The sequence below is a fragment of the Immundisolibacter sp. genome (assembly GCF_014359565.1).
Classification (GTDB): domain Bacteria; phylum Pseudomonadota; class Gammaproteobacteria; order Immundisolibacterales; family Immundisolibacteraceae; genus Immundisolibacter.
Map to the genome: position 1 here is coordinate 1 of NZ_JACIZD010000008.1, position 55,934 is coordinate 55,934.

A 55,934-nucleotide genomic window follows, 5' to 3' on the forward strand; every position below is an offset into this window, starting at 1 on the left:
CACGGTGCTGACCACGCCGGCCAACGTCAACGACGTGACCCAGGCACACGGCCTGCTGCACGGGCAGGAAACGGTCGCGCTGGGTGATGCCGGCTACCAGGGCGTGGCCAAGCGTCCCGAGAATCAGGACGCACCGGTCACCTGGCACGTGGCGCTGCGCCCGGGCGTGCGCCAGGCCCTGCCCGACGACGCGCTGGGCCGGCTGCAGGAAAGGATCGAACAGGTCAAGGCGAGTTTGCGGGCGAAGGTCGAGCATCCGTTTCACATCGTCAAGAACCTGTTCAAGCACCGCAAGGCGCGTTACCGGGGGCTGGCCAAGAACCAGGCGCACTTGTTCACGCTGTTCGGCCTGGCCAACTTGGTGCTGGCCGGCTGGCGTTTGCGGGCGCGTGACGCCCTGCGTGTGTCCTGAGGACCGGTTCAGGTGCCAAACATCGGCCCAATACCCCCAAAACTGCCACCCGCGACCCGCCGGACACCCATTTTTTAGCCGTGACTGCCTTTCCTTGGTCATGCTTTCGGCGGCGAGGGATTGATCAGCGTTTCCTTAGGCCTCACAGGGAGTAACCGTGCCAATTCACAAGGACCGCAGACCCATCAGGTCACTTGAAGACTGGGAGCTGCTCGCTCCACCGAAGAGTAAAGGTCAGTGGGTCCAAGGTAGGAGCGCTATGGAGGTCGCGCGCGCTTGGACAGAGGATGGCGGTCTCCGGCTCCCCCAAGAGGTACTTGCCGCCTTGGAAGGTCACGCCGACTTCGGATCCGTCTTTGAATGGGAGGCCGAACCGGAAGCCAAGCTGCGCTTCGACAGCCTTCCTGGAGAAACCAGGAACACAGATTTGGCTGTTTACGCCAAGGATCGCCACGGGCCATACCTGTTGGCAGTCGAAGCAAAAGCAGATGAACCGTTCGCTTCAACGGTCGCGGAAACATTGGCCGCGGCCCTTGAACGGAAGCTGCTCAATCCAAGGTCCAACGGGCTCGCTCGGGTCGAACACCTCGCGACCACCATTCTCGGTGCACGGGCCAGCGGTGACCCTGAGGTTGGAGCTCTGCGGTACCAACTCCTCACTGCAACTGCTGGCGCTCTAAGTGAAGCAGAGCGCAAGGGCTTGCGACGTGTGCTCCTCCTGATCCACGAGTTCAAGACATCGAAGACAGACGACGAGAACCACAAGCGGAACGCGAGTGACCTGAATCGGTTCCTGCAGCGCATCTCACACAACACAGGGATCCGACACGCAGAGGGCGCACTGCTTGGGCCGTTTACCGTCCCAGGCCACGTCGCTGTTCAGCTCTATATCGCAAAGGTCGCCCGCAACTTGCGCGCCAGCATGCATTATGAACATTGATATCGCTGTGGAGTCTTGGTCAGCGACCAAAGATGTCGTAGTTGGCGTCTCCGCGCTTATTGGCATGGGTCTTGGAATTTTCAACTTCTGGAAGGCTCGACAAGACGAGAAAGTAAAGCTAGAGGTAATTCCAAAGGCTGTCATTCTTTCCAGAATTGATCAGAGAGGAAGAGAAATTCAATTCACGTCACCTCACAGAATCGATGGCGGAAAACTTCTAGACTTGGTGGCCATTGAGATCATCAACAGAAGTAAATTTCCTGTTGTCATAGCTACAGTCGGATTCGGGCGTGGCACTAGCGAGTCGTATCTACTAGTACCAGAGCCCATTATGAAAGATGGGGAGGCACTGCCCTGGCGCCTAGAGCCACGCGCGTCATTGGAGGTAAGGGCGCTACTTAGTCCAGTGCTGCACGCCCATCATAGGCGCGATAGGGAGTACGCTTTTGCTGTCACTGCTTGCAATCACACGGCTAGCGGAACGAGTGAAGCAATGAAGATACTGGTCGCGCAAAATGATGCATAACCATGCTTTCCAGCAAGCGTAGCCTGGATGCAGCGCAGCGAAATCCGGGATTCTTTAGGGCCTGGTAGATACTGTTATCCGGTCACCAAATGCAAGCTGGGATCAAACGGCCGCCCGGACTTGAGCACACCATAGGCCATACACAGCAGCTTTCGCATCATGGCGCCCAGGATCAGCAGCGGCGGCTTGCCGGCGATGGCCAGACGCTGCTTGAGCGCTCGGCCCCAGGCCGTGCGCATGGTGGCCACCATGGCCGGTATGTACAGAGCCTTGCGCAGCCGGGCATGGCCGACCTTCGGCCGGATGCGGCTACTCCGACCTTGACCGCGTTGCGCTACGCGCTACACTGGGCGGCGTGATCAAGTCATTCAAGCATAAGGGGCTGGAGGAGTTTTTTAACTCCGGCTCTACTCGCGGTATTCAGGCGGCACATGCCAACAAACTGCGTATGCAGCTGGCCGCTTTGGATACCGCCACAGTCATAGAAGACATGAACATCCCCGGCTACCGCCTGCACCCGTTGAAAGGCGATCACAAGGGGCTTTGGTCAATTACGGTCAACGGGAACTGGCGCGTCACGTTCGACTTCACGGACGGCAATGTCTATATCGTCAATTACGAGGACTACCACTAATGGCAATGCACAATCCTCCCCATCCCGGCGAGTTCATCCTGGCGACGTACATGGAGCCTTTTGGGGTCAGCTGCCGGTCCCTTGCCGAACACCTTGATGTGGCTGCTTCCACCCTTAATCGGATATTGAAGCAGCAGAGTGGCGTTAGCCCGGAAATGGCGCTGCGTCTGTCGAAGGTGCTCGGCCGCTCCCCTGAGAGCTGGCTTGCCATGCAGGATGCTTATGACCTTTGGGTAGCCAGGAAAACGGTCAAGCTGTCTGGTGTGCAGCGTCTCAATCTCGACGCCGCATGATCATTCGCGACAGGCACGACGGCCCTGACGGGCCGCGGCCTGAGTAAACGTAGCCCGGATGCAGCGCAGCAAGCGTAGCCTGGATGCAGCGCAGCGAAATCCGGGATTCTTGAGCCCCCCCGTAGATGGGTGAAGGCCGCCAGGCCGTAACTCATCGTCCGGGACCGGGCACACGCTCGGTCCCGACGCCGGTCATTCGGGCACCTGCGCCGGCGTGGGAACTGAGGCGCCTAGTGCCCGATCGAGAAAAAGAAGCAGCCGCCGCCGTCAGGGTCGCAGTAGCGGAACATCAGATGGGCATCGTCGTGGTAGTAGTGGCCGTGTCTGTGCAGGTGCGGATGCGCGCGGTAGTACCGGTCCCACTCGTTCCACGAGCGCCAGTGCCCGCGGTAGGTGTAGCGTTGGCCTTGGTGCTGATCGTGCCCGTAATGGCGGTGCTTGTCGTAGGGTCGCTCACGGTAGCCCGGGTAGTCGCCATGGTTGCGGTCTGCCAGTGCGGGACCGCTCGACACGGCCAGCAGCGAGAGGCACGCAAGGAAGCGGGTCAGACGTTTCACGAGGACTCTCCGAGGATCGCTGCCGGCCACGGCGGATGCGTGACAGCAATGATGCGCGAGACTAACCGGGCGCGGCGGCCGGACATTTGACTGCAGTCAGCGCAGCGCCAAGCGGCGCTGCACGGGCATCATCGGTGCGCAGACTTTCGGCGTACTTGGGAACGGCCAGGCTCGGGCCGAGGAAAACACAGGCTGAGAGCAGAACGGCAGGGCGCGGCATGGTCGGTTTCGTAGGTCAGGGAACCGCCGTTCCAATTTTGGCCCGCGTAGCGCGCAATAAGCGCAGCGAATTGCGCCGTATTGCGTTTGAGCCGAGCGGAATAAACAGGGCAAAGGTTGCGATCGCGATCCGACCGGTTATGGCTTCGCCCAACCCGTCCTGCGTGAACTTCGAAAACCGGGCATCCTGGCTGGGGCAACGTCACTTGCAGCCGGAAGCGTGGACCGATCGCGGATACCTTCGATATCGTCGGCGTACCCCACGCAGGTGGCAGGCACAATACGCGCAGCGCGCTCGGAAAATCCGCCGCGCCCCAGCATTCACGGACATGAACAAATGGCCCTCAAAGCCACCATCTACAAAGTCGACCTGCAAATCGCCAACATGGACCGGAATTACTACGCCGAGCACAACCTGACGCTGGCGCAGCATCCGTCCGAAACCGACGAACGCATGATGGCGCGCGTGCTGATGTACGCCCTGAACGCGCAGGAGGGCATCGCCTTCACCCGCGGCTTGTCCGAGACCGACGAACCGGAAATCTGGGTCAAGGACCTGACCGGCCAGATCACGCTGTGGATCGACATCGGCCGGCCGGATGAAGCCCGCCTGCGCAAGGCCTGCGGTCGGGCCGGGCAAGTGATCGTCCTGTGCCACAGCAGCAGTTGCGAGCTGTGGTGGAAGCAGATCCAGAGCAAGCTGACGCGCCTGACCAATCTGAGCGTGCTGCAACTGCCGGTGGCCGACAGCCAGGCCCTGGCCGCGCTGGCGCAGCGCACCATGCGCCTGCAATGCCTGGTGCAGGACGACGAGGTGTGGATCAGCACCGACGCCGAGCGCGTGTCGGTCAGGCTGAGTCCGCTCAAGGTGGCGGCGCAATAACAACCGCCGCATTCCGCTGTATGCACCGGTGCTCGGCGGGCTGATGTTCGGCTTTTCGGTGGCGCGCTTTCGGCGCCTGCTCGGCTGAGCCCGCCTGCGCAGCCGGCCGCGGCCGGGCCGTTCAGCCGGCTATGGCCGAGGTTTGCTCCAGCTCCATCAAAACGCCGCCGCAATCCTTCGGGTGCAGGAACACGACCGGCAGGCCGTGGGCGCCGATGCGCGGCTCGCCCAGCACGCGGATGCCGGCCGCCTTGACGGTGGCGATGGCGGCGGCCAGGTCCGGCACCTCAAAGCACAGGTGGTGCAGGCCGCCGTCGGGGTTCTTTTCCAGAAATTTGGCGATGGGTGACTGCTCGCCGAGCGGCTCCAGCAGTTCGAGCTTGGTGTTGCCGGTATCCACGAACACCGTCGTGACGCCATGTTCCGGCAGCGCCAGCGGCGCCGACACCTGCGCCGGCGAGGCCAGGGAGTCGCGATAGCGCTGCGCGGCGGCCTGCAGGTCCGGCGTGGCGATGGCGATGTGGTTCAGGCGGCCGATCATGGGTTTGCTCCGGGCTTCGGCCGATCTGCGCCCGGCCGGTCGAACTCGATCAGCAGCTGGTCGGCGTCCACGGTCTGGCCGGCGCTGATGTCGAGCTTGACCACCGTGCCGTCGCGTTCGGCGAACAGCACGTTTTCCATCTTCATGGCCTCGATGACGCACAGCGCCTCGCCGGCCTTGACCGCCTGACCGGCCTCCACGTACACGGCGATGACCTTGCCCGGCATGGGCGACAGGACGAGGTTCGAGGTGTCGGCAGCCTGCTTTACCGGCATCAACGCGTACAGGTCGTGCTCCAGGGCGGTCATTGCCCGAGTGCTGACCTGCTTGCCGCGGCGCGTGATGGTCAGCCGCCCCCCGGACTGGTCGACGCGAAAGCGCACCGGGTAGCCGTCGATGGTCAGTTCCTGCAACGCCTGCCCGGGCCGGTATCGGCCGTGCACGGCGTGCGTGTGCTCGCCGATGCGGAACTGGGCGCCGGTGTCGCTGACCTCGCCCACGTCCAGGCGCACTGATTCGCCCTGGATGGCGACATAGAACGTCTTGTCCTGACCGGCCATGGCTCAGCTCCCCTGCCCGGCGCGCTTGAGCAGCTTCCACGGACTGTCGGCATCGCCGGCGTGCACGTGGCGGGCGCGCAGTTCCTGCTGGGCCCGCACGTAGGCGGCGATCACCGCGAACAGCTCGCGCTCCTGCTCGTTGACCGTCGGCTCGTCGTAGCCGTCCGGGTACTCCTCGGCAATGAAGTTGGTGGAAATGTCGCCCGTCGCGAACCGCGGGTGGCTCAGCAGGCTGCCCAGGAAATCCAGATTCGTGGTCACGCCGCGGATGTCGTAGCTGTCGAGCGCATCCACCAGCCGCGCCGTGGCCTGGGCGCGATCCTCGCCGTAGGCAATCAGCTTGGCGATCATCGGATCGTAGTACATCGAAATCTCGCCGCCCTCGTACGTGCCCGAATCGACGCGAATGCCGGGGCCGGCCGGTTCCTGATAATCGGTGAGGCGGCCGATCGAGGGTAGAAAGCCGCGCCGCGCGTCCTCGGCATACACGCGCGCCTCGATGGCCCAGCCGGTCAGCGTCACGTCTTGCTGGCGCAGCGCCAGGGGCTCGCCGGCAGCTATGCGGATCATCTGCTCGACCAGATCGACGCCGGTCACCAGCTCGGTCACCGGATGCTCCACCTGCAGGCGGGTGTTCATCTCCAGAAAATAGAAATTGCGCTCCTGATCGACGATGAACTCCACCGTGCCGGCCGAGTGATAGCCGACGGCACGCGCCAGGGCCACCGCCTGCTCGCCCATGGCCTGGCGGACCTGCGGCGTCAGGAACAGGCTCGGCGCTTCCTCGATCACCTTCTGGTGTCGACGCTGGATGGAGCACTCGCGCTCGCCCAGGTACACGATGTTGCCCTGCCGGTCGCCGAGCACCTGGATTTCGATGTGTCGCGGGCGGGTGATGTATTTTTCGATGAACACCCGGTCGTCGCCGAAGCTGGAACGCGCCTCGGAGGCGGCGGCGCGAAAGCCCTCGGCCATTTCCTCGCGCCGGTTCACCACCCGCATGCCCTTGCCGCCGCCACCGGCGGTGGCCTTGATCATGACCGGGAAGCCGATGTCCTCGGCGATGCGCACCGCCTCGTCGGGTGTGTCGATGATGCCGACGTAGCCGGGCACGGTGTTGACGCCGGCCTCGACGGCCAGTTTCTTGGACTCGATCTTGTCGCCCATCGCGCGCACGGCGCCCTGCGGCGGCCCGATGAATACCACGCCCGCCTCTTCCAGCCGGCGGGCGAATTCGGCGTTCTCGGACAGGAAGCCGTAGCCCGGGTGCACGGCCTGTGCCCCGGCTGCGGATATCACTTCCAGGATGCGATCGATGTCCAGGTAGGAATGCGCGCTGGGTGCCGGGCCGACCGGCCAGGCCTCGTCCGCCATGCGCACGTGCAGGGCGTTCCTGTCGGCTTCGGAGTAGATGGCGACCGTGGCAATGCCCAGGCGCTGGCAGGAGCGAATCACCCGGCAGGCGATTTCGCCACGGTTGGCGATGAGGATTTTTTTGAAAAGCGGCATTTTATTTCAAAATCTTATAGCGGAATGTTGCCGTGCTTCTTGAACGGTCGCTGCACGCTCTTGTTGGCCAGCATGCGCAGCGCCCGGCACAGGTGCTCGCGGGTGCGGCTGGGCGTGATCACGTCGTCGATGAAGCCGCGTTCGGCCGCCACGAAGGGGTTCGCGAAGCGCTCGCGGTATTCCTGCTCCAGGCGCGCGGTCTCGGCAGCCGGGTCCGCCGACTGGTCGATCTGACGCCGGTACATGACCTCGACCGCGCCCTTGGGGCCCATGACGGCGATCTCGGCGGTCGGCCAGGCGTAGTTGATGTCGCCGCGAATGTGCTTGCTGCTCATCACGTCGTAGGCGCCGCCGTAGGCCTTGCGGGTGATGACGGTGAGCTTGGGCACGGTGGCCTCGGCGTAGGCATACAGCAGCTTGGCGCCGTGCTTGATGATGGCGCCGCGCTCCTGGGTGGTGCCCGGCAGGAAGCCCGGCACGTCGACCAGGGTGACCAGCGGCACGTTGAAGCAGTCGCAAAAGCGCACGAAGCGCGCCGCCTTGCGCGAGGAGTCGATGTCCAGCACGCCGGCCAGTACCTTGGGGTTGTTGGCGACGATGCCGACCGTGCGGCCTTCCATGCGGGCAAAGCCGATGACGATGTTCTTGGCGTAGTCCGGCTGGATCTCGAAGAAATCGCGGTGGTCGACGATCTTGTGGATCAGTTCCTTGATGTCATAGGGCTGGGTGGCGTTCTCCGGCACCAGCGTGTCCAGGGACGGCTCGGCCCGGTCGGCCGGGTCGTCGCACGGGTAGCTGGGCGGGGTTTCCAGGTTGTTAAGCGGCAGGAAATCGAACAGCCGCCGCGTCTGGACCATGGCCTCGATGTCGTTCTCGAGCGCCAGGTCGGCCACGCCGGACTTGGCCGTGTGGGTGACGGCGCCGCCCAGGTCTTCCGAGGTCACGTCCTCGTGGGTGACCGTTTTGACCACGTTGGGCCCGGTCACGAACATGTAGGAACTGTCCTTCACCATGAAGATGAAGTCGGTCATGGCCGGCGAGTACACCGCCCCGCCGGCGCACGGACCCATGATGACCGACAGCTGCGGCACCACGCCGGAGGCCTGCACGTTGCGCCAGAAGATTTCCGCGTACCCGCCGAGCGAGGCCACGCCTTCCTGGATGCGTGCGCCGCCGGAGTCGTTAAGGCCAATCACCGGCGCCCCGACCTCGACCGCGCGGTCCATGACCTTGCAGATTTTCTCGGCGTGGGTCTCGGACAAGGCGCCGCCGAAGACCGTGAAATCCTGCGAGAACACGAAACTCAGGCGGCCGTTGATGGTGCCGTACCCGGTGACCACGCCGTCACCCGGAAACTGCTTGTCGGCCATGCCGAAATCCTGGCAGCGGTGCTGCTTTAGCGTGTCCAGCTCGCAAAAGGAACCGGCATCCAGCAACAGATCGATGCGCTCGCGGGCCGTGAGCTTGCCCTTGGCATGCTGGGCGGCGATGCGATCCGCGCCGCCGCCGAGCTTCGCCGCCGCCCGCGCGCTGTCCAGACGATCAAGAATGCTGCCGCTCAAGCGCTGCTCCCCCTCGGATACGGAAAACCCGGCCAGCGGCCGGGATCAGGATGTAGGTCGGCCCGCCGCGCGGACCGACACCAGCCCGGGCGGCTCAGCCGCGGGCTTCGATCGGCACGTAGTCGGTCTTGGTCGGGCCGACGTAGATCTGGCGCGGGCGGCCGATCTTGGCCTTCTGTTCCAGCATCTCCTTCCATTGGGCGATCCAGCCCGGCAGACGGCCGATGGCGAACATCACGGTGAACATGTTGGTCGGGATGCCCATGGCGTGGTAGATGATGCCGGAGTAGAAATCGACGTTCGGGTACAGCTTGCGGTCGACGAAATAGCTGTCCGAGCGGGCCGCTTCCTCCAGCTCCTTGGCGATCTTCAGCAGCGGCTCGTCCTGCTTGCCGAGCTTGGCCAGCACCGTGTCGGCGGTGCGCTTGATGATGGTGGCGCGCGGATCGTAGTTCTTGTACACGCGGTGGCCGAAGCCCATCAGGCGGAACGGATCCTTGGGATCCTTGGCCTTGAGGACGAACTTTTGTACATCGCCGCCGTCGCGGGCGATTTCCTCCAGCATCTCCAGCACTTCCTGGTTGGCGCCACCGTGCAGCGGCCCCCACAGCGCGAGGATGCCGGCCGACACGGCCGCAAACAGGTTGGCCCGCGAGGAACCGACCAGGCGCACGGTGGACGTGGAACAGTTCTGCTCGTGGTCGGCGTGCAGGATCATCAGGACTTTCAGCGCCTTGACCAGGTCGTCATCGACCACGTAGGGCTCGCACGGCACGCCGAACATCATGCGCAGGAAGTTGGCGCAGTAACCGAGGCTGTTGTCCGGGTACAGCAGCGGATGGCCGATGGATTGCTTGTAGGCGTAGGCGGCGATGGTGGTGATCTTGGCGATCAGGCGCACGATGGACAGCTCGACCTCTTCCGGTGTCTGGTCCATCTTGGCCAGCTCCGGGTAGTAGGCCGACATGGCGCACACCGCCGACGACAGGATGGCCATCGGGTGCGCACCCGGCGGAAAGCGGTCAATGAGTTCCTTCAGGCCCTCGTGGATCATCGAGTGGCGGCTCACCTGGGCGCGGAAGGCCAGCAGTTCCTGTCGCGTCGGCAGGTGGCCATAAATCAGCAGATAGGCGGTTTCCGTGAACGATGACTGCTCGGCCAGTTGCTCGATCGGAATACCGCGATAGCGCAGGATGCCCTGCTCGCCGTCCAGGAAGGTCACGGCGCTGGTGGTGGCGCCGGTGTTCATGAACGCCGGGTCCATGGTGATGTAACCGGTCCGGGCGCGCAGATCGCTGATGTCGATCGCCTTTTCCCCTTCGGAGCCGGTCATGACCGGGAATTCGTATGTCTGCCCTTCGATTTCGACCTTGACGCTGTCGGCCATCGTGATTCCTGGTGTCGGGTGATCAGGGGACTGCGCCCCGCACGCGGGTAGCGCCCGGGCCTGCAACGCGCAGCCGAGGACTCATTCGGTCGCCCGGTGCTGCAGCGCGGAAGCCCGATTCTAGCAGCGGCCTCGCGCAGCCAACAACGCAGCGCCGCGGCGCTGACGGCAGGGTCAAATCTGCTATCCTTGCCGACCTTTTTTTGCGGGCTCGCCGTCCGTAAAACCTTTTTATCCAGCACACCCCCGCGGAGGGCAGGTGGAACTCACCGGCGCCGAAATCATCGTCCGTTTCCTGCGCGATCAGGGCGTGCGCCATGTATTCGGCTACCCGGGCGGCGCCGTGCTGCACATCTACGATGCGCTCTACGGCCAGCAGGAGGTCGAGCACATCCTGGTGCGGCACGAGCAGGCAGCCACCCATGCCGCCGACGGCTATGCCCGCGCCACCGGCGAGCCGGGCGTGGTGCTGGTCACCTCCGGCCCGGGCGCGACCAATGCTGTCACCGGCATTGCCACCGCCTATATGGACTCGATCCCGATGGTGGTCATCACCGGCCAGGTGGCGACCCACCTGATCGGCAACGATGCCTTCCAGGAAGCGGACACGGTCGGTATCACCCGCCCCTGCGTGAAGCACAACTTCCTGGTCAAGGACGTGGCCGATCTGGCGCTGACCCTGCGCAAGGCCTTCCATATCGCCACCACCGGCCGCCCCGGCCCGGTGGTGGTCGACGTGCCCAAGGACGTGACGGCCAATCGCGCGCGTTACGCCTATCCGGCGCAGGTCGAGATGCGCTCCTACAACCCGGTGCAGAAGGGCCATCCGGGGCAGATCCGCAAGGCAGCGCAGTTACTGGTCAAGGCCAAGCGGCCGATGATCTACAGCGGCGGCGGCGTGGTGCTGGGCAAGGGGTCGGCGCAGCTGACGCAGCTCACGCGCCGGCTGGGCTTTCCGATCACCAACACGCTGATGGGCCTGGGTGCCTACCCGGCCGACGATCGGCAGTTCCTGGGCATGCTCGGCATGCATGGCACCATCGAGGCCAACATGGCCATGCACGAGTGCGACGTGCTGCTGGCCGTGGGCGCTCGTTTCGATGACCGGGTCACCGGCGAGCTGTCGAGCTTCTGTCCCTACGCGCGCATCATCCACGTCGACATCGACCCGGCCTCGATCGCCAAGAACGTCAAGGTCGACGTGCCCATCGTCGGCACCGTGGTGTCGGTGCTGGAAGACCTGCTGGCGGAGCTCGAAGCCCTGGGCCAGCAGCCGGATGGCGAGTCGCTGAAGGCCTGGTGGGCGCGCATCGAGACCTGGCGTGCGCAGCAATGCCTGGCCTACGACAAGACCGGCGAGCTGATCAAGCCGCAGGCGGTGCTCGAAGCCCTGCACCGCATCACCGGCGGCAATGCCTACGTGACCTCCGATGTCGGCCAGCATCAGATGTGGACGGCGCAGTTCTATGGTTTCAATCAGCCCAATCGCTGGATCAATTCCGGCGGCCTGGGCACCATGGGCTTTGGCCTGCCGGCGGCACTGGGCGTGAAAATCGCCTACCCCGACGCCGACGTGGTGTGCGTGACCGGCGACGCCAGCATCCAGATGTGCATCCAGGAGCTGTCCACGGCCAAGCAGTACGGGCTGCCGGTCAAGGTCGTCAACCTGAACAACCGCTATATGGGCATGGTGCGCCAGTGGCAGGAGTTCCAGTACAAGGGGCGCTACTCCCACTCGTATATGGACGCCCTGCCCGACTTCGTGAAGCTGGCCGAGGCTTATGGCCACGTCGGCATGCGCATCGAGCGCCCGGCGGACGTGGAAGGCGCCCTGCGCGAGGCATTTGCCCTGAAGGACCGGCTGGTATTCATGGACTTCATCACCGACGCCTCGGAAAACGTCTATCCGATGGTCGAGGCCGGCAAGGGCCAGCACGAGATGCGCCTGTCGCCCTATCAGCAGGGTCTGCGTGACCGGGAACTGGCCTGATGCGGCACATCCTGTCCCTGCTGCTGGAAAACGAGCCCGGCGCCCTGTCGCGCGTGGCCGGCCTGATCTCGGCCCGCGGCTACAACATCGAATCCCTCAGCGTCGCGCCCACCGACGACCCCAGCCTGTCGCGCATGACGCTGACCACCAGCGGTGACGATGCCATCGTCGAGCAGATCACCAAGCAGCTGAACAAGCTGGTGGACGTAGTCAAGCTGATGGACGTCACCGAAGGCGCGCACATCGAGCGCGAGCTGCTGCTGGTCAAGGTCAAGGCCGCCACCGCCGCCGCCCGCGACGAGATCGCCCGCCTGACCGACGCCTTCCGTGGCCGGGTGGTCGACATCAATCGCGCCAGCTGCGTGGTGGAAGTGACCGGCAAGGGCGACAAGCTGTCCGCCTTCATCGCCGCCCTCGACCCGGCCAGCATCATCGAGCTGGTCCGCAGCGGGCCCTCGGCCATCTCGCGCGGCGCCAAGGCGCTGCGTTCCTGATTTTTCTGTCCATCCTGCGGTAAGCACCATGAATATCTTCTACGACAAGGACGCCGACCTTTCCCTCATCCAGGGCAAGAAGGTCACCATCCTGGGCTACGGCTCGCAGGGCCATGCCCACGCGCTGAACCTGAAGGAATCGGGCGTCGACGTGCGCGTTGGCCTGCGCGAGGGCTCGACTTCCGTGGCCAAGGCCAAGAACGCCGGGCTGACCGTGCTGTCGCCCGAGCAGGCGGTGCGCGAGGCCGATGTAGTGATGGTGCTGGTGCCGGACGAACACCAGGCGCAGCTGTACCTGGACGTGATCGCACCGAACCTGAAGCAGGGCGGCGCGCTGGCCTTCGCCCACGGCTTCAACATTCACTTCGGGCAGATCGATCCGCGGGCCGATCTTGACGTGTTCATGATCGCGCCCAAGGGCCCCGGCCATCTGGTGCGCAACACCTACACCCAGGGCGGCGGCGTGCCGTGCCTGATCGCCGTGCATCAGGATGTGTCCGGCAGCGCGCGCAACACGGCCCTGGCCTATGCGTCGGCCATCGGCGGCGGGCGCGCCGGGGTGATCGAAACCAACTTCCGCGAGGAAACCGAAACCGACCTGTTCGGCGAACAGGCGGTGCTGTGCGGCGGCACCTCGGCGCTGGTGATGGCCGGTTTCGAGACGCTGGTGGAAGCCGGCTACGCGCCCGAAATGGCCTACTTCGAGTGCCTGCATGAACTCAAGCTGATCGTCGACCTCATGTATGAGGGCGGCATTGCCAACATGCGTTACTCGATCTCGAACACCGCCGAGTACGGCGACTTCACGCGCGGCCCGCGCATCGTGACCGACGAGACGAAGGCCGAGATGCGGCGCATCCTGAAGGAAATCCAGACCGGCCAGTTCGCACGCGACTTCATCGCCGAGAACCGCTCCGGCGCCCCGATGCTCAAGGCCATGCGCCGCCTGGGCCAGGAGCACCCGATCGAGCAGGTCGGCGGCAAGCTGCGCGACATGATGCCGTGGATCAAGGCCAGCCGCGTGGTCGACCGCTCGCGCAACTGAGCCGGCGCATGGACGGCGAGCAAACGCCTGGCGGCCGGCGGCGGCGCGGCATCTACATACTGCCGAACCTGTTCACCACGCTGGGTCTGTTTGCCGGCTTCTATTCGATCGTCGCCGCCGGACGGGGCCAGTTCGGCCCGGCCTGCATCGCGGTGTTCGTGTCCATCATCACCGATGGACTCGATGGCCGGGTGGCGCGCCTGACAGGCACCGAAACCGACTTTGGCGCCGAGTACGATTCGCTGACCGACATGGTCGCCTTCGGAGTGGCGCCGGCCCTGCTGGTGTATGACTGGTCGCTGCAGCACCTGGGCAAGATCGGCTGGCTGCTGGCGTTCTTTTACGCGGCGGCGGCGGCCCTGCGGCTGGCCCGCTTCAACACCCAGCCGCAGGTCTACGGCAAGAAATACTTCCAGGGTCTGCCCAGTCCGTCGGCCGCAGCGCTGGTCACCAGCGCCGTGTGGGCGGGCCATTCCTATGGCTTTCCGGCCTGGGCGGGCATGCCGCTGGCCCTGCTGGTGGCCATTGGTGGTGGCGGCCTGATGGTCAGCAATTTCCGCTACTACAGCTTCAAGGATTTCGACCTGCGAGGGCGGATCCCGTTTTTCGCCGCGGTGCTGATTGCCATCGGCATTGCCGTGATATCTACCGACCCGCCGCTGGTGCTGCTGGGCCTGTTCATGAGCTACGCCGTGTCCGGCCCGGTGCTGACACTGCATCGCCGCCGACGCTTGCGGCAGGGCCGTCGCGCCGGCTGAGGCCGAAGCGCGTCTTGGCGTCCGGCGCGCCGTCGGCGCTGAGCAGGGCAAAGTACCGACGCACGCTTTCGACGTGGTAGACCGGCTCCCAGCCACGCGCGCCGCGCTGGACCTTGGGCAGGGCCCGGCGCACCTCGGGCCAGCGGTTCGGGTTGCCACCCTGCGCCTCCACTGCCCGACGCGCACGGGCCAGACCGCCCGGCCCCAGGTTGTAGGCGACCAGCGTCAGCCAGGTACGGTCCGGTTCCGGCACCGAATGGCCAAGATCGGCTCGCAAACGGGCCAGATAACGGGCGCCGCTATCGATCGAATACCGCGCATCGAAACGATCTCCCTCGCCCAAGCCGCGGGCCGTGGTGGCCGTGAGCATCATCAGACCGCCTGCGCCGCGCGGCGACTCGGCGCGCGGATTCCAGCGCGATTCCTGATAGGCGAGCGCCGCCAGCAGGCGCCAGTCGATGCCGTGCTCGGCTCCGGCGCGCCGGAACTGGGCCTCGTAGCGCGGCAGCTTGGTTGCCAGGGCCAGCCGGAAGCCATCCAGGTCGACCACCTCAAAGCGACGGCGCAAGCCGCGTTCCTGTTCACGCAGTTGGGCGATCAGCCCACTCTTGCGGGCCTTCAGGAAAAACCGGTCCACCTGCCGCGCCAGCGAATCGTCCCGGGTGTGACGCAGTACCCACGCAATCTGCCCCGGCGGTCCAACTGCCTCGCCCAGACGCAGCGCCGGCAGGCGCTGCCGTGCCCGCAGCGCTTCATCGCGCTGCGCCAGCGTGCAGGGAATGTCCCCGGCCGACACGCGCTCGAGCAACGCCACGGTGCCCATGGGCGCGATCGGCGCGAGGCGGATCCGGCGAACGCCGGCCCGGTACAGCCGCGAGACATAGCCGTCGCTGCCGGAGATGAGAATCTGCCGCAGCGCGGCAGCCGCCCCCACGTCCGTCGGCAAACGTGCCGCGCCATTGCACACAACGTGCGTTTGACTGTCGGCATAGGCCGGAGCCGCGCGCAAATGGTCCGGCAAGGGCTCCGGCAAGGGCTGTCCGGGGACGGCGATATCCACCTCGTCCCGTGCCAGCATGTCCAGTAGCGCGACCTGCGATTCGGCCTCGATCAGGCTGACGGTCACGTCCAACCGGTTCGCGAACTCGCGCAGCAGCGCGTGGTGCATGTCCTGAAAGGCCGCGTGATCGATGCCAGGATCGACCGGCACCGCGGCACGCAGGGTTCCGGATCGCTGCACGCGCTCGAGCCGGGACGGCTGCGGGTAGCGCTGCGCCAGATCCGGCCAGTACAGAAGCATCAGCAGCAGGGCGGCCACCAGACTGGCACCCCACCACTCGGGGAGTCCATATCGCAGGGCTGAGTCCTCGACAGACTGCGCCGCGGTTTCGGTGTGTCGAAAACCGCCATCGGCACGGGGGGCGGATGGTATATTAGGCGCGCTCCACGGCAAACCTCAGGCCTCACGGCCATCCTGCGGAGAGGTACCGAAGTGGCCATACCGGCGCGGACTCGAAATCCGTTGGGGGCGTAAGCTCCACGTGGGTTCGAATCCCACCCTCTCCGCCAATTTTCCGCCTTGAACCGGCCTGCGAGCGGTTCTGGCCACGCAAGACCTGCACCTGAAGAACGCCCGCCCGCCCCACTGCGGGGCGGGCGACCGTCCGTCAAGCAAGCCTGATTTTCCGATGACTCACAAGATCAGTGGCTTGCAGCCACCGATTTTGACAGCGTGTCCTTGCGCTGCGGGAACTGCTGAATACTTCAGCGTTTCCTTGAATCGCCCAGGCCGACGCCGGATTGACAACCGCCGCGTCAGACGCGAGCAAACGGCGCCTCACGCAACACAACTGTAGACCAACGCCGGTGGTGCGTTCAGCAGTACCGGATGAATGTCCAGACGGCCGAACAGCTCCTGCAGGCTGCGCCGGAAACGACGACTGGTCGGCAGCACCTGTGCATGCACGAAGCTGTAGGACACAAAGGCCCCGCCCGGTCGCAGTGCCGCGCGCACGGCGTTGACGACCGAGGCCTGGTGCACGGCGCTGAAATTGGCAAACGGGAGCCCGCAGACCACCGCATCGACCTGCGGTATGCCGCGCTCGGCAAGCACCTCGGGCAGGCGCTGCGCGGCGGCGTTGATCACCTCCACGCGCGGGTAGCGGGTGGCCACGTAAGCCGCCAGTTCGGGATCGAGTTCCAGCGCCAGTAATCGGCACGCCGGGTGAGCCCGCTGTGCCAGAAGACGCGTGAAGGCACCCGTGCCCGGTCCGAGTTCCACGATCACCCGGGCGCGGGCAAAGTTGATCGGGTCGGTGATCTGGCCGGCCAATGCCGGACTGCTGGGAAATGCCGACCCCATGCGCAGGGGATTGGCAAGAAAGGAACGCAAAAAGCGGATATCCAACAGTGACTCCCTCCTCACAGCGCATGGTGGCCGGCACCTTACGCGCGCGCAGCCGCCTGTACAAGGTACGCATCCGGCGTTCATGACGTTTATTTTGCTCGCCGGCGCATGCGTACCGTGCCGGCGCAGCGGCCACGCCTGGGGCGTTCGGCGGTTCAATCCGCAGTGCTACCCTACCGCCCCCTCGCAATGGACCGCGCGGTCAGCATGGATCTCATCAAGGCTCTTCGACGGATTGTTGGCGCCGGTGTGTTGGCCGCCGCTCTGCCGCTCGCCGGCTGTTCGCGGCAGCAAGCCGACCTGCCCCCGCCGCGCCCGGTGCGCGCCGTGCAGGTGCCGGCAGCCGGCGACCGCACGGGCCAGCAACACTACGCGGCCCGCATCGAGGCCCGGCACGAGACGGTGTTGGCGTTCCAGGTCGGCGGCCGGGTAAGCGCCCGACTGGCCGAAGTCGGCGACACGGTCGCAGTCGGCGCCGTTCTGGCCCGTATCGACAGCAGCGATCTGCGCCTGCGCGAGCGCGACCTGGCAGCCCGCCTGGCGGCCAGCCGGGCCGAGCGCGCGGATGCGGCGAGTGCGCTGCGCCGGACGAACGAACTACGACCCAAAGGCTTCGTCAGCCAGGCCGAGTTCGATCGCGTCGCCTACCGGGACCAGGCGGCCGCGGCGCAGGTCGAGGCCCTGACCGCCCAGCTGGGCCTCGCCGCTCGGGATCTGGCCTACGCCGCGCTGACGGCGCCGGCCGCCGGCGTGATCACCGCGCGCATGATCGAGGCCGGCCAGGTGGTCGGCGCCGGCCAGCCGGCCTTCAGCCTTGCGCAAGTCGGGCAGATCGAGGCGGTCTTCGACCTGCCCGAACACCAGCGCGCCGGCTTGCCGGACACCGTCCAGGTCACGCTGTGGACGCAGCCGGATCATCCGCTCACGGCCAAGGTGCGGGAAATCGCGCCCCAGGCCGCCGACGGCAGCCGCACTTACCGCGTCCGCGCCACGCTGCCGGTTAGCGATGGCCCGCCGCCCGGCCTTGGCAGCAGCGCCACCGTCGCGTTTGCCGGGTCGGTCGCGCTGCCGGCCATTCCGCCCACGGCCGTGCTCAAGCGCGACGACGGCCAGCCGGCGGTGTGGGTGGTCGACGGCCAGGGAACGGTGCGGCTGCGCCCGGTGACGCTCGGCCCGGTGCAGGGCGATCGGGTGGCCATCGCCGGCGGCCTTGGCGCCGGTGACTGGGTGGTGACGGCGGGCGTGCACGATCTGCGCGACGGCCAGGCCGTCAACCTGCCCTGAGCGGCCGCATGTCCCGCTACAACCTGGCCGAATGGGGTCTGCGCCGCCCTGCCCTGACGGCCTACCTGATCGGCCTCATCCTGGTGGGGGGCGCGGTGGCATTTTTTGGCCTGGGCCAGACCGACATGCCGGACTGGACCCTGCGCGCCATGCCGATACGCGTGTTCTGGCCGGGCGCCAGTGCCGAGCAGATCGAGCAGCAGGTGGTCGACAAGATCGAGCGCAAGCTGCAGGACACGCCGTACCTGAAAAGCCTGGTCAGCACCTCCAAGCCCGGCGAGGCATGGATCTGGGTCAACCTCGAAAACAGCCTGACCGATCCGAAGACCAAGGTGCCGGACATCTGGTACCAGGTGCGCAAGAAGGTCGGCGACATCCGCGACACCCTGCCGCCGGGCGTGCAGGGGCCGTATTTCAACGACGAGTTCGGCGACGTCTACCCGCTGGTGTACGGCATCTGGGGCGACGAGTTCAGCTACGCGGAGCTGAAGGATCAGGCCGACTGGCTGCGCGAGGAGCTGCTGCGTCTGCCGATCGTCGAGAAAGTGGTCCTGATCGGCGCCCAGCCGCAGCGGGTGTACCTGAACCTGTCGACGGCGCGGCTGGGCAATCTGCGTGTGAGCCCGCTGGCGCTGACCGAGGCCATCGCCGGCCATAATGCCATGCAGGCGGCCGGCCAGATCGAGAACACCAGCGATCGCCTGCGCCTGCGCCTGGGCGGCCAGTTCGGCAGCGTGGACGACGTGCGCCGGGTGCCGGTGCCGGCGGCCGATGGCCGGCTGCTGACGGTGGGCGATCTGGCCGAAATCAGCGCCGGCTACCAGGACCCGGCAGAACAGCTGATGCGCGTGAACGGCCATCCGGCGGTGGGACTGGCCATCTCGATGGCTGCCGGCGGCAATGTGGTCGATCTGCGCCGCGACGTGGTGACGCTGATGCAGCGCCTGGAGGCCGGCTTGACGGTGGGCGTGCACACCACACTGGTCGCGGACGAGCCGCAGGTGGTCACGCACACGCTCGACAAGTTCCTGTTCAAGCTGGCGGTGGCCGTCGGCATCGTGCTGCTGGTCAGCTACGCCACGCTGGGCTTGCGGTCGGGCCTGGTGGTGGCCACCGCCTTTCCGCTGGTGCTGGGTGCCACCTTCATGGCCATGCAGGTGATGGGCATCGACCTGCAGCGCATCTCGCTGGGCGCGCTGATCATCTCGCTCGGCCTGCTGGTGGACGACGCCATCATCATTGTCGAGATGATGCAGGTGAAGATGCGCCAGGGCCTGGACCGCTTCCACGCTGCCAGCGCTGCCTACACCAGTACCTCACTGCCCATGCTGACCGGCACACTGGTCACGATCGCCGGCTTCATGCCGATCGCGCTGGCGAAATCGGCGCTGCGCGAGTTCATGTTCGGTCTCTACGGCGTGATTGCGGTGGCCTTGCTGGTGTCCTGGCTGGTGTCGGTGCTGTTCACGCCCTACCTCGCTTACCGCATGCTGCCGGCGCAGGTAGCGCACCACGACGAGGTGTACGACACGCCCTTCTACAGGCGCCTGCGCGGCCTGGTGCGCGCCTGCGTCAACCGCCCGGGGTGGGTGGCGGCAACGGTGGCGCTGCTCGTGGGCCTGGCCGCCGTGGCCGGAAGGCAGGTCGAGAAACAGTTCTTTCCACTCACCGACCGGCCGGACCTGATCGTCGAAACCTGGCTGCCGGAAGGCAGCTCCTTCGCCGCCAACGAGACGCTGGCCAAGGATCTGGACCGCCTGCTGGCCGGCGAGGCGGGCGTGGTGCGCTGGGTGAGCTACATCGGCTCCGACACGCCGCGCATCTTCACGGACCTGTGGATCGAGCTGCCCACCCACAACGTCATCAAGACTTACGTCCAGACCACCGACCGGCCGACGCGCGATCGCCTGCGCGAGGCGCTGCGCACACGCATCGCCGGCGAGCTCCCGCAGGCGCGGGCGCGGGTGAACGTGTTTCCGTTCGGCATGCCGGCGCCGTCGTCGATCGAATACCGCATCACCGGCCCGGACCGCGCCACGCTGCGCGAGTTCGCCGCGCAGGTCCGCGCCGTCATGCACGATCACCCGCAGACCAGCGGCGTCCATTACAGCTGGCGCGGGCCGGTCAGCACGGTGCGGCTGGATCTGGACCAGGCGCGCCTGACGGCACTCGGACTGTCCGCGCAGCGCCTGGGCGAGTCACTCGACATGCTGCTGTCGGGGCGGCCGGTGACGCAGCTGCGCGACCGCGACGAGACCATCGACGTGGTGCTGCGCCTGACTGAGGACGAGCGCACGCGCCTGGGCTACCTGCCGAATGTGCCGGTACCACTGGCCGACGGCTCCAGCCTGCCGCTTGGCCAGCTGGCTCACCTTCAGCCGGCGGTGGAGGAAGGCGTGGTCAGCCACTACAACCGCGTGCCAGCCATCATGGTATATGCCGACCTGCCCTGGTACGTGCAGCCACTGGACGTGGATGCCCAGCTGCGGGACCGGCTCGATGCCATACGCCAGCGCCTGCCGCTGGGGTATCACCTGGAGATCGGCGGCATCGGCGAGCTCAGCGCGGAGGTGGATGAGGCCATCGGCGCGGTGATGCCGATCATTGCCGTGGCCATCGTGACGCTGCTGATGCTGCAGTTGCAGCACCTGGGCCTGACGCTGCTGGTGCTGGCCTCGGCACCGCTGGGCCTGATCGGCGTGCTGGTCACGCTGTGGGTGGCGGACCTGCCGCTGGGCCTGGTGGCGCAGCTGGGGGTGTTGGCGCTGGCCGGCATCACCATGCGCAATACAGTGATCCTGGTCGACCAGATCCGCCAGGACGTGGCGGCCGGTTTGAGCCGCCACGAGGCGGTCATCGAATCGACCGTGCGCCGCTTCCGGCCCATCGTGGTGACCGCCGCCGCCGCCATCCTGGCGCTGCTTCCGCTGCTGACCGATCCTTTCTGGGGACCGATGGCCTATGCCATGATGGGCGGACTGTTGGTGGCCACGGTGCTGACCGTACTGTTCGTGCCGACGCTGTATGCGGCCTGCTTCAGGGTCCAACCCTCACCCGCTGCGCCGCCGCCCGTCTGACGAGGAAATCCTCGCCGCCCCTTGCCGACTCCGAGGATACGAACGCGATGAACGCCTGGCTGGTCCGCGACTGGTGCACGCCCGAACAGATGCAGTGGACCGACCTGCCCCTGCCCGAGCCGGGCCCCGGGCAGGTGCGCGTCAAGGTCGCCGCCGCAGCGCTCAACTTTCTGGACACGCTGATGATCGGCGGGCGCTACCAGGAACGCCCGCCCCTGCCGTTCACGCCCGGCGTCGAACTGTCCGGCACCGTGGATGCCGTCGGCACGGATGCCGCGCTCACGGTCGGCGATCGCGTGTGCGGGCTGGTCGGCTATGGCGCCTTCGCCGAGTACGCCTGCGTCGATGCCGCAGACCTGTACCGGGTGCCGGAGGCCGTCGATCTGGTCGATGCCGCTGCGCTGCCCGTGGTCTACGGCACCGCTCACCATGCCCTGCTGGAACGCGGCCGACTGCGCGCCGGCGAGACCTTGCTGGTGCTGGCGGCGGCCGGCGGCGTCGGGCTGGCCACGGTGCAACTGGGCCGGGCGCTGGGTCTTCGCGTGCTGGCGGCAGCCGGCGGCGCCGACAAGTGCGCCCTTTGCCTGCAGCACGGCGCCGAGCAGGCCTTCGACTATCGCGAGCCGAGCTGGACCGAACAGCTCAAGGCGGTCACCGCCGGTCGCGGCGTGGATGCCGTGCTCGATCCGGTCGGCGGCGATTACACCGCTCAGGCGCTGCGCCTGCTGGCGTTCGGCGGCCGGCTGCTGATCGTCGGCTTTGCCGCCGGAGCGATTCCTGAAATCCCGGCCAACCGGCTGCTGCTGAAGGACCTGTCGGCGCTGGGCGTGATCTGGGGCGCCTGGCGCCGCCGCAATCGGCCGGCCGCAGCACAGCAGATGGCCGACCTGTTCGATCTGTGGCGACAGGGCGCCATCGCGCCGCTGGTGTCGCAGCGCCGGCCGCTGCGCGACGCGCCGCAGGCCATCGCCGATCTTGGCGCGCGCCACACCACCGGCAAGGTATTGCTGATTCCAGAGGACACGAAATGAGTGCCGAAACCCCGCGCGTACCCCTGCCGCCGCCGATTCTGTATGCCGTCGCCATCGGCCTTGGCCTGTGGCTGGAACGTCCCCTGCCGTGGCCGCTGCCCGGTGGCGCACTGCGATTCTGGAGCGGCGTGGTTCTGATCGCTTTGGCCGTGGCGCTGTTCGGGCTGTGCCTGCGCGAGCTGCGGCGCCACCAGACCACCATCAACCCGCAGCGGGCGGCCAGCAATCTGGTCGAAACAGGCCCGTTTCGCTTCAGCCGCAACCCGATTTATCTGAGCCTGACCGTGCTGCAGGTGGGCCTTGGCCTGCTGGCCGGCAGCACCTGGGTACTGCTGATGCTGCTGTGGGTGCTGCCGGTCATGCAGCGGCTGGTCATCGCCCGCGAGGAGGAGCACCTGCGTTGGCGTTTCGGCCAGGAATACGCCGACTACTGCGCGCGGGTGCGCCGCTGGCTGTGAGCCGCGCCGCCCGCGCGCTGCGCGGATTGCTGCGGGCACTGCGTTGCGCGCTTCTGATCTGGCTGGCGGTGACTGTCGGGGCAGTGCTGGTGCTGCGCTGGCTGCCGCCGCCGACCACCTCGTTCATCCTGCAAAACCGCATCGCCGCGCTGCGCGCCGGGTACGGCTTTTACCCCTACCCCTATCGGTGGGTGGATTACGAAGGCATCGCGCCGGTCATGGCGCTGGCCGTGGTGGCGGCCGAGGACCAGCGCTTTCGGGAGCACCATGGCCTGGACCTGACCGGCATCCGGCAGGCGATTCGCGACAACCAGTATCGCAACCGCCCACGCGGGGCCAGCACCATCACCCAGCAGACGGCCAAGAACCTGTTTCTTTGGCGCGATCAAAGCTGGCTGCGCAAGGGCATCGAGCTGTACTTCACTGGCCTGCTGGAACTGCTGTGGCCCAAGCAGCGCATCCTGGAGGTCTACCTGAACATCGCCCAGTTCGGCGGCAGCGTGTTCGGTGTGGAGGCCGCGGCGCGTACCTATTTCGACAAACCGGCAGCGGCCTTGACCCGCCATGAAGCCGCCCTGCTGGCGGCAGCGCTGCCGTCGCCATCGCTGCTGCGGGTGGACGCCCCATCGGACTATCTGCGCCAGCGCCAACGCTGGGTGCTGAACCAGATGCGCCTTTTGGGGCCGGGCTACCTGCAGGGTTTGTGAGACAACCTTCAGTTGCCGAGCAGTTCCCGGCAAAAGCCGGCGCTTTCGACCACCGCGCGCTCTACCAGCGCATTGGCGGCGGCGACGCCACCGGCCGGATCGTCGCTGGCTGCGGCTTGCTCCAGCCGCAGCGTGCGGCTGCCCAGCACGCGCCTGTTGCCCACGTCCACCAGCTGAAGTCGCACGGACAGCAGTATCCGGCTTGGCTGGCGCGTGAAGTCCTGTTCCAGTTGCAGCAGTTCACTGAGCAGGCGGTAGTCGGCACGCACGCCGCTGCCCGGCGCCAAAACCCGCGCGCCGCCGGCCGAGAAGCCATCCATCAGCGCCTGCCCGAGCAGGCGCGCCGGACGGTCGATCCATCGCTGGCGGGCGAAGTAGCGCAGCTCATGCGCAGACGGTCGGTACGCCATGGCCGCGGTGTCATAACCGGGCGCGGCGGTCGGCGTGGCCACCTGGATGGTGCGGCCCACCGGTATGGCCAGCGGGACGCTGGCCTGCGCGGGCAGCGCCAGGGTATGCGTGAGGTCCGCCTGGGGCGCGCTCAGCGGCAGCGAACAGGCGGCCAGCAGCGACACCAGCGCGGCGGCGATCAGATGCTTCATCGTTCCCCCGGTCCGGGCTCGCGCTGCGGCGGGCCAAGCAGCAGCATCTGCGGATTGGCGCTGAGCCGATCACCCAGTTCGCGCAGGCTGCCGGCGGCGGAGCCGAGTTCATCCACCGCACGCTCGACCTGGGGCAGCAGCACGCCGCCGGTGTATTCGAGCTGACGGCGGCTGTCGCGGGCAGTGGTGCCGACCTGCTCGCCGGTGCTGCGCAGGGTCGCCAGCAGCTGTTCCGTCTGCCGCAGCACCTGCTCGATGCGCGGCGCCAGCGTTTCGCCAGCCTGGGCACCGGACTTGGCCAGCCGTTCCAGATCGCCCAGGGTGCGGTCCAGCCGGTCACTCTGTCCGGCCAGCGCACCGGTGATGTGCTTCGTGTTGGCCAGGATGGAGCCGATGGCCTGCGCGTTGTCGTCGTTGAGGATCACCAGCAGGCGCTGACTTGCCTGTTCCAGCGTGCTCATGGCCAGCGTGAGCGCAGTATCCAGACGCGTCATGAGGGAGGGCTGCATCGGAATCACCGGATAGGGGCTGCCTTCGGTGCGCTCGAGCAGCGGCGCGTCCGGACTGCCGCCGCTGAGTTCGACCGAACCCAGACCGGTCAGGCCCTGCACGGCGAGAGTCGCCACCGTGTCCGTCTTGATGGGTACATCGTGACGGATCTTGAAAGTCAGCCGCACCCGCGTGGAATCCTCCGGATCCAGCTCGATGGCCTCCACCCGACCCACTTCGACGCCCTGATACGTCACGCGCGAGGACAGATTCAGCGATGCAACCGAGTCTTTGGTGTAGCCATAGAACAAGCGAAACTCACCGGCTTCCCGCCCCGAGCCGAGCCACAGCCCGAGGCCGATCAGCGCCGCCCCGAGCAGCAGCACGAAGGCGCCGACCGCAACGTAAGCTACGCGGGCCTGCATGTCGGCTTTCCGAAATCGCGTGGCGAGGCGGCGAAATAGGCGTGAATCTCCGGCTCCTGCGACGCGGCAAGCTCGGCCACCGGCGCCACCGCCAGCAGTGCCCCGCGGCCGAGAAAGGCAACCCGGTCGCTGACGCGGGCGATGGAGTCCAGATCGTGCGTCACCATCAGTACGGTCAGTCCCAGCAGTTCGCGCAAATCACCAAGGAGTTCGTCCAGACCGGCGGCGGTCACCGGGTCGAGTCCGGCCGAGGGTTCGTCCAGGAACAGCAGCTCCGGATCCAGCGCCAGTGCCCGGGCCAGGGCGGCACGCTTGATCATGCCGCCGCTGAGCTCGCCCGGAAACTTGCCGGCCGCATCCGCCGGCAGACCGGCCTGCCCCAGGCGCAGCATACCCAACTCGCGACGATCGCCCAGCGACAAGCCGGTGTATTCCGCCAACGGCAGGCAGACATTGTCGAGCACGCTCAGGCCCGTGAACAGCGCGCCCTGCTGAAACAGGATGCCGATGCGGCGGCGAAGTGCCCGCAAGCCGCCCGCGCCCAGACGCGCCGCATCCTGCCCCAGCACGGTCAGCCGCCCGCCGGCCGGCGGCTGCAGCAGACTCAGCGTGCGCAGCAACACCGTCTTGCCGGAGCCCGAGCCACCCACCACCGCCAGCACCTCACCGCGGCGCACCGTCAGGTTCAGGTCGCGATGCAGCACTCGCCCGCCAGCCAGCGTGGTCAGGGCTTCGGCCTCGATGGCCAGGGCCTCGCTCACAGGCCCAGCACCTGAAACACCACCGAGAACACCGCGTCCGCGACGATGACCAGAAAGATGCTCTGCACCACGCTGGTGGTGGTTTCGCGCCCGATGCTCTCGGCACTGCGACCGACGCGAAGTCCGCGGTGGCAGGCGACGCTGGCCACCAGCAGGGCGAACACCGGCGCCTTGATCAGGCCCACCCAGAAGGTGCTGGGTGCAAAGGTCGTCGGCAGTCGGCGCAGGAAATCGGCGTAGCCGACACCGTACAGGCCATCGGCCACCACCATGCCACCGAATATGCCCAGCGCCGACGCGTACAGCGTGAGCAGGGGCAGACACAGCATCAGCGCCAGCACCTTGGGCAGCACCAGCATTTCCATGGGCGTGATGCCGATGCTGCGCAGCGCATCGAGCTCCTCGGTCAGGCGCATGGTGCCGATCTGGGCGGTGTAGGCAGAGCCGGTGCGGCCGGCCACGATGATCGCCGCCAACAGCGGCCCCATTTCCCGCAACATGGTCACGCCGACCAGATTCACCACCAGGATGTTGGCGCCGAAGGTCTTGAGCGGCTCGCCGGCCTGGTAGGTGATGACGACCCCCATCAGGAACGCCAGCACCCCCAGCAACGGCAGCGCGCGCACGCCGGCGGCGTCGATTTCCTGCACCACCTGACTTAGCCGAAAGCGGCGCAGGCGGGCCACGCCATCCAGGATCAGCTGGCCCCAGAAATCCAGAAACTTCAGAACATCGGCGAGCTTTTGCACCACCGCTCGGCCGATCTGTTCCAGCGGGCCGCCAGTTCGCGGTGCCGGCGGTGGCGCGCCCAACAGGCGGGCGCGCACCAGTTCCAGCAACGCCGCGTGCCGGGGCGGCAGGGCGCCATAGTCGATCTGTGCGCCGCGGGCCTGGGCCACCGCACCCAGCCGATGCAGGGCCCAGGCGCCCGCGGTGTCCAGTTCGGTCACCGCATCGGTATTCAGACGCCAGTCGCCCTGTCCCTGCCAGGCCTCGAGGCTGTGCATCACTTCGTCCAGACACTCGACCGTCCAACAACCGCGCGCCCGCAGCGTGCGCGACTGCGGTTCGCTGGACAGGCCGGCGGCCTGCGGCATTGCCGGCCGATGCACTCAGTGGGTCGGCGGCGGCGCGTACTTAACGAGGGCCTGGCGAAATTTCTGCGCCAGCGGCGGCGTACTGAACACGCGGTTGTCGAACACATCCCAGGACGACACATTGCCCCCATAGGCGGCTGCGTTGGCCTCCTCGTCCGGCTGCAGGACAGCGCCTTCAAGCGCGATGCCGGCGAACAAGCCCCGGCTGCGTGAATAGGAGTAGATCTCGGCCTTCATCTGCGCATCGGTGGCGGCGGAAGCCTGGCGACCGACCGGCCCGGCGGCGACGGCGGCATCCGCGCCCAGCGTGACCTTGCTCGCGGCCAGGTTCTCGACCCCGCGGCGGGTCTTGAACACCAGAATGATGTCGGTCGACTGGGCGCCGATTTGCCAACCGATGCTGCCCCCGGCCAGCGTGATGAAGCTGGGATTGCTCCAGCCGCTGTCCTGGCGCACGGCAATGACGCCCTTGCCCCAGCGCCCGCCAACCACGAAACCGGCCTTGATCACGCCGGGAATCACGGCGATGCCGTAGGCGTTCGCCAGCAGTTCGGGCGGAATGGCGTTCTCGGGAATCTCGCTGATCTGGTGCAGCACATCGGTCGCCGCGTGCAGGCGGTCGTCCTCGGCCTGGCCGGCCCTGGCGATCGCCGGGCCCAGCAGGGCCACGCACATCAGTAGCGCAGGCAGACTTGCAAAACTCGATTTCATGCGATTTCCTCGTTGATGCGCCCCGACCGCGCCGCGCAATGATGGCACAGCGCCGCCGATTCCCCGGCGCGGCGTGCCTATAATCGCGCTCGAAAATCTGACCCGGCTGCCCACCGGCAGTTCGCGTACCCCCGAGGAGAGTTCCTGATGAAGGTGATCGAAATTCCCGAATTCGGCGTCGCCAAGCTGGCGGTCGTCGAGCGTCCCGACCCGCAGCCCGGCCCCGGTCAGGTGCTGGTGCGCGTGCGGGCCGTGTCGCTGAATTTCCGCGACCTGATGACCGTGCAGGGCCAGTACAACCCGCGCCAGAAGCTGCCGCTGATCCCGCTGTCCGACGGTGCCGGCGAGGTGGTGTCGGTCGGTCCCGGCGTGCGCCGCTTCAAGCCCGCCGACCGGGTGGTGGCGATCTTTGCGCAGAAATGGCTGGGCGGCGAGGCCACACCGGCGGCCCGCGGCTCCACGCTGGGCGGCCCCGGCGATGGCATGGCGGCGGAACTGGTGGCACTCGACGAGGACGGCTTGCTGCCGATCCCCGAGCATCTTTCCTTCGAGCAGGCGGCGACGCTGCCCTGCGCCGGCGTGACGGCCTGGAACGCAGTCGTGGTGCAGGGTCAGGTCAAGCCGGGCGATACCGTGCTGGCGCTGGGCACCGGTGGCGTGTCGCTGTTTGCCCTGCAGTTCGCCAAGGCGGCCGGCGCCAAGGTCATCATCACCTCCAGCAGTGACGAGAAACTGGCCCGCGCCAAGGCGCTGGGCGCTGATCACGGCGTCAATTACGCGAGCGAACCGGACTGGGACAAGGCGGTGCTGGCGCTCACTGACAAAGCCGGCGTCGATCAGGTGGTGGAGGTCGGCGGTGCCGGCACCATCGCCAAGTCCATCAACTCCGCACGCATGGGCGGCACCATCACCATCATCGGCGTGCTGGCCGGCAACGCCTCCGAAATGGATCTGCGCCCGGTGCTGATGAAGGGCCTGCGCCTGCATGGCGTGTTCGTCGGCCCGCGCGAGATGTTCGAGGCCATGAACCGCGCCATCAGCACCCACCGCATCGAACCGGTCATCGATCGCGTGTTCGAGCGCGCCGACATCGGCGCTGCCTTCGAGCATATGGCCGCCGGCAGGCACTTCGGCAAGATCGTCGTTCGCATGTGAACTGCCCCACAACCCGCAGGCAGGCGGGCTTGGGTATAGTTTTGCTCCTCGTGCCTGCTCACCAATAAACCGAAGCAACCATCCCAGGGAGTCTTTACATGTCGAGAAAAAAAACGCTGATCGTCAGCCTGTGCGGGGTCGCCACACTGGCGCTTGCCGGCTGCGCCTCCACCCAGACCCAGCTCGGCAGCGGCGGCAGCATGGTCAGCGGGTCGGCCGGCGCGGCTGGTGCGCAGGGCGCGGCACCCCAGCTGACCCGCTGCGCCACGCCCATCGGTACCGCCGCGCTGATCGAGCAGGACAACCCGATGCTGGCACAGGCCGGCCTGACCAGTCCGATTCCGCTGCTGCGCATCATGATGGCGCAGAGCAACTGCTTCCGCGTGGTCGACCGCGGCCAGGCCAGCCAGGCCATGCAGCGTGAGCGGGCCATGGCCGCCGGTGGGGACCTGCAAAGCGGCAGCAACATGGGCGCCGGTCAGATGAAGGCGGCCGATTTCCTGATCACGCCCAACGTGGTGTTCAAGGATTCCAACGCCGGCGGCGGCGGCGCCGGGCTGGGTGCCCTGATTCCGGGTATCGGTGGCGCCATTGCCGGTGGCATCAAGTGGACCAACATGGAGTCCCAGGTCACGCTGTTCCTGACCAACGTGCGTACTGGCGAGCAGGAAGCTGCCGCCGAGGGCAGCGCCAGCAAGCGCGACCTGGGCTTCGGCGGCCTGGCATTCGGTGGTCTGGTCGGCGCCGGTGGCGGCGCGTATGCCAGCACCGATATCGGCAAGATCGTCTCAGCGGCCTTTCTGGACGCCCACAACAAACTGGTAGCGCAGGTCCAGGCGACCCAGCCGGCGGCCACCCGCCCGTCGGCGTCCGGTTATATGACCCTGTCGGCCGTCAATATGCGCTCCGGCCCCTCGACCCAGTCGCCGGTGGTGCAGCTGGTGTCCAAGGGCACGCCGGTGACGCCGACCGGCGAGAAGCAAGGCGCCTGGTGGGCGGTGGAAGCCAACGGCCGGACCGGCTGGATCCACGGCGACTACATCACGCGCTGACCGCAAACCGGGGACGTCCCCCGGCATCCTTTCCGGAAAGCCCGTCGGTGGAAACCGGCGGGCTTTTTTGTGCCTATAGGACGCTGAATAACTCCATCCTGGATTTGTCAGCACCCGCCATCGCAAAAAGTGGTTTTCCGATGGCTGACAAGATCAGCAGCTTACGGCCGCTGATCTTGGCAACGCGTCCCTGCGCTGCGGGAAACGCTGAATACTTCCGTTTCCTATACGCGCAACAACCGGGCCACGGCAGGGATTGCGCGCAGCTGCGCCAGCTCCTCATCGGTCGGCAACTGCGGCCGGTCCCGTTCGCGACTGACCACGCACAAAAAGCCGAGCGCCTGGCCGGCATTGGCATGGAACTGGTGGAAGCATTGCGGACCGACGTACACACAGTCCAGCGGCGCCACATTCTGGACCCGCTCGCCCAGAATCACCGACCCGCAACCGCGCAGGATGATCACCGCATGCGGGTGCTGGTGGCGCTCCAGGGTCGAATACCCGCCGGCCTGAATCTCGAAATAGCGCACAAGTGCATCGAGCGCCTGTTCCCCGTCGCCTTCCCCCAGCAAGGTGCGACGGGTGATGTGCCGATGCGGGCCATCCTCGTCCTTGTAGGCCCGCAGCGGTATCTGCGGCCACTCGAAGTCACCGCCGCGCAGCACGTGCGATTCGTCGCCGTTCACCTGAACACCTCGTCCACCACACGACGCAGTGCCGCCGCGCCGCGCTCGAGATCACCCTGCGCGTACAGGCTGCCGCCGATCAGCAACAAGGTATCCGGCCCGTATCGCCCCAGCCAGTGCGCGGCGCTGGCCACATCCATGCCGCCCGCCGGCGCCGGGAGGCTGGGCCGCAGCGTGCCCAGCGGCCGACGCAAGTGGTCGTTGATGCGCGCGCAGGTCGCGGCTGAAAAATCGAAACGCCCGCCGGCGTTCGGGTAGATGACCGCATCGGCACCGGCCAGCCGGAACAGATCGCCCAGCACCAGCTGCGGCGCCATGCCGGCGCCGCGTCCGAACAGACTGCCGGTCAGCGCCGGATGCGCGAGGATGGCCAGGCCGTACTGGTCGCGGATCAGGCGCAACGTGTCCAGGCCGACCAGCCACGGGCTGATCAGAACGCCAAGGCAGCCGGCTTCGCGCGCTGCCGCCAGACGCTGCGCCAGCAGCGCCGCCGGTGCGGTCACGTTCGGGAAGTAGTGGCTGTTGCCGCCGCTGGCGGTATTGGCCCGCGTCACCGCCTCCTGACAGCGCGCCAGACGCTCGGCGAACGACGCCGCCGGCTGGTCGGCAAGGCCGTGATCATCCTTGATGATATCGATGCCGCCGCGGGCGAAGGCCTCGCAGCGCTGCGCCAGTTCCGACGCCGACAGCCCCATGGGCTTCAGCGCCGTGCACAGCAGCGCGCGGCCATGCACCCCGGTCAGCGCGCGCAGGCCGGCGATGCCATGTCCCGGACCGCCCAGCGCGCCGAGCAGCGTGGCCGGCCAGTCAATGCCGACCACGCGAATTCCCGGTTGCAGGGAGATGTTTCCGAACAGCAGGTTCAGGCACTGCGGCAGGTCAGCGCCAATGGCGTCCAGACTGTACGACAGCCACGCCTGTGCGCGCCGCGGCCCGGTCTGTTGCACCGCCTCGACCCGTCCGGCCAGGCGCTCGGCCAGCTCCGCCGTCAGCAGCGATCGCGGCAGCTCGACCGTTTGTTCGAGCGCTATCAGAGCTGCCTTGCCAGCCGCGTCCGCACCGGCCGCCAGATTCAGTGCGTAGCGCACGCCCAGCCGGCCATCGGCGCGCAGACCGGCCTGGGTCGCGCTGGCCGGCGCCGATGCCAGTACCTCGTCCTGCGCCGCACCGGCGCGCAGGCGAGCGTTGGTATCGGCAAGCCGACGAACAGTGGCTGACATTGAAACTCGGCTTGCAGGGCGGGCTGGGGATTCTATCCCAGCCGCCCCGCTTGCGACCCGGCCACCGTCACCGCTTGCCGCGGGCCGAAATACCGGTTACACAATCGCGGTCCAAGCTTGATGGATGGCCGTTTTTGGCGTCGGTACGCGCACCGACGGGGACGCACATGACACAACAGCTTGCTCAACAGGTGCTGCGCACGGACGTGTCCGGAATGCCCCTTGAATGGGTGGATTACCAGACCGCGGTACGCCTGTACCACTTCGGCCACGTGGCCTATACCTGCGGCACGCTGCTGTACCGGGTGCACGGCGGCAGGAATGCCGCCAGCGGCCTGCGCAGCGTGGTCGAGGTCAATTCCATCATCGCCACTTCCGGCGACCAGTCGGCGCTGCGCCGCAGCCGCGAGGTGTACTCGCCGCCCCTGAACAACCCTGCCCTTTTCAAGCGCGACGGCCACACCTGCCTGTACTGCGGCCAGCAGTTCCTGTCGCGCGAGCTGTCGCGGGACCACGTACGCCCGCTGAGTGCCAACGGCGCCGACACCTGGGCCAATGTCGTCACCGCCTGCAAGCGCTGCAACAACCACAAGGCCAACCGCACGCCGGAACAGGCCGGCATGCAGCTGCTGGCAATCCCGTTCGTGCCGACCCATGCCGAGTACGTCTACCTGCGTGGGCGACGCATCCTGGCCGACCAGATGGAATTCCTGCTGGCGCATTTTCCGCGTTCGAGCCCGCTGCAGGCGCGGTTGCGCGCGCAGATGAGCTGACGCTTGACGGCAGTCATACGCAGAGGCTTGCCGCCGCGGCACCGGTGCGCAAGACTGCGCCGGAGCTTTCCTGGCTCATAACGCCGATGCCGGAGGACACGTCATGCAAAAGGTCACGCTGCGACGCATCCTGGTAGCGCTGGATTTTTCCGATCCGGCCCGCAGCGCGCTGGCCTACGCGGCCGGCCTGGGGCGGACCTTCGATGCCGAACTGGTGCTGCTGTACGTGGCGGAACCGCCGCCGTTCGCGCCGGACCTGAGCGACTCGCACGGCTATGAGGAGAAAATGGCCGCCTACGCGCGCGAGCAGCTTCAGGCCCTGACCCAGGAACACCTCGATCAGGGCATCAAAACCCGCTATGTGGTGCGTTTTGGCCGGCCGGCGGAGGAAATCGTCGCCGCCGCGCGCGACGAGCAGGTCGACCTCATCATCATGGCCACCCACGGCCGCTCCGGCTTGAAGCATCTGGTCGGCAGCGTCGCCGAGAAGGTGGTTCGCCTGGCCACCCGCCCGGTGCTGGTCACGCACTTCGGCCGTGACGAGGAGCCGGTGCTGGTGCAGAACTGACCGACGCGCTCCGCGCTCCGGTCCGGCAGGCTCAGTCCGAACTGCCGTACTTGCCCAGCAGGATGTGATGCAGCGTGGCAGTGACCGGCACCTCGATGCCCAGCTGCCCGGCCCGGCGCAGCACCGCCCCGGTGATGCCATCCAGCTCCAGCGGCTTGCCGCGCTCGGCGTCGGCCTGCATGGAGGGCTTGATGGGGTCGATGCCCTTGATCCACTGGAACACGGCTTCCAGTTCGTGCGGGCTGAACTCGACCTCGTCGGCTGCCGCCGCGGCGCCGGCCTCGCGCATCAGGTTGCGCATCACCCAGGCCATGTCGGGGTCATTCGCCATGCGCTGGGTATCCAGGAAGGTCACTGCCGCCAGCGGATTGCAGCCGTTGTTCAGGACCAGCTTTCGCCACAGTTCGCGGCGGATGTCTTCGCTCGCGTAGACGGTGACGCCGGCCTGACGCAGTAGTTCGACCATGGCCGTCGTTTCGCGGCCGCAGCCGGTCGGATAATCGCCCAGAACCGCCTCGAGCACGCCGCGCACTTCCACCTCGCCGGGGGCGGTGATGTGGGCGAAGAACTTGCGCATCAGGCCGCCCATCACCGGCCGCTCGAAGACCTCGGCCAGGATCGGCTCGTTGTCGACGCCGTTTTGCAGCGAGCCCAGCCGGCAGTCCGCACTCACATAAGACTTCAACTGCTCGGCCAGGCGGCGCGTGTGCTGACTCTTGCAGGCAAACAGCAGCCAGTCGCAGCCGGCAAGCTGGCCGAGCGCAGCCTCGTTCGCGGTGTCGATCACGGGCAGGCGGTGCGTTTCCCGCACGCCGTTGAAGTCCAGAACCAGACCCTGCTCGGCCAGGCGCGCCGCATGCTCGCCGCGCGCCAGCAGCAGCACTTCGGCCTGACCGGTGGCGGCGAGACGCGCACCCAGCAGGCAGCCGATGCCGCCAGCCCCGACGATGCCAATACGCATGCCCTACTCTTCCAGCAGCTTGCGCTTGCCCGGCACGCCGGCCCACTGCTCGGCATCTGCCGGTGCGTCCTTGCGCTGGGTGATCGGCGGCCACAGCTGCGACAGGCGGGCGTTCAGTTCGATGAACTCCTGCTGGTCGGCGGCGACTTCTTCCTCATCGACGATGGCCTCGACCGGGCACTCGGCCACGCACAGGGTGCAGTCGATGCACTCGTCGGGGTCGATGACCAGCATGTTCGGGCCTTCGCGGAAGCAGTCCACCGGACACACTTCCACGCAATCGGTGTACTTGCACTTGATGCAGGCTTCGGTGACGACGAAGGCCATGACCGTTCTCCGGGACAAAAAAGCGAGCAATTATAGCGGCCAGCCCTGGGCCGACCGGCACCTGCCACGCGCCCGCGATCAGATTCGGCCCGTGGGCGGGCCTCCCACGACACAGACGACGCCCGTGGGAGCGGCGCCCCCGCCGCGAATCTTCGAATCAGGCAGTCGGCCCGTGGGCGGGCTTCCCACACCGCGGCTTGCTTACGACGGGCTTGCGCCGCCGGCCAGCGCGCGCAGTTCGTAAAGCAGATCGAGCGCTGCCCGCGGCGCGAGCTGGTCCGGATCGATCAGCGCCAGCCGGTCCAGCACCGCCTGGCCGGGCTGCGGCTCGAACAAACCCAACTGGCGCTGCGGTGGCGCACTTGCAAGCGGTGCCGGCAGGCCCTCGCCCAGCTGCGCCAGACGCTCGCTGGCCAACGCCAGCACCGCCGCCGGCACGCCGGCCAGGGCCGCCACCTGCAGGCCATAGCTGCGCCGCGCCGGCCCCGGCTGCACGCAATGCAGAAACACGATTCCGCCGGCATGTTCGGCCGCATCCAGGTGCACGTTGTCGACGCCGTCGAGCTCCTGCGCCAGCGCCGTCAGCTCGAAATAGTGCGTGGCGAACAGGGTGAAGGCCCGCACGCGCTGCGCCAGATGCATCAGACAGGCCCAGGCCAGCGCCAGGCCGTCGTAGGTGCTGGTGCCACGGCCGACCTCGTCCAGCAGCACCAGGCTGCGATCGGTCGCGTTGTGCAGGATGTTGGCCGTCTCGCTCATCTCCACCATGAAGGTGGAGCGCCCGCCGGCCACGTCATCGGCGGCGCCGATGCGCGTGAAAATGCGGTCCACCGGGCCGATGCGCGCCGCGCGCGCCGGCACGTAGCTGCCGGCATGGGCCAGCAGCACGATCAGCGCCACCTGACGCATGTAGGTGGACTTGCCACCCATGTTGGGGCCGGTGATCAGCAGGATGCGCCGCCGCTCGTCGAGCTCAAGATCGTTGTCCACGAACGGCTCGTCGACCAGGCGCTCGACCACCGGATGGCGACCGCCATCGATGTGGATGCCCGGCGCCTCGTCCAGCTGCGGCTCGACATAACCGAAACGGTCGGCGCGCTCGGCAAGACAGGCCAGCGCGTCCAACTGCGCCAGCGCGCTGGCCGCGGCCTGCAGCGGCGCCAGCTCGGCCGTGACCGCATCCAGCAACTGCTCGAACAGCAGGCGCTCGCGCGCCAGGGCGCGTTCGCGGGCGCCGAGTGCCCGTTCCTCGAAGGATTTGAGCTCCGGCGTCAGGTAGCGCTCGGCATTCTTGAGCGTCTGGCGGCGCGTGTAGTCGGCCGGCACCGCCGCCGCCTGGGCGCGACTGAGCTCGATGTAGTAGCCGTGCACGCGGTTGTAGCTGACCTTGAGGCCGGCAATCCCGGTGCGCTCCCGCTCGCGCTGTTCGAGCTCCAGCAGGTAGGTGCCGGCATCGCGGCCGATGGACCGCAGCTCGTCGAGCTGCGCGTCGAAACCGGCCGCGATCACGCCGCCATCGCGCAGCAAGGCCGGCGGCGTCGCCTCCACCGCGCGGCAGAGCAACTCGTGCAGCGGCTCGAAGCCCGGCAGCGCGGCGCGCAGGTCTGCCAGCAGCGGCGCCTCGAGATCCGCGAGCAAGTCAGCCAGTCCCGGCAGCAATCCCAGGCTGTCGCGCAGGGCTGCAAGATCCCGTGGCCGGGCGCTGCGCAGCGCCACGCGGCCGAGAATGCGCTCGATATCGCCCAGGCCACGCAGACCCTCCTGCACCCGCACGTAGGTCTGGTCCTGCAACAGCACGGCGATGGCCGCATAGCGGCGGCGCAGTTCGGCGTGATCGCGAATCGGCCCCAGCAACCAGCGCCGCAGCTGGCGGCTGCCCATGGCGCCGACGCAGGCGTCCAGCACGCCGACCAGCGTGGCGCGCTCGTCGCCCGACAGGCTGCGGTCGATTTCAAGATTGCGGCGGGTGGCCGGATCCAGCACCAGCACCGCGTCCGGCGCCTGCACGCGCAGGCCGCGCAAATGTGGCAGCGCCGCCAACTGCGTGTCCTGCGCGTACTGCAGCAGCGCGCCGGCCGCGCCGATGGCCAGCGCCATCCCGGCGCAGCCGAAGCCCGTCAGATCGCGCACGCCAAACTGCTCGCACAACCGCCGCTGCGCACTGGCGGCATCGAACTGCCACGGTGGGCGGGAGGTCACGCTCCACGGCCCGTCCGGCACGGCCGACTCACCCTCCGCGGCCAGCAACTCGGCCGGTGCCAGGCGCGCCAGCTCGGCCGCCAGCGCCGCCTCGCCGGCCAGTTCACCGACCGTGAAGCGGCCGCTGGCCAGCTCCAGTACCGCCAGTCCGGCGCGCTCACCCTGGCGCAGCACTGCCGCGATCAGGTTGTCCCGCCGCTGGTCGAGCAGTGCATCGTCGGTCAGCGTGCCGGGCGTGACCACGCGCACCAGCTCGCGCTGCATCGGCCCGCGCCCGTCCGGCACGCCGACCTGCTCGCAGATGGCCACCGTGCGCCCGCGTCGCACCAGGCGGCCGAGGTAGTTCTCCAGCGCGTGCGCCGGCACGCCGGCCATCGGGATTTTCTTGCCGCCGGACTCGCCGCGGCTGGTCAGGGTGATGTCCAGCAGCCGGGCCGCCTCGACCGCATCGTCGAAGAACAGCTCGTAGAAATCGCCCATGCGATACAGCAGCAGAGCCTGCGGCTGCTGCGCCTTCAGGCGCAGGTAATGCTGCATGGCCGGCGTGTGGCCGGCCAGCGAATCAGCGGGCGTCTGGGCCATCGTCAACTCTGAGCTCAACCAGCTCCATCCACCCGGCGTGCCGGGCGCTCACCCAGACACATCAGCACGCCAAGGCCGATCAAGCCGACGCCCGTCCATATCCACTCGACCAGCGGATTCACATAGGCAGTGACGGTGTGGCGACCATCGCGCGCCTCGCCCAGCACCACGTAGACATCGCGCAGCCAGGTGGAGTGGATGCCGGACTCGGTGGTCGGCATGTGGCTGGCCCGGTAAGTGCGCCGCTCGGAGACCAGCGGGACATGCCCGTCGAGCAGGAATTCGCCGCGCTCGGCGTCGTAATTGGGGCCGCTGACCGGTCCCACGCCGATCAGCTCCACGCGGTGCCCGGCAAGTTCCAGCGTATCGCCCGCCGCCAGGGTGACCATGCTGTGCTGGCGAAACAGGCCGGCCGCCACCAGGCCCACGGTGGCCACGGCCACCCCGAAATGCGCCAGCAGCGCGCCGTAGTGGCGGCGCGCCCGCCAGGCGTTCAGCAGCAGCGCGCCGGGCAGCGTCCGCTGCTCGGCAGCGGCAAGGCTGCGCCCGCCGCGCCACAGATCAGCCGCGATGGTGGCCACCGCAAGCGCCGCGAATCCGACCGCCACCGCCGCCAGCAGGCTGAGCGGTCGCGCCAGCACCAGCGTGAGCGCACCGGCCAACACCGCGAACAGCACCGGCCACTTCAGCCGCGCCCACAGCACCCGCGGCTGGGCGCGACGCCACGGCAGGCTGGGCGTGAGCCCCATCAGCAGCACCAGCAGCAATAGCTGCGGCACTACCACGCTGTTGAAATAGGGCGCCGCGACGGTGATCTTCTGCTCGGCCGTCACGTCCAGGAACAGCGGATACAGCGTGCCCAGGAACACGCAGGCGCCGGCCACCGTGAACAGCACGTTGTTGGTCAGCAGCAGCGTCTCGCGCGACAGCCAGGCGGTCGGTCGCGGGCTGGACTGCCCCTCGCCGCCCCGCCACACGAATACCCCGAAGGCGCCACCCACCACCAGCGCCAGGAAGGCCAGGATGTAGGCCCCGCGCCCCGGATCGACGGCAAAGGCGTGCACCGACGACAGCACGCCCGAGCGCACCAGGAAGGTACCCAGCAGCGACAGCGAGAAGGTCAGGATGGCCAGGAACAAATTCCAGCTATGCAGCAGCCGACGCTGCTCCTGCACCATCAGCGAATGCACCAGCGCGGCGCCGGTCAGCCAGGGCATGAACGAGGCATTCTCGACCGGGTCCCAGGCCCAGTAGCCGCCCCAGCCAAGCTCGTAATAGGCCCAGGCCCCGCCCAGCATGATGCCGATGGTCAGAAAGCCGAACGCCGCCAGCGCCCAGCGTCTCACCACCGGCAGCCAGTCCTCGGCCGGCCAGCGCGTCAGCAGCGCGGTCAGCACCAGTGCGAACGGAATCGAAAAGCCCACGTAGCCCATGTAGAGCATCGGCGGATGAATCGCCATGCCCGGGTCCTGCAGCAGCGGGTTCAGGTCCCGCCCGTCGCCGGGAATCGGCAGCAGGCGCGCGAACGGATTCGACAGGAACAGGATCAGCCCCAGGAAACCCACACTGAGCGCCCCCTGCACCGCCAACGCAATCGGCAGACGGTCCGGGAAATGGCGCCGGCCGTACCAGGCAAGCCCGGCCGTCCAGGCCACCAGAATCACGTACCACAGGTACAGCGAACCCTCATGTCCACCCCACACGGCGCTGATCTTGTAGATCAACGGCAGGGCGCTGTTGGAGTTCTGCGCCACGTACCAGACCGAAAAGTTGTCGGTCACGAAGGCGTGCGTGAGCGCGGCCCAGCCGAGCACGGCCAGCGCCAGCTGCAGCCAGGCGCCACGCACGGCGATGCTGGCCAGCTGCGGCCGACCCAGCGCCCGCGCCAGCAGCGGCGAGACCGCCTGCAGCAGGGCCACCGGCAGCGCCAGCATGACCGCGAAGTGGCCGAGTTCGATCAGTTGTTGATTGGGCGTGATCACAGGATGTTCCGGATCCCGCCGCGAGGGCGGGAAAGACAGTGCGACAATGCGCAGCGCCTGTCAGGCGCGTGTGCGGTCGGATCAACACGGCGGGGCAGTGTAATGCCGCCGTCGTGGGGCCACCAATGCCGCCCCAAGGCCGAAGGTCCCCACAGGCGCGGTTCTCCTGATGTGAGAGGCCCGCCCTCGGGCCGAGTGCATGATTCGAGGATTCGGATTCGCGGCGGGGGCGCCGCTCCCACAAGGGCGCTTCTACCAAGCCCAATCAGCCGCCAGCGCCAGTACAAGAACCCAAGAATCTCCTACCGACCCTCATGCTCGAACTGCGCGACCTGGCCGCGGTGCGGTCCAACACCCTGCTGTTCCGGCGCCTGAGCCTGCTGCTGCACGCCGGCGAGGCGCTGCGCGTGGCCGGTCCGAATGGCGCCGGCAAGACCACGCTGCTGCGCGTGATCTGCGGCCTGACCGAGCCGGCCCGCGGCCAGGTGTGCTGGGACGGCACGCCGATCAGCGCACTGAGCGACGAGTACCGCGCCCGGCTGGCTTTTCTGGGCCACCAGGAAGGCCACTTCGGTGACCTGACCGCGGCCGAGAACCTGCGTCTGGCCGGCCAGAACGTGCCCCCCGACGCGGTGGCTACCGCACTGGAACAGGTCGGCCTTCGCGCGCTGGCCGACCAGCCGGCACGCTTCCTGTCGCAGGGCCAGCGCCGCCGTCTCGGACTTGGCCGCCTGCTGCTGCGCGCCGCCCCGCTGTGGGTTCTGGACGAGCCGCTGACGGGTCTGGACCGTCAGGGCGTGGAACTGACCGCCCACCTGCTGGCGCAGCATCTGGCCGATGGGGGTCTGGCCGTGCTGACCACCCACCAGGATCTGCCGGGCCTAGACGGCGTGCTGCGGCACTTGGACCTTGGCGGCTGACATGCTCGGACAGGTTTTTCGCCGCGAACTGCTGCTGGCCTGGCGCCGGCCGGGCGACACGCTGCTGCCGCTGACGTTTTTCGTCATCGTCGGCAGCCTGTTCCCGCTCGGCGTGGGCGCCGAGCCGCAACTGCTGCGCAGCATTGGCCCGGGGGCGGTGTGGATCGCCGCGGTGCTGGCCACGCTGCTGGGCCTGCCGCGATTGTTTGCCGCCGACCAGCAAAGCGGCGCGCTCGAACAGCTGCTGCTCAGTCCCGCACCACTGCCCCTGCTGGTGGCGATCAAGGTGCTGGCACAGTGGCTCACGTCCGGCCTGCCGCTGGCGCTGGCCGCGCCGCTGCTGGCGCTGGGCTTCGGGTTAAACTTTGGCGACCTTGGCGTACTGCTGGCCGGGCTGCTGCTGGGAACGCCGCTGCTGAATTTGCTGGGCGCCATCAGCGCCGCGTTGACGCTCGGCCTGCGCGGTGGCGGCGCCCTGCTCGGCCTGCTGGTGCTGCCGCTGTACGTGCCGGTGCTTATTTTTGGCAGCGGCGCGGTGCAGGCCGCCGCGCTAGGTTTTGGCGCCGGCGCCAACCTGTCGCTGCTGGCCGCCATGCTGGTCCTGGCACTGGTGTTTGCACCCTGGGCCACCGCCGCCGCGCTGCGCATATCACTGGACTGACCGCCCATGTTCGGCCCCACCCTGGACCGCCTCGCCGCGCCCAAGTTCTTCTATCCCTTTGCCGGGCGGCTGCTGCCGTGGCTGGGCTGGCTGGCGGCCGGGCTGCTGGTGCTGGGCGCCGGCTGGGGGCTCGGCGTGGCGCCGGCCGACTACCAGCAGGGCGACAGCTACCGGATCATGTTCATCCACGTGCCGGCGGCCTGGCTGTCGATGCTCACCTACATGGTGATGGCCGGCGGCGCGTTCGTGTTCCTGGTCTGGCGCATCAAGCTCGCCGACATCCTGGCCAAGTGCTGCGCGCCGCTGGGCGCCGCCTTCACCGCGCTGACGCTGGTCACCGGATCGCTGTGGGGCAAGCCGATGTGGGGCACCTGGTGGGCCTGGGATGCACGCCTGACCTCCGAACTGGTGCTGCTGTTCCTGTATCTGGGGCTGATCGCGCTGCGCGGCGCCATCGACGAGCCGCAGCGCGCCGGCCGGGCGACCGCGCTGCTGGCGCTGGTCGGCGTGGTCAACATCCCGATCATCCATTTCTCGGTCGAGTGGTGGAACACGCTGCACCAGCCGGCCTCCCTGACGCGCATGGCCGGACCGGCCATCCACCCGGCCATGCTGACGCCGCTGCTGCTGATGATCGCCGGCTTCACGGTGTACTTCGCGGCGGTGCTGCTGCAGCGGATGCGCTGCGAAATCCTCGAGCGCGAACAGCAGGCGCGCTGGCTGACGGAGCTGGACGCACCATGAGCGAATTCCTGGCCATGGGCGGCTACGGCGCCTACGTGTGGCCGTCCTACGCGCTGGCCGCACTGGTGCTGGGCCTGAACGCCTGGCTGCCGTGGCGCCGGCACCGGCACTTGCTGCGCGCCCGTCAAACCCGGCCAGAGATATGAGACCCACCAACTGGCAGCATTCATTGTGGGAGGCCCGCCCTCGGGCCGAATGCTTGATTGAAGGTTTCGCGGCGAGGGCGCCGCTCCCACAAGGGCACATCCACCACCAACCCTTGCACAGGCACACAGAATCTCCGGCACCCAATCGTCGATGAAAACCCGTCACAAACGTCTGCTATTCCTGTCGCTGGCGGTGGTCGCCCTGGTGGCCGCCGTGCTGCTGGTGATGAACGCCTTTCGCGACAACCTGGTGTTCTTCTTCAGCCCGACCGAGGTCGCCGCCGGCAAGGCACCGGCCAACGGTACCTTTCGTATCGGCGGGCTGGTGACGACCGGCTCGGTGCAGAAAGGACCGGCGCCGCTGGAGCTGCGTTTTACCGTCACGGATCTGAGCAAGGAAATGCGCGTGCACTACATCGGCTCGCTGCCGGACCTGTTCCGCGAAGGCCAGGGCGTGGTCGCCGAGGGCCGGCTTGGCCCGGATGGCGAGTTCCAGGCCAGGACCATCCTGGCCAAGCACGACGAGAACTACATGCCGCCCGAGGTCGCCCAGGCGCTCAAGAAATCCGGCGCCGCGCATCCCGGGCCAAAACCGTGACGACTCTTACGCCGGGTTATCTGCCGCCCGAATGGGCGCCACAGGCAGCCGTCCTTCTGACCTGGCCACACGCGCACGGCGACTGGGCGGACACGCTGGGCGAAACCGAAGCCGAATTCGTCGGCTTCGCGGCCGCCATCGCGGCCCGCGAGCCGCTGATCGTCGCCTGCCACGATGCAGCCCATCGCCGCCACGTGGCGGAGCGCCTGGCCCATGCCGGTGTGACGCAGGCGCGCCTGACGCTGGCGATAGCGCCCTCCAACGATGTCTGGGTGCGCGATCACGGCCCGCTGACCGTGCTGCGCGACGGCTGGCGGGTGGCGCTCGATTTCCGCTTCGACGGCTGGGGCGGCAAGTACCGCGCCGAGCTCGACAATACCGTCACCGCGGTGCTCGCCGGTCAGGGCGCTCTCGGTACGCTGGGGCAGGAAGCCCTGCCCTGGGTGCTGGAAGGCGGCAACATCGAGGTCGACGGCCAGGGCACCCTGCTGGCCAACCGCCCCTGCCTGCTGAGCCCGACGCGCAACGACCCGGCCGCCGCGCAGGCCCTGCTGGCGGCGCTGCCGACGCTGCTGGGCGTCTCGCGCCTGCTGTGGGTGGACCGCGGCGACGTGCTGGGCGACGACACCGACGGCCACATCGACACGCTGGCGCGCTTCTGCGATCCGCACACACTGGCCTATACCTGCGCCGATACGGCCGACCGTGCGCAGCACGCGGCCCTGGACGGCCTGGAAGAACAACTCAGGGCGCTGCGCCGGGCCGACGGCCGCCCCTATCAGCTGGTGCCGCTGCCGGTGCCGGCGCCGCTGTACGGCGCCGACGGTCGCCGCCTGCCGGCCAATTACGCCAATTTCCTGATCGTGAACGGCGCCGTGCTGGTGCCGACCTACGGGGACGCCAACGACGCGACCGCCCTCGCCCGCCTCGCCGACTGCTTTCCCGGCCGCGCCATCGTGCCGGTGCCGGCGCGCGCCATCGTCGGCCAGAACGGCAGCCTGCACTGCGCCAGCATGCAGATTCCGGCGGCGCCATGAGCACGCTCACCGTCGCTTGCGTACAGCACGCCTGCGGCATCGATCCGGCCGCCAATCTGGCGGCGAGCGAAGCCGGCATCCGCGCCGCCGCCGCCCAGGGCGCGCAACTGGTGCTGCTGCAGGAACTGCACCGCACGCAGTATTTCTGTCAGGTCGAGGATCCGGCCCTGTGCGACCTGGCCGAGCCGGTCCCCGGCCCGACCACGCAATTCCTGGCCGCGCTGGCCCGGGAACTGGGCGTGGTCATCGTCGGCTCGGTTTTCGAGCGCCGCCTGGCGGGCGTGTACCACAACACCGCCGTGGTGCTGGAGCGCGACGGCATGCTGGCCGGCCGCTACCGCAAGATGCACATCCCGGACGATCCGGGCTATCTGGAGAAGTTCTACTTCACCCCCGGCGATGGCCCGTTCGCGCCCATCGACACCTCAGTCGGGCGCCTGGGCGTGCTGGTGTGCTGGGACCAGTGGTACCCGGAGGCGGCGCGGCTGATGGCGCTGACCGGGGCAGACCTGCTGCTCTACCCTACCGCCATCGGCTGGGACCCGACCGACGACGCCGCCGAACAGGCCCGCCAGCAAGAGGCCTGGATCACCATCCAGCGCGCGCATGCGATCGCCAACGGCCTGCCGGTGCTGGCCTGCAACCGCATCGGCGTCGAACACATGCCGGGCGGTGCGCCCCAGGGCGCGCGCTTCTGGGGCAGCAGCTTCATCGCCGGCCCGCAGGGCGAGCTTCTCGCGCAGGCGCCGAGCGACGCGCCGGCCGTCATCTGCGCCGACCTCGACCTTGCCCGCAGCGAGCAGGTGCGCCGCATCTGGCCGTTCCTGCGCGACCGGCGCATCGACGCCTACCAGAACCTGATTCGCCGCGTCAGCGACTGAACGCCGCGCGCCACCACCAAAAAAAGCCGAGGAGACCAACCATGCCGAGCTTCAATCCACCGCTGCGCATGCTCATGGGCCCCGGCCCGTCGGACGTGCACCCGCGCGTGCTGGCGGCCATGGCGCGGCCGACCATCGGCCACCTCGATCCGGCCTTCGTCGGCCTGATGGACGACATCAAGGTACTGTTACGCCAAGCCTTCAAGACCCGCAACGAGGTCACCTTCCCGATCTCCGGGCCCGGCTCGGTGGGCATGGAAGCCTGCTTCGTGAACCTGGTCGAACCGGGCGACACGGTGATCGTGTGCCGCAACGGCGTGTTCGGCGGACGCATGAAGGAGAACGTCGAGCGCGCCGGCGGCACGGCGGTGGTCGTCGATGACCCGTGGACGCGGGCCGTGGACCCGCAGCGCCTGGAAGACGCGCTCGAGGCCAACCCACAGGCCAGGCTGGTCGCCTTCGTGATGGCCGAGACCTCCACCGGCGCGCTGTCGGACACCAAAACGCTGGTGCAGATCGCGCATCGTCACGGCGCGCTGGCCATCGTCGATGCGGTCACGGCGCTGGGCGGCGTGCCACTCGACGTCGACGGCTGGGACATCGACGCCATCTACAGCGGCACCCAAAAGTGCCTGTCCTGCCCGCCCGGCCTGGCGCCGGTCAGCTTCGGCGCCCGGGCGCTCGACAAACTGCGCGCCCGCAAGACGCCGGTGCAAAGCTGGTTCCTGGACCTGAACCTGGTGCTCGGCTACTGGTCCGGCGCCGCCCGGCGCAGCTACCACCACACCGCGCCCATCAACGCCCTGTACGGCCTGCACGAGGCGCTGCTGATGCTGCACGAGGAAGGCCTGGAAGCCGCCTGGGCGCGCCACGCCCTGCACCACCGGGCGCTGCGTGCCGGCCTGGAGGCCATGGACCTGCGCCTGGCAGGTGCCGACGGCGAGCGCCTGCCGCAGCTGAACGTGGTCGGCATTCCGGATGGCGTCGACGATGCGCGCCTGCGCCAGACCTTGCTCGACGACTACGATCTCGAAATCGGCGCCGGTCTGGGTGACCTCGCCGGCAAGGCGTGGCGCATCGGCCTCATGGGCCAGTCCGCCAGCCGCCGCCACGTGTTGGCCTGCCTGACCGCGCTCGGCAGCGCGATGGCGGCGCAGGGCCGGCCGACCGACTGCGGCGCGGCGCTGGCTGCGGCGCTGGACGTGTACGCCGCCTGACGGAGGCTGCACCGTCGGTGCCGGGCGGCGGTCCCGGCGCCGGCAGGGCGGATCGATCGGCGCTCGACTGATGCCGGGCACCGAAAAGCCCGCAATGGCGGCACGTTACAATGCCGCCCCCACCAACCGCCCCGCCCCGCCATGACCGATCGCACCGCCCTGCTCCACCGCCAGCTGGCCGAGCGCATCCTGCTGCTGGACGGCGCCATGGGCACCATGATCCAGCGCCACGGCCTGACCGAGGCGGACTATCGCGGCGAGCGCTTCGCGGATTTCGGCCGCGAGCTGAAGGGCAACAACGACCTGCTGACGCTGACCCGGCCGGACGTGATCGGCAGCATCCACCGGGCCTATCTGGAGGCCGGTGCCGACATCGTCGAGACCAATACCTTCAACTCGACGGCCGTGTCGCAGGCCGACTACGGCCTGCAGGACCTGGTCTACGAGCTGAACCTGGAAGGCGCGCGTCTGGCCCGCCGCGTGGCCGATGCCGCCAGCACCGCCCAGCGGCCGCGCTTCGTGGCCGGCGTGCTGGGGCCGACCAGCCGCACCGCCTCGGTGTCGCCGGACGTGAACGACCCCGGCTTTCGCAACGTCACCTTCGCCGAGCTGGTGAGCAACTACACCGAGGCGCTGCGTGGCCTGATCGACGGCGGCGCCGACATCCTGCTGGTCGAGACGGTGTTCGACACGCTCAACTGCAAGGCGGCGATCTACGCCATGGAAACCCATTTCGCGGCCAGCGGCCGGCGCCTGCCGGTGATGATCTCCGGCACCATCACCGACGCCTCCGGTCGCACCCTGTCCGGTCAGACGGCGGCGGCGTTCTATGCCTCCGTGGCGCACGCGCAGCCGCTGTCGGTGGGTCTGAACTGCGCCCTTGGCGTGGAGCTGCTGCGCGAGTACGTGCACGAGCTGGCCGGCGTGGCCGAGTGCCGCGTCAGCGCGCACCCGAACGCCGGCCTGCCGAATGCCTTCGGCGGCTACGACGAGACGCCCGAGTTCATGGCCGGGCATCTGCGGCAGTGGGCGCTGGACGGTCTGCTGAACATCGTCGGCGGCTGCTGCGGCACCACGCCGGAGCACATCCGCGCCATTGCCGATGCGGTGGCCGGCTGCGCGCCGCGGCCGCTGCCGCAGCCCCGGCACGTGCTGCGCCTGGCGGGCCTGGAGCCGCTCGACATCGACGAGAACAGCCTGTTCGTGAACGTCGGCGAGCGCACCAACGTCACCGGCTCGAAGCGCTTTGCCAACCTGATCAAGGCCGGCGACTACGAGGCCGCCATCGACGTCGCCCGTCAGCAGGTGGAAAGCGGCGCGCAGGTCATCGACGTCAACATGGACGAGGGCATGCTCGACTCGCGGGCGGCCATGGTGCGGTTCCTGAACCTGATCGCCAGCGAGCCGGACATCAGCCGCGTGCCGGTGATGGTGGACTCGTCCAAGTGGGAGGTCATCGAGGCCGGCCTGCAATGCCTGCAGGGCAAGGGCATCGTCAACTCGATCAGCATGAAGGAAGGCGAGGCCGCGTTCCTGGAACAGGCGCGGCTGGTGCGCCGCTACGGCGCGGCGGTGGTGGTGATGGCCTTCGACGAGCAGGGCCAGGCGGACACCTGCGAACGCAAGGTGGCGATCTGCGAGCGGGCTTACCGGCTGCTGACGCAGCAGGTCGGCTTCCCGCCCGAGGACATCATTTTCGACCCGAACATCTTTGCCATCGCCACCGGCATCGATGAGCACGACAACTACGCGGTCGATTTCATCGAGGCGACGCGGCAGATCAAGCAGCGCCTGCCGCACGCCAAGGTCAGCGGCGGCGTCAGCAACGTGTCGTTCTCGTTTCGCGGCAACGAGCCGGTGCGCGAGGCCATCCACACGGTGTTCCTGTACCACGCCATCCAGGCTGGCATGGACATGGGCATCGTCAACGCCGGCCAGCTAGGCGTGTACGACGACATCGACCCCGAACTGCGCGAGCGGGTCGAGGATGTGGTTTTGAACCGCCGCCCGGACGCAACCGAACGGCTGCTGGAAACCGCCGAGCGCTACCGCGGCGCGGCCGGCGCGGCGGCACCGGTGCAGGACCTGGCCTGGCGCGAGCTGCCGGTCGCCAAGCGGCTGGAACATGCCCTGGTGCGCGGCATCACCGACTACGTCGAGCAGGACATCGAGGAAGCGCGCCAGGCCTTCGCACGGCCGATCGAGGTCATCGAAGGCCCGCTCATGGACGGCATGAACGTGGTCGGCGACCTGTTCGGCGCCGGCAAGATGTTCCTGCCGCAGGTGGTGAAAAGTGCGCGGGTGATGAAAAAAGCCGTCGCTGTGCTGCTGCCCTACATCGAGGCCGAAAAGGACGGCAGCGCCCGCGCCCAGGCCAAGATACTGATGGCCACGGTCAAGGGCGACGTGCACGACATCGGCAAGAACATCGTCGGCGTGGTGCTGCAGTGCAACAACTTCGAGGTCATCGATCTTGGCGTGATGGTGCCCTGCGACACCATCCTGCGCACCGCGCGCGAGCAGCAGGTGGACATCATCGGCCTGTCGGGCCTGATCACGCCTTCGCTCGACGAGATGGTGCACGTGGCCCGCGAGATGCAGCGCGAGGGCCTGGACCTGCCGCTGATGATCGGCGGCGCCACCACCTCGCGCGCCCACACGGCGGTGAAGATCGCGCCGGCCTTCGACGGCACCACGGTGTACGTCAAGGACGCCTCGCGGGCCGTCGGCGTGGCGCAGAACCTGACCTCGCCGCAGCTGCGCGAGGCCTTTGCGCAGCAACTGCGCGAGGATTACGCCCAGGCCCGCAGCCGCCATGCCGCCAAACAGCAGCGCGGCAAGCTGCTGCCGCTGGCCCAGGCGCGCGCCAACGCCTTTCGCACCGACTGGGCGGCGTATCGGCCGGTGCCGCCGCGGCAGCCGGGCATCAGCGTGCTGGACGACATCGACCTGGCCGAACTGGTGCCCTACATCGACTGGACGCCGTTTTTCCAAGCCTGGGAGCTGGCCGGCCGCTACCCGAAAATCCTCGACGACGCGGTGGTCGGCGAGCAGGCGCGCCAGCTGCTGGCCGACGCCAAGGCCATGCTGCAGCGCCTGATCGGCGAGCGCTGGCTGCGCGCCCGCGCGGTGGTCGGCCTGTTTGCGGCCAACGCCATCGGCGACGACATCGAGCTGTACACCGACGACACGCGCAGCACGGTGCTGGCCACGCTGCACCACCTGCGCCAGCAGCAGGAAAAACCGGCCGGCGTGCCGAACCTGTGCCTTGCCGATTACCTCGCGCCGCGTGACAGCGGCGTGCCGGACTGGCTGGGCGCGTTCGCCTGCACCGCCGGCATCGGCATCGATGCGCACGTGGCGCGCTTCGAGGCGGCGCACGACGACTACAGCGCCATCCTGCTCAAGGCCCTGGCCGACCGCCTGGCCGAGGCGCTCGCCGAGCGCCTGCACCAGCGCGTGCGCACCCAGCTGTGGGGCTATGCCGCCGGCGAAACGCTCGACAACGACGCCCTGATCGACGAGCAGTACCAGGGCATCCGCCCCGCACCGGGCTACCCCGCCTGCCCCGAGCACACCGAAAAAGCCACGCTGTGGCAACTGCTGGATGCCGAGCGCAACGCCGGCATGACCATCACCGAGCATTTCGCCATGCTGCCGACGGCGGCCGTCAGCGGCTGGTACATCGCCCACCCGCAGGCGCGCTACTTCGGCGTCGGCGACATCGGCCGCGATCAGGTCGAGGACTACGCCCGGCGCAAGGGCTGGACGCTGGCACAGGCCGAGCGCTGGCTGGCGCCGAATCTGGGCTACGAGCCCTGACGGGGCGGCGCTGACTCCGCGGGTCGACAGTCGAACGGCAACTCAGCGGGCACGGCATACGGCCTGCTGGTGTCGATGACGATCGCCAGCGCCTGCTCGTCAGCACCGAGCGGCCGATAGCGCGCGCGCTGCGCGTCGAGCACGGCCAGATTCGCCTCCGAAGCATCGCCGGCCTGGGCGGCACGGCGCTCCACCCGCTCGCGCAGCACATCCGGCGGGGCGCTGCAGGCAAGGATGCGAAACGGCACGGCAAGACTCGCCGCCAGGCGTGCGAAGCGCCGGCGTTCGCCGGCAGCCAGGAAGCTGGCGTCCACCAGCACCGGCCAGCCGGCGCGAAGCAGCCGCCGCGCCAGACGCGCCAGATGCCGATAGGTGGCGGCGCTGAGCTTGGCCCGGTAAGCGCCCTGATCGATCCCGGAGCCGGTACGCGCACCCGGCCCGAGTCCCAGCAGGCGCTTGCGCTCCACGTCCGAGCGCAAGCGGATCAGCGGCAGCCGTTCGGCCAGCCAGTCGGCGTAATGCGTCTTGCCGGAGCCGGCCAGGCCGTGGGTGATGGCCAGCCACGGCTGGCGCGGGCGGATCAGCGTTTCGGCCAGGCGCAGGCAGCCGATGCACTCGCGCAGGGCCTGAAAACGCAGACCGGGCGCCTGCGCCCCGGCCGCGCGCAGGCGGGCCACCTTGGCCCGCACCAGCGCCCGGTAGACCTCGAAAAAGTCGACCAGTGGCACGCCGCCATAGTCGCCGGTGGCCTGCAGGTAGCGGTCGCGGACCCGCCGGGCCAGGTCCGGTCGGCCACGGCGGGCCAGGTCCATGGTCAGGAAGGCCAGCTCGCCGTGTACGTCCTGCCAGCGCAGGGCGGGGTCGAATTCGATGGCGTCGAACGGCACAGGGTGGCCGTCCAGCCAGACGATGTTGCCAAGGTGCAGGTCGCCGTGACATTCGCGCACCCGGCCGTCGATCCGGCGCCGCACCAGCAGCGCGCGGCGGCGCCGGTATTCGGCCTCGGTCCAGGCGGCGAGGCGATCCAGTCGCGCGCGGCTGCGTGGACTGGCACCGTCACGCAAGGCGGTGAAGTTATCGCGGGCGGCTTGCACAAGATCGCCGGGGCGGCCGTAGGGCGAGCCAACCGGCGCCGGTGGTAGGCGCCGGTGAAAGGCCGCGATGCACTCGGCCAGCGCATCGATGTGGGCGCCTTCGAGGTGGCCGCCTGCGAGCAGGCAATCGAGCGACGCCTCCGGCGGGAAGCGACGCATTTCGACCGCCCAGTCGATAGCCCGGCCGCTGCCGCCCGGGCGCGGGGCCGCGACTGTGCCGGTGATCGGCATGACGGAAAGATAGAGCTCCGGCGCCAGGCGCCGGTTCAGGCGCAGTTCTTCCCGGCAGAAGTGCCGGCGCTGACGCAGACGGGTGAAGTCCAGAAAGCCTAGATTGACCGGCTTTTTGAGTTTGTAGGCGCGCTGCGCGGTCAGCAGCACGGCCGAGATGTGGGTTTCGACGACCCTGACCGGGCCGGCTTCGCGGGCCAGTGTGTCGACCAGCGCGTCCAGCATGCGCCGCCAGCGGGCGCCAGGCTGAGGGCGGGTGGCAGCGCGTTCGGTTGCCACCCGCCCCCCAATTCAGGACGTCTTGATGTCGATTTTCTTCACCTTGCTGTGCGCTTCGGCGCTCTTGGGCACGCTGACGCTGAGCACGCCCTTGCTGAAGTTGGCGCTGGCCGTGCCGGCGTCGGCATCCGGTGGCAGGCGAAAGCTGCGCGTGAAGCTACCGTAGCTGCGTTCGGTCAGGTGGTAGCCCTTGTCCTTTTCTTCCCGCTCGGCGCGCTTCTCGCCGCGCACGGTGAGCAGGTCATCCTGCACCTCGATCGAGATGTCCTTCTCGTCGATGCCGGGCAGCTCGGCGCTGATCAGGTAGCGGTCATCCTGTTCCTTGATGTCCACCGCCGGCATCAGGTCGCCGCCGGTCAGACTCCGCAGCGGTTCGATGTCCAGCGGCCGGCGCAGCGAAGCCCAGCGCGGAAAATCGGCGAAGAAATCATCGAACAGGCTATCCCAGCGATCGCGCAGGGTGCTCAGCTGTCGGCTGGCGCCGGTCGCCGGGGTGGATTTCCTGACTTCGACCTGGGTGGATTTTTCAGCCATGGCACGTCTCCTCGGGGATGGGCGGAACTGCCGCCCGCAGAGGTGGACAAGCCTAGGCGGTCGCTCCCGGCGCGCCCATGATCCGAATCAGCTGGCGCGCCGGGAGACTGGGAATCACTTCAGGGACGGCAGTTTCTGCCAGGCCGGACGGGCCGCCACGCGGTTCAGCCAGGCCATGATGTTCGGGTACTGGTCCACGCCGAGCTGCTTGTAGATGTCGGCCAGCAGCAGCACGGTGGAGACGTTGATGTCGGCCACGCTGAAGCGGTTACCGACCAGGTAGTCCTTGCCGGCCAGGCTGTCGTTGAGCACGCGCAGCGGCGCCGGCAGCGTGTCGGTGGCCTCCTTGGCCAGCTCCGGACGACGCTTTTCCGGCGGATACAGCATGGCGTGGCGCAGGTAGTTGACGACGTAGATTTCCATCTCCAGCGACGCCCACAGCGCCCACTGGAAAACCCGCCCTTCGTCCTCGACGCTGGCCGGCCACAGGCTGCCCTGGCCGAATTTCTTGGCCAGGTACATGGCGATCGCCATCGATTCCCAGAGGATGAAATCACCATCCTGCAGCACCGGCACATGGCCGTTGGGATTGATCTTGAGGAACTCGGGCGTGCGCGACTCGCCGGCTCCCTGGTTGGTCTTGACGTGCTCGTAGGGCACGCCGAGTTCTTCGAGCGTCCACAGGCAGCGCTGGGCGCGCGACATGTACTGGCCGTAAAGCTTGAGCATCGGTGAGTCTCCTCGGGTGGGTGTTGGCAAGCCGCGCAAGCGTGGCATGGTGCACGCGCACAGCGCAAGCCGGCGCAGCCGCCTGATGTAGCATTTGCCAGCATGGACCGCTTCGACCGCATCTACCGCCTGTACACGCTGTTCACGACCAGCCGCGAGGCGCGTTCGGCCGCCTCGCTGCAGGCCGACCTCGGCTGCTCGCGGGCCACCTTAATGCGGGCCATCGCCGAGCTGCGCGACCTGCTGGGCACGCCCCTGGTGTGGGACAGCGCCGCCCGCGGCTATCGGCTGGACGGCGCGGCGCCCCGCGCACAGTTGCCCGGATTGTGGTTCTCGGCCGATGAATTGCAGGCGCTGCTGCTGGCCCAGAAGCTGCTGTCCGGGCTCGGCGAAGGCCTGATACCGGACCAGATCGACGCCCTTCGCGGACGCATCATGACCCTGCTGGCGCACGGCGGCGTGGCGCCGCAGCGCGCCGCCGAGGCGCTGCGCATCCTGCCGCTGGGTGGCCGCAGCTGCGATCCAGTGATATTCCGACAGGCGGTGGCGAGCACCCTGGCCGGGCGTCGAATCGAAATTCGCTACCTGGCCCGCAGCAGCGGGGAAATCAGCACCCGGCTGGTCAGCCCGCAGCGGCTGGTGCGCTACCGCGACAACTGGTACCTGGATGCCTGGTGCCACTGGCGCGGGGCGCTGCGCAGTTTTGCGATCGACGCCATCGAGGCCCTGCAGGCCACCGATGATCCGGCGCAGGACATTCCCCAGACGGAACTGGACGCGCACTTCGGGGCCGCCTACGGCATTTTCGCCGGACCTGCGCCGCAACAGGCAGTGCTGCGCTTTGCCGCCAGTCGGGCGCGCTGGGTGGCGGCCGAGCGCTGGCATCCGGCGCAGTTCGGGCGCTGGCTGGAGGATGGCCGCTACGAACTGGTGGTGCCCTACGGCGACCCGACCGAGCTGATCCTGGACATCCTGCGCTACGGGCCGCAGGTGGAAGTGCTGGAACCGCCGTCCCTGCGCGCCGAGGTTTCTGCCCGGCTGCGTGAAGCGGCGGCGCTGTACGCGGGGGATGGGATCAGCTGAGGTCGACGGCCGGTCAGTCGCCGAACAATTTGCGCCCGCGGCGACGGGCGCGGTGCTTGCGCTCCAGCTGACTGGGGGTGAGCACGTTCACGCGCCCGGCGTACGGGTTCTCGCCCTGCTTGGTGACGATGCGTACCGGCGTGCCGGTCAGGCCCAGCGCCTCGCGAAAGCTGTTTTCCAGGTAGCGCAGGTAATTGGGCGGCAGCTTGTCCACCTGCGTGCCGTGGATGACGATGGTCGGCGGCGCGTGGCCGCCCTGGTGGGCATAGCGCAGCTTGGCGCGGCGGCCGGCGGCCATCGGCGGCGGATTGGCGGCGACGATGGTCTCCAGCAAACGCGTCAGTTCCGAAGTCGGCGCGCGCGCCAGTGCGCTGTGCTGCACGGCAAACGCGGCCTTGGTGAGGGCTTTCACGCCGCGACCGTTCTTGGCGCTGATGAACTCGATCGGCGCGAACTCGACGAACGGCAGCCGGCGCCGCACTTCCATCCGCAGCGCCTTGCGCGCGGCATCGTCCAGCGTGTCGGACTTGTTCACCGCCAGCACCAGGCCGCGCCCGCGCTGCAGCGCCTGGCCGGCGATGTGCGCGTCCTGCTCGCTGACGCCAAGCTCGCCGTCCAGCATCAGGATCACCACCTGCGCCTGGTCGATGGCCTGCAGGGTCTTGATGACGCTGAATTTTTCGATGGCTTCGTGCACCTGCGCCTTGCGCCGCAGGCCGGCGGTATCCAGCAGCACGCATTCGCGCCCATCCAGCACCACCGGCACGCGCACGCAGTCGCGGGTGGTGCCCGGCAACGGGCTTTCGATCAGGCGCTGCTGGCCGAGCAGGCGGTTGATCAGCGTGGATTTGCCGGCGTTGGGCCGACCGACGACGGCAAACACCGGCCGCGGGTCGGCTTCTTCCTCGGCCGCCGGCTCGTCATCCGGAAAACCCGCCAGCACGGTCTCCAGCAGCTCGGCCACGCCATGGCCGTGGCTGGAGGAGATTGGCCACGGATCGCCCAGGCCGAGCTCGAAAAAATCGGCGCGTACCAGCTCGGCATCGAGATGCTCGGCCTTGTTGACCGCCAGCCACACCGGCTGGCCGAGGCCGCGCAGGGTGTTGGCAATGCTGCGGTCGTCGGCGGTCAGACCGCCACGGCCATCGACCACCAGGATCACCGCGTCGGCCTCCTGCGCCGCCATCAGCGCCTGGGCGCTGACCTTGCCCGACAGTTCCGGGTCTTCGCCCAGCATGCCGCCGGTGTCGACCACCCAGAACGGGCGCTCGCCCAGGCGCCCGGCGCCGACCAGGCGGTCGCGGGTGACGCCCGGAAAATCCGCCACCAGCGCGTCGCGACTGCGCGTGAGGCGGTTGAACAGGGTCGATTTGCCGACGTTAGGTCGACCCAGCAGGGCGATTACGGGTGTCACGGCAGTGCTCAGTTGGCCGGTCGCAGGGCATACAGGCGCCCTCCTTCGGACAGGAAGTAGGCCACGCCATCACGCACGTACGGCGTCAGCAGGAAGGCATCCTTGGTCGGCCGCGTGCGTCCGACCAGCGTACCGTCATCGGCCCTCAGCCAGTGCACGTAGCCTTCGATGTCGGCGACGGCAAGGTAAGAACCCACCACCGCCGGGGCCGTCAGGTGGCGCCCCTTGAGCGCGTCCTGCTCCCAGTAGACGGCGCCGCTGCGCTGATCGAAGGCACTGATCTTGTCATCGGTGTCGACGCCGTAGACGTTGAAGCTGTCTGCCGCCAGGGCGGTATCGCACGACAGCTCGCGCGCCCAGCCGACCGTGCCGGTGGCCAGTTCGATGGCGCTGGCGCGTCCCTGATAGGCGCCCGCGAATACTGCGCTGCCTTCGATCACCGGCTGGCAGTCGGCATCGACCATGCGTTCCAGCTCGGTGCGCCCGCGCGGCTGCACGATCGGCGTGTCCCAGGCCTCGCGGCCGGTGTGCAGATCGACGGCCACCAGATGTCCGTCGGCAAAGCCGTGCACGGCCAGTGTCGGGGTGGTCAGGGGGGCGCTGCCGCCGCGCAGCGACAGCGTGGGCACATCGCGCTCGATGCTCCACTTGCGGGCGCCGTCGGCGCTGCTGAGGCCATACAGGTGGCCATCGCCGGTGGCGACCACCACCACGCCATCACGCGCAGTTGGCGGCGCCAGAATCTCGCTTTCCAGCGGCACGCGCCAGCGTTCCTTGCCATCGGTCGCCGCGAGCGCGATCAGCTCGCCATTGGCCGTACCGACCAGCACCAGGCCGTCGCCGGCGCCAACGCCGCCGGTGATGTCATCCTCGAGGCCGGCCTTCCACAGGCGCTTGCCGTCCGCCAGGGCATGGGCGAACACGTCGCGCCGGGACTGGCCGAGTGTGTAGACGACCTCGCCATCGAAGGCCGGCCAGGGTTTCGGATAGCCATCCGGCGTGCCGTCGGTGATGCGGTGCTCGGCCAGCACCTCGACGGTGATCGAACCGGTCAGTTCCGGCAGCTCGGCCGTGATTTCCGGCTTGTCGTTGGCGGTCAGGCGCCCGGCGACGGACTCGCCGGCCCGGTTCACCCCGCGCACGGCCCCCTTGCCCAGACTGGACACGGTGCCACAAGCCGCGAGCGCAGTGGCCAGCAGGCCGATGGCCAGGAAGCGCACCGGCATTGAAAGGGTTGCATGGATCATGGCTGGCCCAGCGCATCGAGCTTGAGTTTGATCAGCGCTGCCTGTCCGGACTCGGGCGGCAACCCGGCCAGCGCCTCCTGATAAGCCTGGCGCGCGTCCTGCAGTCGGTCCTGGGCACGGGCGATGTCACCCCTGAGTTCGGCCAGGGCCGGCGAGGTGGCCGGGATGTCCTTGCCCAGTGCATCCTGCGCAGCCTGCGCCTTGCCCTGGTCCAGCAGCAGGCGCGCCAGGCGCAGGCTGGCCAGTGCCCGGTCGGTCGGCTCACCGGCATGTTCCACCACCCAGCGCAAGTGTTGCTCGGCCATGTCGAGCTTGCCTGCCTCGACCGCCTGCTTGGCCTGCGCCAGGGCGACGAAGCTCGCATAGCTGGTGCGCGGATACTGCGCGCGCAACTGCGCGGCCAGGGCGTCGGCCGTCTGCCCGGCCGGCGGCT

At 68.1% G+C, this 55,934-nt stretch carries 52 protein-coding genes, 1 tRNA gene and 2 pseudogenes (1 of these 55 running past the window's edge); 30 read left to right on the top strand and 25 right to left on the bottom strand.

The features are described 5' to 3' along the window. The 3 genes from H5U26_RS10100 to H5U26_RS10110 form a co-directional block, all read left to right on the top strand. The coding region (locus H5U26_RS10100) for a transposase (RefSeq protein WP_290619248.1) at window positions 1-412 on the top strand (412 nt) is incomplete at its 5' end. Window positions 413-671: 259 nt separating this feature from the next. Next, a complete protein-coding gene (locus H5U26_RS10105; protein WP_290619250.1) occupies window positions 672-1,352 on the top strand; it encodes a hypothetical protein in 681 nt (226 codons plus the stop codon). Next, window positions 1,342-1,878, top strand: a complete 537-nt coding sequence (locus tag H5U26_RS10110; RefSeq protein ID WP_290619252.1) for a hypothetical protein — start codon at window positions 1,342-1,344, stop codon at window positions 1,876-1,878. The genes H5U26_RS10105 and H5U26_RS10110 overlap by 11 nt, the downstream gene beginning before the upstream one ends. 74 nt (window positions 1,879-1,952) lie before the next feature. On the opposite strand, the pseudogene H5U26_RS10115 reads toward H5U26_RS10110, so the two are convergent. Then, window positions 1,953-2,195 (bottom strand): annotated as a pseudogene (locus tag H5U26_RS10115) (IS110 family transposase); the annotation flags it as partial. A 38-nt stretch (window positions 2,196-2,233) separates the two neighbouring features. Between H5U26_RS10115 and H5U26_RS10120 the strand changes: the two are divergent. Together H5U26_RS10120 and H5U26_RS10125 are read left to right on the top strand one after the other, a co-directional pair. Further along, window positions 2,234-2,512 carry a type II toxin-antitoxin system RelE/ParE family toxin gene (locus H5U26_RS10120; protein WP_290619253.1) on the top strand — a complete coding sequence of 93 codons (279 nt, stop codon included), beginning with the start codon at window positions 2,234-2,236 and terminating at the stop codon, window positions 2,510-2,512. Continuing rightward, window positions 2,512-2,805, top strand: a complete 294-nt coding sequence (locus H5U26_RS10125; protein WP_068802370.1) for a HigA family addiction module antitoxin — start codon at window positions 2,512-2,514, stop codon at window positions 2,803-2,805. Before H5U26_RS10120 ends, H5U26_RS10125 begins: the two co-directional genes overlap by 1 nt. Window positions 2,806-3,035: 230 nt before the next feature. Here H5U26_RS10125 and H5U26_RS10130 read toward each other — a convergent pair whose 3' ends face one another. Beyond that, a complete protein-coding gene (locus tag H5U26_RS10130; RefSeq protein WP_290619259.1) occupies window positions 3,036-3,362 on the bottom strand; it encodes a hypothetical protein in 327 nt (108 codons plus the stop codon). Between the two features lie 556 nt (window positions 3,363-3,918). Between H5U26_RS10130 and H5U26_RS10135 the strand changes: the two genes are divergently transcribed. Then, window positions 3,919-4,464, top strand: a complete 546-nt coding sequence (locus H5U26_RS10135) for a YaeQ family protein (protein ID WP_290619261.1) — start codon at window positions 3,919-3,921, stop codon at window positions 4,462-4,464. A gap of 121 nt (window positions 4,465-4,585) precedes the next feature. Here the strand turns inward: H5U26_RS10135 and mce are convergent, their stop codons facing one another. The 4 genes and pseudogenes from mce to H5U26_RS10160 all read right to left on the bottom strand — a co-directional run bounded on the left by mce (window position 4,586) and on the right by H5U26_RS10160 (window position 10,023). Beyond that, window positions 4,586-5,005: a methylmalonyl-CoA epimerase gene (gene mce, locus H5U26_RS10140; RefSeq protein ID WP_290619263.1), complete on the bottom strand. Its 420-nt coding sequence runs from the start codon at window positions 5,003-5,005 to the stop codon at window positions 4,586-4,588. Next, window positions 5,002-7,074, bottom strand: a pseudogene (locus tag H5U26_RS10150) (acetyl/propionyl/methylcrotonyl-CoA carboxylase subunit alpha). The gene mce and the pseudogene H5U26_RS10150 overlap by 4 nt, the downstream one beginning before the upstream one ends. A gap of 14 nt (window positions 7,075-7,088) precedes the next feature. Next, window positions 7,089-8,636, bottom strand: a complete 1,548-nt coding sequence (locus tag H5U26_RS10155; protein ID WP_290619269.1) for an acyl-CoA carboxylase subunit beta — start codon at window positions 8,634-8,636, stop codon at window positions 7,089-7,091. 94 nt (window positions 8,637-8,730) lie between these two features. Next, the gene (locus H5U26_RS10160; RefSeq protein WP_290619271.1) at window positions 8,731-10,023 is read right to left on the bottom strand and encodes a citrate synthase; all 1,293 of its coding nucleotides are present in this window, start codon (window positions 10,021-10,023) and stop codon (window positions 8,731-8,733) included. Window positions 10,024-10,282: 259 nt separating this feature from the next. Here H5U26_RS10160 and H5U26_RS10165 point away from each other — a divergent pair, with 259 nt between their 5' ends. Genes H5U26_RS10165 through pssA form a run of 4 tightly spaced genes read left to right on the top strand, consistent with a single transcriptional unit; the run spans window position 10,283 to window position 14,310 of the window. Beyond that, complete coding sequence (locus H5U26_RS10165; protein WP_290619273.1) at window positions 10,283-12,013, top strand: acetolactate synthase 3 large subunit; 1,731 nt, start codon at window positions 10,283-10,285, stop codon at window positions 12,011-12,013. Beyond that, window positions 12,013-12,507, top strand: a complete 495-nt coding sequence (gene ilvN, locus H5U26_RS10170; RefSeq protein WP_290619275.1) for an acetolactate synthase small subunit — start codon at window positions 12,013-12,015, stop codon at window positions 12,505-12,507. The genes H5U26_RS10165 and ilvN overlap by 1 nt, the downstream gene beginning before the upstream one ends. A gap of 28 nt (window positions 12,508-12,535) precedes the next feature. Next, window positions 12,536-13,552: a ketol-acid reductoisomerase gene (gene ilvC / locus H5U26_RS10175; RefSeq protein ID WP_290619277.1), complete on the top strand. Its 1,017-nt coding sequence runs from the start codon at window positions 12,536-12,538 to the stop codon at window positions 13,550-13,552. Between the two features lie 8 nt (window positions 13,553-13,560). After that, window positions 13,561-14,310, top strand: a complete 750-nt coding sequence (pssA, locus tag H5U26_RS10180) for a CDP-diacylglycerol--serine O-phosphatidyltransferase (protein ID WP_290619279.1) — start codon at window positions 13,561-13,563, stop codon at window positions 14,308-14,310. On the opposite strand, the gene H5U26_RS10185 is transcribed toward pssA, so the two are convergent. Then, window positions 14,231-15,628, bottom strand: coding sequence for a transglycosylase SLT domain-containing protein (locus H5U26_RS10185; RefSeq protein ID WP_290619281.1), 1,398 nt, complete (start codon window positions 15,626-15,628; stop codon window positions 14,231-14,233). The genes pssA and H5U26_RS10185 overlap by 80 nt on opposite strands. Before the next feature lie 160 nt (window positions 15,629-15,788). Between H5U26_RS10185 and H5U26_RS10190 the strand changes: the two genes are divergently transcribed. Next, a tRNA-Ser gene (locus H5U26_RS10190) sits at window positions 15,789-15,879 on the top strand. Window positions 15,880-16,147: 268 nt separating this feature from the next. On the opposite strand, the gene H5U26_RS10195 is transcribed toward H5U26_RS10190, so the two are convergent. Then, the gene (locus tag H5U26_RS10195) at window positions 16,148-16,702 is read right to left on the bottom strand and encodes a methyltransferase domain-containing protein (RefSeq protein WP_290619283.1); all 555 of its coding nucleotides are present in this window, start codon (window positions 16,700-16,702) and stop codon (window positions 16,148-16,150) included. A gap of 222 nt (window positions 16,703-16,924) precedes the next feature. Here H5U26_RS10195 and H5U26_RS10200 point away from each other — a divergent pair, with 222 nt between their 5' ends. Genes H5U26_RS10200 through mtgA form a run of 5 tightly spaced genes read left to right on the top strand, consistent with a single transcriptional unit; the run spans window position 16,925 to window position 23,274 of the window. Then, complete coding sequence (locus H5U26_RS10200) at window positions 16,925-18,001, top strand: efflux RND transporter periplasmic adaptor subunit (RefSeq protein ID WP_290619285.1); 1,077 nt, start codon at window positions 16,925-16,927, stop codon at window positions 17,999-18,001. Between the two features lie 8 nt (window positions 18,002-18,009). After that, window positions 18,010-21,078 carry an efflux RND transporter permease subunit gene (locus tag H5U26_RS10205; protein ID WP_290619287.1) on the top strand — a complete coding sequence of 1,023 codons (3,069 nt, stop codon included), beginning with the start codon at window positions 18,010-18,012 and terminating at the stop codon, window positions 21,076-21,078. Window positions 21,079-21,125: 47 nt separating this feature from the next. Next, the gene (locus tag H5U26_RS10210; RefSeq protein WP_290619289.1) at window positions 21,126-22,109 is read left to right on the top strand and encodes an NADPH:quinone oxidoreductase family protein; all 984 of its coding nucleotides are present in this window, start codon (window positions 21,126-21,128) and stop codon (window positions 22,107-22,109) included. After that, on the top strand, window positions 22,106-22,567 hold the full coding sequence (locus H5U26_RS10215; protein ID WP_290619291.1) for an isoprenylcysteine carboxylmethyltransferase family protein: 462 nt from the start codon (window positions 22,106-22,108) through the stop codon (window positions 22,565-22,567). The genes H5U26_RS10210 and H5U26_RS10215 overlap by 4 nt, the downstream gene beginning before the upstream one ends. Continuing rightward, complete coding sequence (gene mtgA, locus H5U26_RS10220; RefSeq protein ID WP_290619293.1) at window positions 22,564-23,274, top strand: monofunctional biosynthetic peptidoglycan transglycosylase; 711 nt, start codon at window positions 22,564-22,566, stop codon at window positions 23,272-23,274. The genes H5U26_RS10215 and mtgA overlap by 4 nt, the downstream gene beginning before the upstream one ends. Before the next feature lie 8 nt (window positions 23,275-23,282). Here mtgA and H5U26_RS10225 read toward each other — a convergent pair whose 3' ends face one another. Genes H5U26_RS10225 through H5U26_RS10245 form a run of 5 tightly spaced genes read right to left on the bottom strand, consistent with a single transcriptional unit; the run spans window position 23,283 to window position 27,359 of the window. Next, window positions 23,283-23,876 carry an ABC-type transport auxiliary lipoprotein family protein gene (locus tag H5U26_RS10225; protein WP_290619295.1) on the bottom strand — a complete coding sequence of 198 codons (594 nt, stop codon included), beginning with the start codon at window positions 23,874-23,876 and terminating at the stop codon, window positions 23,283-23,285. Next, the gene (locus H5U26_RS10230; protein ID WP_290619297.1) at window positions 23,873-24,790 is read right to left on the bottom strand and encodes an MlaD family protein; all 918 of its coding nucleotides are present in this window, start codon (window positions 24,788-24,790) and stop codon (window positions 23,873-23,875) included. Before H5U26_RS10230 ends, H5U26_RS10225 begins: the two co-directional genes overlap by 4 nt. Beyond that, window positions 24,775-25,551, bottom strand: coding sequence for an ATP-binding cassette domain-containing protein (locus H5U26_RS10235; RefSeq protein ID WP_290619299.1), 777 nt, complete (start codon window positions 25,549-25,551; stop codon window positions 24,775-24,777). Before H5U26_RS10235 ends, H5U26_RS10230 begins: the two co-directional genes overlap by 16 nt. Then, window positions 25,548-26,648, bottom strand: coding sequence for an MlaE family lipid ABC transporter permease subunit (locus H5U26_RS10240; protein ID WP_290619301.1), 1,101 nt, complete (start codon window positions 26,646-26,648; stop codon window positions 25,548-25,550). The genes H5U26_RS10235 and H5U26_RS10240 overlap by 4 nt, the downstream gene beginning before the upstream one ends. Before the next feature lie 15 nt (window positions 26,649-26,663). Continuing rightward, on the bottom strand, window positions 26,664-27,359 hold the full coding sequence (locus tag H5U26_RS10245; RefSeq protein ID WP_290619303.1) for a lipid-binding SYLF domain-containing protein: 696 nt from the start codon (window positions 27,357-27,359) through the stop codon (window positions 26,664-26,666). Window positions 27,360-27,506: 147 nt separating this feature from the next. Between H5U26_RS10245 and H5U26_RS10250 the strand changes: the two genes are divergently transcribed. Together H5U26_RS10250 and H5U26_RS10255 are read left to right on the top strand one after the other, a co-directional pair. Beyond that, complete coding sequence (locus H5U26_RS10250) at window positions 27,507-28,514, top strand: NAD(P)-dependent alcohol dehydrogenase (RefSeq protein WP_290619305.1); 1,008 nt, start codon at window positions 27,507-27,509, stop codon at window positions 28,512-28,514. A 98-nt stretch (window positions 28,515-28,612) separates the two neighbouring features. Next, window positions 28,613-29,566: an SH3 domain-containing protein gene (locus H5U26_RS10255; RefSeq protein ID WP_290619307.1), complete on the top strand. Its 954-nt coding sequence runs from the start codon at window positions 28,613-28,615 to the stop codon at window positions 29,564-29,566. Window positions 29,567-29,790: 224 nt separating this feature from the next. On the opposite strand, the gene H5U26_RS10260 is transcribed toward H5U26_RS10255, so the two are convergent. Together H5U26_RS10260 and H5U26_RS10265 are read right to left on the bottom strand one after the other, a co-directional pair. Then, window positions 29,791-30,252: a cupin domain-containing protein gene (locus H5U26_RS10260; RefSeq protein ID WP_290619309.1), complete on the bottom strand. Its 462-nt coding sequence runs from the start codon at window positions 30,250-30,252 to the stop codon at window positions 29,791-29,793. Continuing rightward, window positions 30,249-31,472, bottom strand: a complete 1,224-nt coding sequence (locus H5U26_RS10265; protein WP_290619311.1) for a RuBisCO large subunit C-terminal-like domain-containing protein — start codon at window positions 31,470-31,472, stop codon at window positions 30,249-30,251. Before H5U26_RS10265 ends, H5U26_RS10260 begins: the two co-directional genes overlap by 4 nt. Window positions 31,473-31,639: 167 nt before the next feature. On the opposite strand from H5U26_RS10265, the gene H5U26_RS10270 reads away from it, so the two are divergent. Next, complete coding sequence (locus H5U26_RS10270; RefSeq protein WP_290619313.1) at window positions 31,640-32,245, top strand: HNH endonuclease; 606 nt, start codon at window positions 31,640-31,642, stop codon at window positions 32,243-32,245. Between the two features lie 103 nt (window positions 32,246-32,348). Continuing rightward, window positions 32,349-32,813, top strand: coding sequence for a universal stress protein (locus tag H5U26_RS10275; RefSeq protein ID WP_290619315.1), 465 nt, complete (start codon window positions 32,349-32,351; stop codon window positions 32,811-32,813). A gap of 31 nt (window positions 32,814-32,844) precedes the next feature. On the opposite strand, the gene H5U26_RS10280 is transcribed toward H5U26_RS10275, so the two are convergent. From H5U26_RS10280 to H5U26_RS10295, 4 genes are all read right to left on the bottom strand, one after another. Then, window positions 32,845-33,774, bottom strand: coding sequence for a 2-dehydropantoate 2-reductase (locus tag H5U26_RS10280; RefSeq protein ID WP_290619317.1), 930 nt, complete (start codon window positions 33,772-33,774; stop codon window positions 32,845-32,847). A 3-nt stretch (window positions 33,775-33,777) separates the two neighbouring features. After that, on the bottom strand, window positions 33,778-34,101 hold the full coding sequence (gene fdxA, locus H5U26_RS10285; protein ID WP_290619319.1) for a ferredoxin FdxA: 324 nt from the start codon (window positions 34,099-34,101) through the stop codon (window positions 33,778-33,780). A 201-nt stretch (window positions 34,102-34,302) separates the two neighbouring features. Next, entirely contained in the window at window positions 34,303-36,882 is a 2,580-nt protein-coding gene (gene mutS / locus H5U26_RS10290) for a DNA mismatch repair protein MutS (protein WP_290619321.1), read from the bottom strand. Window positions 36,883-36,896: 14 nt separating this feature from the next. Beyond that, window positions 36,897-38,864, bottom strand: a complete 1,968-nt coding sequence (locus tag H5U26_RS10295; protein ID WP_290619323.1) for a heme lyase CcmF/NrfE family subunit — start codon at window positions 38,862-38,864, stop codon at window positions 36,897-36,899. Window positions 38,865-39,178: 314 nt separating this feature from the next. On the opposite strand from H5U26_RS10295, the gene ccmA reads away from it, so the two are divergent. From ccmA to metH, 9 genes are all read left to right on the top strand, one after another. Further along, window positions 39,179-39,784, top strand: coding sequence for a cytochrome c biogenesis heme-transporting ATPase CcmA (gene ccmA / locus H5U26_RS10300; RefSeq protein ID WP_290619325.1), 606 nt, complete (start codon window positions 39,179-39,181; stop codon window positions 39,782-39,784). A gap of 1 nt (window position 39,785) precedes the next feature. Then, window positions 39,786-40,445: a heme exporter protein CcmB gene (gene ccmB / locus H5U26_RS10305; protein WP_290619327.1), complete on the top strand. Its 660-nt coding sequence runs from the start codon at window positions 39,786-39,788 to the stop codon at window positions 40,443-40,445. A 6-nt stretch (window positions 40,446-40,451) separates the two neighbouring features. Next, a complete protein-coding gene (locus tag H5U26_RS10310) occupies window positions 40,452-41,189 on the top strand; it encodes a heme ABC transporter permease (protein ID WP_290619329.1) in 738 nt (245 codons plus the stop codon). Continuing rightward, on the top strand, window positions 41,186-41,335 hold the full coding sequence (gene ccmD / locus H5U26_RS10315; RefSeq protein WP_290619331.1) for a heme exporter protein CcmD: 150 nt from the start codon (window positions 41,186-41,188) through the stop codon (window positions 41,333-41,335). The genes H5U26_RS10310 and ccmD overlap by 4 nt, the downstream gene beginning before the upstream one ends. A gap of 151 nt (window positions 41,336-41,486) precedes the next feature. Then, window positions 41,487-41,933: a cytochrome c maturation protein CcmE gene (gene ccmE / locus H5U26_RS10320; protein WP_290619333.1), complete on the top strand. Its 447-nt coding sequence runs from the start codon at window positions 41,487-41,489 to the stop codon at window positions 41,931-41,933. Next, window positions 41,930-42,970, top strand: coding sequence for an agmatine deiminase family protein (locus H5U26_RS10325; protein ID WP_290619335.1), 1,041 nt, complete (start codon window positions 41,930-41,932; stop codon window positions 42,968-42,970). The genes ccmE and H5U26_RS10325 overlap by 4 nt, the downstream gene beginning before the upstream one ends. Then, complete coding sequence (locus H5U26_RS10330) at window positions 42,967-43,851, top strand: carbon-nitrogen hydrolase (protein WP_290619337.1); 885 nt, start codon at window positions 42,967-42,969, stop codon at window positions 43,849-43,851. Before H5U26_RS10325 ends, H5U26_RS10330 begins: the two co-directional genes overlap by 4 nt. Window positions 43,852-43,892: 41 nt before the next feature. After that, a complete protein-coding gene (locus tag H5U26_RS10335) occupies window positions 43,893-45,068 on the top strand; it encodes an alanine--glyoxylate aminotransferase family protein (protein ID WP_290619339.1) in 1,176 nt (391 codons plus the stop codon). 141 nt (window positions 45,069-45,209) lie between these two features. Then, complete coding sequence (gene metH, locus H5U26_RS10340) at window positions 45,210-48,890, top strand: methionine synthase (RefSeq protein WP_290619341.1); 3,681 nt, start codon at window positions 45,210-45,212, stop codon at window positions 48,888-48,890. Here metH and H5U26_RS10345 read toward each other — a convergent pair. From H5U26_RS10345 to H5U26_RS10355, 3 genes are all read right to left on the bottom strand, one after another. Further along, window positions 48,878-50,440: a bifunctional aminoglycoside phosphotransferase/ATP-binding protein gene (locus H5U26_RS10345; protein WP_290619343.1), complete on the bottom strand. Its 1,563-nt coding sequence runs from the start codon at window positions 50,438-50,440 to the stop codon at window positions 48,878-48,880. The two genes, metH and H5U26_RS10345, sit on opposite strands and share 13 nt — an antisense overlap. Window positions 50,441-50,506: 66 nt before the next feature. Continuing rightward, complete coding sequence (locus H5U26_RS10350) at window positions 50,507-51,028, bottom strand: Hsp20/alpha crystallin family protein (protein ID WP_290619345.1); 522 nt, start codon at window positions 51,026-51,028, stop codon at window positions 50,507-50,509. Between the two features lie 114 nt (window positions 51,029-51,142). After that, window positions 51,143-51,757 (bottom strand): glutathione S-transferase family protein, encoded by a 615-nt coding sequence (locus H5U26_RS10355; protein WP_290619347.1) that lies wholly within the window; start codon window positions 51,755-51,757, stop codon window positions 51,143-51,145. 102 nt (window positions 51,758-51,859) lie between these two features. Here H5U26_RS10355 and H5U26_RS10360 point away from each other — a divergent pair, with 102 nt between their 5' ends. Then, window positions 51,860-52,840, top strand: coding sequence for a WYL domain-containing protein (locus H5U26_RS10360; RefSeq protein WP_290619349.1), 981 nt, complete (start codon window positions 51,860-51,862; stop codon window positions 52,838-52,840). Between the two features lie 13 nt (window positions 52,841-52,853). On the opposite strand, the gene der is transcribed toward H5U26_RS10360, so the two are convergent. The 3 genes in view from der to H5U26_RS10375 are tightly spaced (at most 8 nt apart) and all read right to left on the bottom strand, a layout consistent with a single transcriptional unit that may run on beyond the window. Beyond that, a complete protein-coding gene (gene der, locus H5U26_RS10365) occupies window positions 52,854-54,254 on the bottom strand; it encodes a ribosome biogenesis GTPase Der (RefSeq protein WP_290619351.1) in 1,401 nt (466 codons plus the stop codon). 8 nt (window positions 54,255-54,262) lie between these two features. Continuing rightward, window positions 54,263-55,501, bottom strand: coding sequence for an outer membrane protein assembly factor BamB (bamB, locus tag H5U26_RS10370; protein WP_290619353.1), 1,239 nt, complete (start codon window positions 55,499-55,501; stop codon window positions 54,263-54,265). After that, a protein-coding gene (locus H5U26_RS10375) for a tetratricopeptide repeat protein (RefSeq protein ID WP_290619355.1) crosses the window boundary here: on the bottom strand, window positions 55,498-55,934 show its 3' portion. Its footprint extends 178 nt past the window's final position; 437 of the gene's 615 nt are visible here — the last part of the coding sequence; its start codon lies beyond the right edge, outside the window; it ends in the stop codon at window positions 55,498-55,500. The genes bamB and H5U26_RS10375 overlap by 4 nt, the downstream gene beginning before the upstream one ends.

Excerpts from the sequence above, each read along its gene's own strand:
- H5U26_RS10105 (WP_290619250.1), top strand. The coding sequence starts at position 672 with ATGGAGGTCGCGCGCGCTTGGACAGAGGATGGCGGTCTCCGGCTCCCC.
- H5U26_RS10110 (WP_290619252.1), top strand. The coding sequence starts at position 1,342 with ATGAACATTGATATCGCTGTGGAGTCTTGGTCAGCGACCAAAGATGTC.
- H5U26_RS10125 (WP_068802370.1), top strand. The coding sequence starts at position 2,512 with ATGGCAATGCACAATCCTCCCCATCCCGGCGAGTTCATCCTGGCGACG.
- H5U26_RS10135 (WP_290619261.1), top strand. The coding sequence starts at position 3,919 with ATGGCCCTCAAAGCCACCATCTACAAAGTCGACCTGCAAATCGCCAAC.
- mce (WP_290619263.1), bottom strand. The coding sequence starts at position 5,005 with ATGATCGGCCGCCTGAACCACATCGCCATCGCCACGCCGGACCTGCAG.
- H5U26_RS10160 (WP_290619271.1), bottom strand. The coding sequence starts at position 10,023 with ATGGCCGACAGCGTCAAGGTCGAAATCGAAGGGCAGACATACGAATTC.
- ilvN (WP_290619275.1), top strand. The coding sequence starts at position 12,013 with ATGCGGCACATCCTGTCCCTGCTGCTGGAAAACGAGCCCGGCGCCCTG.
- ilvC (WP_290619277.1), top strand. The coding sequence starts at position 12,536 with ATGAATATCTTCTACGACAAGGACGCCGACCTTTCCCTCATCCAGGGC.
- pssA (WP_290619279.1), top strand. The coding sequence starts at position 13,561 with ATGGACGGCGAGCAAACGCCTGGCGGCCGGCGGCGGCGCGGCATCTAC.
- H5U26_RS10200 (WP_290619285.1), top strand. The coding sequence starts at position 16,925 with ATGGATCTCATCAAGGCTCTTCGACGGATTGTTGGCGCCGGTGTGTTG.
- H5U26_RS10205 (WP_290619287.1), top strand. The coding sequence starts at position 18,010 with ATGTCCCGCTACAACCTGGCCGAATGGGGTCTGCGCCGCCCTGCCCTG.
- H5U26_RS10210 (WP_290619289.1), top strand. The coding sequence starts at position 21,126 with ATGAACGCCTGGCTGGTCCGCGACTGGTGCACGCCCGAACAGATGCAG.
- H5U26_RS10215 (WP_290619291.1), top strand. The coding sequence starts at position 22,106 with ATGAGTGCCGAAACCCCGCGCGTACCCCTGCCGCCGCCGATTCTGTAT.
- H5U26_RS10225 (WP_290619295.1), bottom strand. The coding sequence starts at position 23,876 with ATGAAGCATCTGATCGCCGCCGCGCTGGTGTCGCTGCTGGCCGCCTGT.
- H5U26_RS10230 (WP_290619297.1), bottom strand. The coding sequence starts at position 24,790 with ATGCAGGCCCGCGTAGCTTACGTTGCGGTCGGCGCCTTCGTGCTGCTG.
- H5U26_RS10240 (WP_290619301.1), bottom strand. The coding sequence starts at position 26,648 with ATGCCGCAGGCCGCCGGCCTGTCCAGCGAACCGCAGTCGCGCACGCTG.
- H5U26_RS10245 (WP_290619303.1), bottom strand. The coding sequence starts at position 27,359 with ATGAAATCGAGTTTTGCAAGTCTGCCTGCGCTACTGATGTGCGTGGCC.
- H5U26_RS10250 (WP_290619305.1), top strand. The coding sequence starts at position 27,507 with ATGAAGGTGATCGAAATTCCCGAATTCGGCGTCGCCAAGCTGGCGGTC.
- H5U26_RS10255 (WP_290619307.1), top strand. The coding sequence starts at position 28,613 with ATGTCGAGAAAAAAAACGCTGATCGTCAGCCTGTGCGGGGTCGCCACA.
- H5U26_RS10265 (WP_290619311.1), bottom strand. The coding sequence starts at position 31,472 with ATGTCAGCCACTGTTCGTCGGCTTGCCGATACCAACGCTCGCCTGCGC.
- H5U26_RS10270 (WP_290619313.1), top strand. The coding sequence starts at position 31,640 with ATGACACAACAGCTTGCTCAACAGGTGCTGCGCACGGACGTGTCCGGA.
- H5U26_RS10275 (WP_290619315.1), top strand. The coding sequence starts at position 32,349 with ATGCAAAAGGTCACGCTGCGACGCATCCTGGTAGCGCTGGATTTTTCC.
- H5U26_RS10280 (WP_290619317.1), bottom strand. The coding sequence starts at position 33,774 with ATGCGTATTGGCATCGTCGGGGCTGGCGGCATCGGCTGCCTGCTGGGT.
- fdxA (WP_290619319.1), bottom strand. The coding sequence starts at position 34,101 with ATGGCCTTCGTCGTCACCGAAGCCTGCATCAAGTGCAAGTACACCGAT.
- mutS (WP_290619321.1), bottom strand. The coding sequence starts at position 36,882 with ATGGCCCAGACGCCCGCTGATTCGCTGGCCGGCCACACGCCGGCCATG.
- ccmA (WP_290619325.1), top strand. The coding sequence starts at position 39,179 with ATGCTCGAACTGCGCGACCTGGCCGCGGTGCGGTCCAACACCCTGCTG.
- ccmB (WP_290619327.1), top strand. The coding sequence starts at position 39,786 with ATGCTCGGACAGGTTTTTCGCCGCGAACTGCTGCTGGCCTGGCGCCGG.
- H5U26_RS10310 (WP_290619329.1), top strand. The coding sequence starts at position 40,452 with ATGTTCGGCCCCACCCTGGACCGCCTCGCCGCGCCCAAGTTCTTCTAT.
- ccmD (WP_290619331.1), top strand. The coding sequence starts at position 41,186 with ATGAGCGAATTCCTGGCCATGGGCGGCTACGGCGCCTACGTGTGGCCG.
- ccmE (WP_290619333.1), top strand. The coding sequence starts at position 41,487 with ATGAAAACCCGTCACAAACGTCTGCTATTCCTGTCGCTGGCGGTGGTC.
- H5U26_RS10330 (WP_290619337.1), top strand. The coding sequence starts at position 42,967 with ATGAGCACGCTCACCGTCGCTTGCGTACAGCACGCCTGCGGCATCGAT.
- H5U26_RS10335 (WP_290619339.1), top strand. The coding sequence starts at position 43,893 with ATGCCGAGCTTCAATCCACCGCTGCGCATGCTCATGGGCCCCGGCCCG.
- metH (WP_290619341.1), top strand. The coding sequence starts at position 45,210 with ATGACCGATCGCACCGCCCTGCTCCACCGCCAGCTGGCCGAGCGCATC.
- H5U26_RS10345 (WP_290619343.1), bottom strand. The coding sequence starts at position 50,440 with ATGCTGGACGCGCTGGTCGACACACTGGCCCGCGAAGCCGGCCCGGTC.
- H5U26_RS10350 (WP_290619345.1), bottom strand. The coding sequence starts at position 51,028 with ATGGCTGAAAAATCCACCCAGGTCGAAGTCAGGAAATCCACCCCGGCG.
- H5U26_RS10355 (WP_290619347.1), bottom strand. The coding sequence starts at position 51,757 with ATGCTCAAGCTTTACGGCCAGTACATGTCGCGCGCCCAGCGCTGCCTG.
- H5U26_RS10360 (WP_290619349.1), top strand. The coding sequence starts at position 51,860 with ATGGACCGCTTCGACCGCATCTACCGCCTGTACACGCTGTTCACGACC.
- bamB (WP_290619353.1), bottom strand. The coding sequence starts at position 55,501 with ATGATCCATGCAACCCTTTCAATGCCGGTGCGCTTCCTGGCCATCGGC.